Source organism: Enterobacter sp. KB-280D8 (genome assembly GCF_041399405.1).
Lineage (GTDB): Bacteria > Pseudomonadota > Gammaproteobacteria > Enterobacterales > Enterobacteriaceae > Enterobacter > Enterobacter cloacae_N.
The window spans coordinates 55909-113579 of record NZ_JBGKEC010000007.1 but is presented as its reverse complement, the minus strand read 5'-3'; the positions used below and the strand labels follow the sequence as shown (position 1 = coordinate 113579).

General features: G+C 58.6%; 54 protein-coding genes (2 of these 54 only partly in view). 20 read left to right on the top strand and 34 right to left on the bottom strand.

The window, feature by feature from the left end; all coding sequences use genetic code 11:
* The 3 genes in view from arnT to arnF are tightly spaced (each overlapping or abutting the next) and all read left to right on the top strand, a layout consistent with a single transcriptional unit that may run on beyond the window.
* A protein-coding gene (gene arnT, locus AB8818_RS17915; RefSeq protein ID WP_192983759.1) for a lipid IV(A) 4-amino-4-deoxy-L-arabinosyltransferase crosses the window boundary here: on the top strand, positions 1-298 show its end. Its footprint begins 1358 nt before the window's first position; only the last 298 of its 1656 coding nucleotides appear in the window; its start codon lies beyond the left edge, outside the window; the stop codon is at positions 296-298.
* Entirely contained in the window at positions 298-633 is a 336-nt protein-coding gene (gene arnE / locus AB8818_RS17910; protein WP_192983819.1) for a 4-amino-4-deoxy-L-arabinose-phosphoundecaprenol flippase subunit ArnE, read from the top strand. Before arnT ends, arnE begins: the two co-directional genes overlap by 1 nt.
* Positions 630-1010, top strand: coding sequence for a 4-amino-4-deoxy-L-arabinose-phosphoundecaprenol flippase subunit ArnF (gene arnF, locus AB8818_RS17905; RefSeq protein WP_163330627.1), 381 nt, complete (start codon positions 630-632; stop codon positions 1008-1010). Before arnE ends, arnF begins: the two co-directional genes overlap by 4 nt.
* Here arnF and acpT read toward each other — a convergent pair.
* The 20 genes from acpT to AB8818_RS17805 all read right to left on the bottom strand — a co-directional run bounded on the left by acpT (position 967) and on the right by AB8818_RS17805 (position 18024).
* Positions 967-1575 (bottom strand): 4'-phosphopantetheinyl transferase AcpT, encoded by a 609-nt coding sequence (acpT, locus tag AB8818_RS17900; protein WP_116342765.1) that lies wholly within the window; start codon positions 1573-1575, stop codon positions 967-969. The genes arnF and acpT overlap by 44 nt on opposite strands.
* Before the next feature lie 2 nt (positions 1576-1577).
* On the bottom strand, positions 1578-2807 hold the full coding sequence (locus AB8818_RS17895; protein ID WP_192983757.1) for a beta-ketoacyl-ACP synthase: 1230 nt from the start codon (positions 2805-2807) through the stop codon (positions 1578-1580).
* A complete protein-coding gene (locus AB8818_RS17890) occupies positions 2804-3535 on the bottom strand; it encodes a 3-ketoacyl-ACP reductase FabG2 (RefSeq protein WP_116342761.1) in 732 nt (243 codons plus the stop codon). The genes AB8818_RS17895 and AB8818_RS17890 overlap by 4 nt, the downstream gene beginning before the upstream one ends.
* Positions 3532-4005, bottom strand: a complete 474-nt coding sequence (locus AB8818_RS17885) for a 3-hydroxy-fatty acyl-ACP dehydratase (RefSeq protein WP_163330628.1) — start codon at positions 4003-4005, stop codon at positions 3532-3534. The genes AB8818_RS17890 and AB8818_RS17885 overlap by 4 nt, the downstream gene beginning before the upstream one ends.
* Entirely contained in the window at positions 4002-5171 is a 1170-nt protein-coding gene (locus AB8818_RS17880) for a beta-ketoacyl-[acyl-carrier-protein] synthase family protein (RefSeq protein WP_192983755.1), read from the bottom strand. Before AB8818_RS17880 ends, AB8818_RS17885 begins: the two co-directional genes overlap by 4 nt.
* A 1-nt stretch (position 5172) precedes the next feature.
* Positions 5173-5751: a DUF3261 domain-containing protein gene (locus AB8818_RS17875; RefSeq protein WP_192983753.1), complete on the bottom strand. Its 579-nt coding sequence runs from the start codon at positions 5749-5751 to the stop codon at positions 5173-5175.
* On the bottom strand, positions 5748-8072 hold the full coding sequence (locus AB8818_RS17870) for an MMPL family transporter (RefSeq protein ID WP_192983751.1): 2325 nt from the start codon (positions 8070-8072) through the stop codon (positions 5748-5750). The genes AB8818_RS17875 and AB8818_RS17870 overlap by 4 nt, the downstream gene beginning before the upstream one ends.
* The gene (locus tag AB8818_RS17865) at positions 8041-8646 is read right to left on the bottom strand and encodes an outer membrane lipoprotein carrier protein LolA (RefSeq protein WP_192983749.1); all 606 of its coding nucleotides are present in this window, start codon (positions 8644-8646) and stop codon (positions 8041-8043) included. The genes AB8818_RS17870 and AB8818_RS17865 overlap by 32 nt, the downstream gene beginning before the upstream one ends.
* On the bottom strand, positions 8643-9065 hold the full coding sequence (locus AB8818_RS17860) for a thioesterase family protein (RefSeq protein ID WP_061096838.1): 423 nt from the start codon (positions 9063-9065) through the stop codon (positions 8643-8645). Before AB8818_RS17860 ends, AB8818_RS17865 begins: the two co-directional genes overlap by 4 nt.
* A 3-nt stretch (positions 9066-9068) precedes the next feature.
* Positions 9069-10760, bottom strand: a complete 1692-nt coding sequence (locus tag AB8818_RS17855; RefSeq protein ID WP_192983747.1) for a glycosyltransferase — start codon at positions 10758-10760, stop codon at positions 9069-9071.
* The gene (locus tag AB8818_RS17850) at positions 10751-11104 is read right to left on the bottom strand and encodes a hydroxymyristoyl-ACP dehydratase (protein WP_116342747.1); all 354 of its coding nucleotides are present in this window, start codon (positions 11102-11104) and stop codon (positions 10751-10753) included. Before AB8818_RS17850 ends, AB8818_RS17855 begins: the two co-directional genes overlap by 10 nt.
* The gene (locus AB8818_RS17845) at positions 11091-12452 is read right to left on the bottom strand and encodes an acyl-CoA synthetase (RefSeq protein ID WP_116342745.1); all 1362 of its coding nucleotides are present in this window, start codon (positions 12450-12452) and stop codon (positions 11091-11093) included. The genes AB8818_RS17850 and AB8818_RS17845 overlap by 14 nt, the downstream gene beginning before the upstream one ends.
* Positions 12445-13032 carry a hypothetical protein gene (locus AB8818_RS17840; RefSeq protein ID WP_116342743.1) on the bottom strand — a complete coding sequence of 196 codons (588 nt, stop codon included), beginning with the start codon at positions 13030-13032 and terminating at the stop codon, positions 12445-12447. The genes AB8818_RS17845 and AB8818_RS17840 overlap by 8 nt, the downstream gene beginning before the upstream one ends.
* Positions 13033-13038: 6 nt before the next feature.
* Positions 13039-13290 carry an acyl carrier protein gene (locus AB8818_RS17835; RefSeq protein WP_116342741.1) on the bottom strand — a complete coding sequence of 84 codons (252 nt, stop codon included), beginning with the start codon at positions 13288-13290 and terminating at the stop codon, positions 13039-13041.
* Between the two features lie 10 nt (positions 13291-13300).
* Positions 13301-13558, bottom strand: a complete 258-nt coding sequence (locus AB8818_RS17830) for a phosphopantetheine-binding protein (RefSeq protein WP_028014701.1) — start codon at positions 13556-13558, stop codon at positions 13301-13303.
* Positions 13539-14354 (bottom strand): 1-acyl-sn-glycerol-3-phosphate acyltransferase, encoded by an 816-nt coding sequence (locus tag AB8818_RS17825; RefSeq protein ID WP_192983741.1) that lies wholly within the window; start codon positions 14352-14354, stop codon positions 13539-13541. Before AB8818_RS17825 ends, AB8818_RS17830 begins: the two co-directional genes overlap by 20 nt.
* On the bottom strand, positions 14351-15073 hold the full coding sequence (locus AB8818_RS17820; protein WP_116342739.1) for a beta-ketoacyl synthase chain length factor: 723 nt from the start codon (positions 15071-15073) through the stop codon (positions 14351-14353). The genes AB8818_RS17825 and AB8818_RS17820 overlap by 4 nt, the downstream gene beginning before the upstream one ends.
* Positions 15074-15138: 65 nt before the next feature.
* Positions 15139-16203: a class I SAM-dependent methyltransferase gene (locus tag AB8818_RS17815; protein ID WP_302220530.1), complete on the bottom strand. Its 1065-nt coding sequence runs from the start codon at positions 16201-16203 to the stop codon at positions 15139-15141.
* 68 nt (positions 16204-16271) lie between these two features.
* Positions 16272-16661, bottom strand: coding sequence for a hypothetical protein (locus tag AB8818_RS17810; RefSeq protein WP_192983735.1), 390 nt, complete (start codon positions 16659-16661; stop codon positions 16272-16274).
* A 313-nt stretch (positions 16662-16974) separates the two neighbouring features.
* Entirely contained in the window at positions 16975-18024 is a 1050-nt protein-coding gene (locus AB8818_RS17805) for an AI-2E family transporter (RefSeq protein ID WP_041911893.1), read from the bottom strand.
* 145 nt (positions 18025-18169) lie between these two features.
* On the opposite strand from AB8818_RS17805, the gene AB8818_RS17800 reads away from it, so the two are divergent.
* Positions 18170-19387 carry an MFS transporter gene (locus tag AB8818_RS17800; RefSeq protein ID WP_116342735.1) on the top strand — a complete coding sequence of 406 codons (1218 nt, stop codon included), beginning with the start codon at positions 18170-18172 and terminating at the stop codon, positions 19385-19387.
* Between the two features lie 4 nt (positions 19388-19391).
* On the opposite strand, the gene AB8818_RS17795 is transcribed toward AB8818_RS17800, so the two are convergent.
* Both AB8818_RS17795 and AB8818_RS17790 read right to left on the bottom strand, forming a co-directional pair.
* Positions 19392-19949 (bottom strand): DcrB family lipoprotein, encoded by a 558-nt coding sequence (locus tag AB8818_RS17795; protein WP_008503073.1) that lies wholly within the window; start codon positions 19947-19949, stop codon positions 19392-19394.
* 72 nt (positions 19950-20021) lie between these two features.
* Positions 20022-20687, bottom strand: coding sequence for a 7-cyano-7-deazaguanine/7-aminomethyl-7-deazaguanine transporter (locus tag AB8818_RS17790; protein WP_047345723.1), 666 nt, complete (start codon positions 20685-20687; stop codon positions 20022-20024).
* A gap of 167 nt (positions 20688-20854) precedes the next feature.
* Between AB8818_RS17790 and tusA the strand changes: the two genes are divergently transcribed.
* The gene (tusA, locus tag AB8818_RS17785; RefSeq protein WP_008503071.1) at positions 20855-21097 is read left to right on the top strand and encodes a sulfurtransferase TusA; all 243 of its coding nucleotides are present in this window, start codon (positions 20855-20857) and stop codon (positions 21095-21097) included.
* 64 nt (positions 21098-21161) lie between these two features.
* Here tusA and yhgN read toward each other — a convergent pair whose 3' ends face one another.
* Positions 21162-21755, bottom strand: a complete 594-nt coding sequence (yhgN, locus tag AB8818_RS17780; protein WP_003861574.1) for an NAAT family transporter YhgN — start codon at positions 21753-21755, stop codon at positions 21162-21164.
* A gap of 177 nt (positions 21756-21932) precedes the next feature.
* On the opposite strand from yhgN, the gene asd reads away from it, so the two are divergent.
* The 6 genes from asd to glgP all read left to right on the top strand — a co-directional run bounded on the left by asd (position 21933) and on the right by glgP (position 32636).
* On the top strand, positions 21933-23036 hold the full coding sequence (asd, locus tag AB8818_RS17775) for an aspartate-semialdehyde dehydrogenase (RefSeq protein WP_061096847.1): 1104 nt from the start codon (positions 21933-21935) through the stop codon (positions 23034-23036).
* A gap of 231 nt (positions 23037-23267) precedes the next feature.
* Complete coding sequence (glgB, locus tag AB8818_RS17770) at positions 23268-25454, top strand: 1,4-alpha-glucan branching enzyme (RefSeq protein ID WP_116342733.1); 2187 nt, start codon at positions 23268-23270, stop codon at positions 25452-25454.
* The gene (gene glgX / locus AB8818_RS17765) at positions 25451-27424 is read left to right on the top strand and encodes a glycogen debranching protein GlgX (protein ID WP_192983732.1); all 1974 of its coding nucleotides are present in this window, start codon (positions 25451-25453) and stop codon (positions 27422-27424) included. The genes glgB and glgX overlap by 4 nt, the downstream gene beginning before the upstream one ends.
* A gap of 17 nt (positions 27425-27441) precedes the next feature.
* Positions 27442-28737, top strand: a complete 1296-nt coding sequence (gene glgC / locus AB8818_RS17760) for a glucose-1-phosphate adenylyltransferase (protein ID WP_023333724.1) — start codon at positions 27442-27444, stop codon at positions 28735-28737.
* Complete coding sequence (gene glgA / locus AB8818_RS17755) at positions 28737-30170, top strand: glycogen synthase GlgA (protein WP_061096850.1); 1434 nt, start codon at positions 28737-28739, stop codon at positions 30168-30170. The genes glgC and glgA overlap by 1 nt, the downstream gene beginning before the upstream one ends.
* An 18-nt stretch (positions 30171-30188) precedes the next feature.
* Entirely contained in the window at positions 30189-32636 is a 2448-nt protein-coding gene (gene glgP / locus AB8818_RS17750) for a glycogen phosphorylase (RefSeq protein ID WP_116342729.1), read from the top strand.
* Positions 32637-32731: 95 nt separating this feature from the next.
* On the opposite strand, the gene glpD is transcribed toward glgP, so the two are convergent.
* The gene (gene glpD, locus AB8818_RS17745; protein ID WP_163330638.1) at positions 32732-34240 is read right to left on the bottom strand and encodes a glycerol-3-phosphate dehydrogenase; all 1509 of its coding nucleotides are present in this window, start codon (positions 34238-34240) and stop codon (positions 32732-32734) included.
* Positions 34241-34526: 286 nt separating this feature from the next.
* Between glpD and glpE the strand changes: the two genes are divergently transcribed.
* From glpE to AB8818_RS17730, 3 genes are read left to right on the top strand one after another with little or no spacing between them, the layout of a single operon-like run.
* Positions 34527-34859, top strand: coding sequence for a thiosulfate sulfurtransferase GlpE (gene glpE, locus AB8818_RS17740; protein WP_096928555.1), 333 nt, complete (start codon positions 34527-34529; stop codon positions 34857-34859).
* A 47-nt stretch (positions 34860-34906) separates the two neighbouring features.
* Entirely contained in the window at positions 34907-35737 is an 831-nt protein-coding gene (glpG, locus tag AB8818_RS17735) for a rhomboid family intramembrane serine protease GlpG (RefSeq protein WP_192983729.1), read from the top strand.
* Between the two features lie 16 nt (positions 35738-35753).
* Positions 35754-36512: a DeoR/GlpR family transcriptional regulator gene (locus tag AB8818_RS17730; protein WP_028014684.1), complete on the top strand. Its 759-nt coding sequence runs from the start codon at positions 35754-35756 to the stop codon at positions 36510-36512.
* 62 nt (positions 36513-36574) lie between these two features.
* Here the strand turns inward: AB8818_RS17730 and malT are convergent, their stop codons facing one another.
* Positions 36575-39280, bottom strand: a complete 2706-nt coding sequence (gene malT, locus AB8818_RS17725; protein WP_163330640.1) for an HTH-type transcriptional regulator MalT — start codon at positions 39278-39280, stop codon at positions 36575-36577.
* A 585-nt stretch (positions 39281-39865) separates the two neighbouring features.
* Here malT and malP point away from each other — a divergent pair.
* Positions 39866-42259, top strand: a complete 2394-nt coding sequence (gene malP / locus AB8818_RS17720; protein WP_192983726.1) for a maltodextrin phosphorylase — start codon at positions 39866-39868, stop codon at positions 42257-42259.
* Positions 42260-42268: 9 nt separating this feature from the next.
* Positions 42269-44350, top strand: coding sequence for a 4-alpha-glucanotransferase (gene malQ, locus AB8818_RS17715; RefSeq protein ID WP_163330642.1), 2082 nt, complete (start codon positions 42269-42271; stop codon positions 44348-44350).
* An 86-nt stretch (positions 44351-44436) separates the two neighbouring features.
* On the opposite strand, the gene gntT is transcribed toward malQ, so the two are convergent.
* The 3 genes from gntT to gntX form a co-directional block, all read right to left on the bottom strand.
* On the bottom strand, positions 44437-45753 hold the full coding sequence (gntT, locus tag AB8818_RS17710; protein WP_116342718.1) for a gluconate transporter: 1317 nt from the start codon (positions 45751-45753) through the stop codon (positions 44437-44439).
* Between the two features lie 307 nt (positions 45754-46060).
* Positions 46061-46636, bottom strand: coding sequence for a Fe-S biogenesis protein NfuA (gene nfuA / locus AB8818_RS17705; RefSeq protein WP_003861601.1), 576 nt, complete (start codon positions 46634-46636; stop codon positions 46061-46063).
* Between the two features lie 61 nt (positions 46637-46697).
* Positions 46698-47381 carry a DNA utilization protein GntX gene (gene gntX, locus AB8818_RS17700; protein ID WP_116342716.1) on the bottom strand — a complete coding sequence of 228 codons (684 nt, stop codon included), beginning with the start codon at positions 47379-47381 and terminating at the stop codon, positions 46698-46700.
* A 36-nt stretch (positions 47382-47417) separates the two neighbouring features.
* On the opposite strand from gntX, the gene bioH reads away from it, so the two are divergent.
* On the top strand, positions 47418-48191 hold the full coding sequence (gene bioH, locus AB8818_RS17695; protein ID WP_163330643.1) for a pimeloyl-ACP methyl ester esterase BioH: 774 nt from the start codon (positions 47418-47420) through the stop codon (positions 48189-48191).
* Positions 48192-48303: 112 nt separating this feature from the next.
* Complete coding sequence (locus AB8818_RS17690; RefSeq protein ID WP_023309499.1) at positions 48304-48573, top strand: YdgH/BhsA/McbA-like domain containing protein; 270 nt, start codon at positions 48304-48306, stop codon at positions 48571-48573.
* 33 nt (positions 48574-48606) lie between these two features.
* Here AB8818_RS17690 and feoC read toward each other — a convergent pair whose 3' ends face one another.
* From feoC to greB, 5 genes are all read right to left on the bottom strand, one after another.
* Positions 48607-48843: a [Fe-S]-dependent transcriptional repressor FeoC gene (gene feoC / locus AB8818_RS17685; RefSeq protein WP_039263074.1), complete on the bottom strand. Its 237-nt coding sequence runs from the start codon at positions 48841-48843 to the stop codon at positions 48607-48609.
* 11 nt (positions 48844-48854) lie between these two features.
* Complete coding sequence (feoB, locus tag AB8818_RS17680; RefSeq protein WP_116342714.1) at positions 48855-51173, bottom strand: Fe(2+) transporter permease subunit FeoB; 2319 nt, start codon at positions 51171-51173, stop codon at positions 48855-48857.
* Positions 51174-51203: 30 nt separating this feature from the next.
* The gene (feoA, locus tag AB8818_RS17675) at positions 51204-51431 is read right to left on the bottom strand and encodes a ferrous iron transporter A (protein ID WP_006177893.1); all 228 of its coding nucleotides are present in this window, start codon (positions 51429-51431) and stop codon (positions 51204-51206) included.
* Between the two features lie 338 nt (positions 51432-51769).
* Positions 51770-54100 carry a Tex family protein gene (locus AB8818_RS17670; RefSeq protein ID WP_163330644.1) on the bottom strand — a complete coding sequence of 777 codons (2331 nt, stop codon included), beginning with the start codon at positions 54098-54100 and terminating at the stop codon, positions 51770-51772.
* 85 nt (positions 54101-54185) lie between these two features.
* Complete coding sequence (gene greB, locus AB8818_RS17665) at positions 54186-54659, bottom strand: transcription elongation factor GreB (protein WP_014885539.1); 474 nt, start codon at positions 54657-54659, stop codon at positions 54186-54188.
* A gap of 229 nt (positions 54660-54888) precedes the next feature.
* Between greB and ompR the strand changes: the two genes are divergently transcribed.
* Positions 54889-55608 (top strand): two-component system response regulator OmpR, encoded by a 720-nt coding sequence (gene ompR / locus AB8818_RS17660; protein ID WP_001157751.1) that lies wholly within the window; start codon positions 54889-54891, stop codon positions 55606-55608.
* The gene (gene envZ / locus AB8818_RS17655; protein WP_116342712.1) at positions 55605-56951 is read left to right on the top strand and encodes a two-component system sensor histidine kinase EnvZ; all 1347 of its coding nucleotides are present in this window, start codon (positions 55605-55607) and stop codon (positions 56949-56951) included. Before ompR ends, envZ begins: the two co-directional genes overlap by 4 nt.
* A gap of 126 nt (positions 56952-57077) precedes the next feature.
* Here envZ and pckA read toward each other — a convergent pair whose 3' ends face one another.
* On the bottom strand, positions 57078-57671 hold the end of the coding sequence (pckA, locus tag AB8818_RS17650; RefSeq protein WP_192983723.1) for a phosphoenolpyruvate carboxykinase (ATP). Its footprint extends 1026 nt past the window's final position; only the last 594 of its 1620 coding nucleotides appear in the window; its start codon lies off the right edge, out of view; it ends in the stop codon at positions 57078-57080.

Below are 57671 nucleotides of genomic sequence, written 5' to 3'. Positions count from 1 at the left end.
GCTGGCCAATAACGTGGGCGTGGCCGCGGGCCTGGCGTGGGAACTGAAGCGCAATGACATCACGCTCTTTGGTCAGAGCGGCGAGCTGCGCTACGGGCTGGATTATCCCGATGTGAAAGACCGTTTTGTCAGTGAGGACGACTTCGCGCAGTGGCTGGCAACGCATCGTCAGCAGGGGCGCGTGTCGCTGGTGATACTGCTCTCAAAGCGTGACGATCTTTCACAGGCGAATTTACCGCAGCCGGACAATCTCTATATCCAGGGGCGTCTGGCCCTGCTGGAGTATCTGCCGAAGTGATGACCTGGACCTGGCTCGTACTGGCAAGCCTGCTCAGCTGCGCGGGGCAGCTGTGCCAGAAACAGGCCACCCGTCCGGCGAAGGCCGGGCGGCGTGGCGCGCACATCGCGCTGTGGCTTGGCCTGGCAATGCTGGCGCTGGGCGGCGGTATGCTGGTCTGGCTGGTGGTGCTGCAGCATCTGCCCGTCGGCGTCGCTTATCCGATGCTGAGCCTCAATTTTGTCTGGGTAACGCTGGCGGCGAAGGTCTTCTGGCGTGAGCACGTTGCTGTGCATCACTGGCTGGGAGTCGGGTTCATCATCATTGGGATTATCGTGCTGGGAGGAAGCCTGTGAAAGGCGCGTTCTGGGCGTTATGCAGCGTGCTGTTAGTCAGCGCCGCGCAGCTGTTGCTGCGCGATGCCATGCAGGCTCTGCCACCAGTCAGCGATTTTCTGACGTTTATCTCTGCGCTGTGGCACGTCTCGCCCGGCACGGGCGCGCTGCTGCTGGGATTGACGGGATACGTGGCCTCCATGGGCTGCTGGTATCTGGCGCTGCATCGCATGGCGCTCAGCAAAGCCTATGCCTTGCTGAGCCTCAGCTATATCCTGGTGTGGGGCGCGGCGATCCTGCTGCCCGGCTGGGGAGAAGGCTTCTCCTGGCGCGGGCTGGCGGGCGTCGGGTTTATTATGCTGGGTGTACTGGTGATTTTCCTGCCCCGACGTGAATAATCGACTCGGTGGTCAGGGTGTAAGGGGTTGCAGTACAGACGGCAAGGCTCAGAGAACCGAGCTGTAGCTGGCTGACCGCGTGCGACCGGGCCGTGCTGTCGATGCTGACAATCTGCCAGGCGCTGCCGCCACGTTGTTTCACAATCGCTTCTTTTCGCGTCCAGATACGCCAGAAAGCGGAAAGCCGTTCCTCAGGCGCTTCACGCTCCAGCTCGTCATGCTCTGTCAGGCTGAAAACGGCGTTGGCCAGTGCCTGCCAGTTCTTGCGGGGGCGAATCACTTCGATATCGCAGCCCACTTCACCTTCATCGCTCATCAGTAAGGCGATATCGTCACCGCTATGGCTCAGGTTGAACCACAGCGGATTCCCCTTCTCAAAGGCCGGTTTCCCCTGCTCGCCGTAAATGATGTCGGGGAGCGGGTGAGGGGATAATGTTCTGGCGAGCAGCGTCCGGCCTGCCAGCCAGGAGGCATGTCGTGCACCCTGAGGTGCCCTGTCTGCGAGCGTTGACGCCAGCGGGTCCGCGCAAAGGGTGGAAATTTTTCCCAGTACAAACCGGTACATAGTTACGCCCAGCGTTTAATAATAATCGAGGTATTGATGCCGCCAAACGCGAAGTTATTGCTCTGCAGATACTCGCAGTCAATCTGACGGGCTTCTCCCATAATATAATCTAAAGCCCCGCATTGCTCATCCGGCTGCGTTAAATTGAGCGTCGGGGCAAACCAGCCTTCGCGCATCATCTGCAGGCTCATCCATGCTTCCAGCGCGCCGCAGGCCCCCAGCGTGTGGCCTAAATAGCTCTTCAGCGAGGAAACCGGCACGCTGTCACCGTAGATGGCGGCAGTAGCCTGGCTTTCGGCGATATCGCCGCGGTCGGTGGCGGTACCGTGCGCGGAGATATACCCCATATCCCGGGCGCTTAATCCCGCCATCGCCAGCGACTGCTCCATGCAAATCTGCATGGTGTCGCGCTGTGGCTGGGTGATATGGGCCGCGTCACAGTTAGTGGCAAAGCCTACAATTTCGCCGTAGATCGTGGCCCCACGCGCTTTGGCATGCTCCAGCTCTTCGAGTATCAGGGTACCCGCACCTTCCCCAATCACCAGACCATCGCGCTGCGTATCAAACGGCGACGGGGTGGTTTTGGGTTCGTCGTTGCGCTGGCTGGTGGCAAACAGCGTGTCAAACACCGCCGCTTCTGACGGACAAAGCTCTTCCGCGCCCCCCGCGACCATAACGGTCTGATACCCGTGGCGAATCGCCTCCCAGGCGTAGCCTATCGCCTGGCTGCCGGAGGTACAGGCGCTCGACGTCGGGATGACGCGGCCGCGTAATCCAAAGAACAGGCCGGTATTCACCGCGGTGGTGTGTGGCATCATCTGGACATAGGTTGTCCCGGTGATGTTATTGGTGTGCTTTTCGGTGAGCATGGTCGCGAATTCGCTGACCGGGCCGGTGCTACCTGTCGAAGAGCCGTAGGCGATACCGGTTTGCCCGTTGGTGAGCACCGCTTCGCCAATCAGCCCCGCCTGCTCCAGCGCCAGCTCGGTAGCGCGGGTCGACATCAGCGACACCCGGCCCATGGCGCGGATACGCTTGCGGGTATAGTGTTCCGGCAGCGCGAAATCGTCGATCGGCGCGCCCAGCAGGGTATGCAGGCCTTCGTACACCTGCCATTCCGGCATTTTACGCACGGCGTTTTCATACGCCAGCAGCCGGCTGGAAACAGATTGCCAGCTCTCGCCAAAGGCGGTCACGCCGCCCATGCCCGTAATCACCACGCGACGCGTCATAGCATTCCTCCGTTAATGGAAATGACCTGTCGGGTGACGTAGCCCGCAATATCCGACATCAGATAGCTGGCCAGCCCGGCGACCTCCTCAGCCTGGCCCATACGTTTCATTGGGATGATGGACATCGCTTCCTTCAGCGCAGCCTCCTCCATCTCAATCATGCCGGTATCAATCAGCCCTGGGGCAATGCAGTTCACGGTGATTTTGCGTTTTGCCAGCTCGATCGCCAGCGCTTTGGTGGCGCCGATAATGCCCGCTTTTGCCGCACTGTAGTTCACCTGCCCGCGGTTGCCCATCACGCCGGACACGGACGATAAGGTGATAATGCGTCCCCCTTTACGGGTGCCGATCATCGGCATAATGCAGGGGTGAATGACGTTATAAAAGCTGTCGAGATTGGTGTGGATCACGCTGTCCCAGTCGTCTTCACTCAGTGCCGGAAAGGCACCGTCGCGGGCGATCCCGGCATTGCTGACCACGCCATACCATGCGCCATAAGCTTCAATTTCTTGCTCCAGCACCTCGCGGCACTGTTCGCGGTTGCCCACGTCAAACGAGAGTAAACGACCGCTGCCGCCCGCCTGCGTGATGGCGTCCAGCGTCTCCTGCGCGCCTGCGGCATCACGGTGGTAATGCACGCCGACGGTGAACCCGTCAGCGGCAAGCTGGCGGGCGATGGCGCGACCAATGCCTTTGCTGGCCCCTGTGACCAGAACGGAACGACTCATGCGTGGGATCCCTGATTAAAAAGCGATGTTAATTCTTCTGCACTCGGCTGGAAGGTGTTGACCCGGCCCGTGGCCAGCGTCTCTTCATCTGCGGAAATCGTACATTCAAAACTGCCGAACCGTTCGTCCTGCATCAGCAGCTTAACGGTAATGTCCAGCGTTAAGCCTTTGGCGAAACGCCCGCTGGCGCAGACCAGCTCGCGCGCGCCGAGCACCATGCCCAGCGCGATATGCTCTTGCCCCTGCTGCTGACGATGCCAGCCTGACCAGACGCCAACGGTCTGCGCCATCAATTCGAGCGCGTACCAGCCTGGCAGGTCGCCATCGGCATTGAGAAACGGCGCCAGCACGCTTTGCCTGTCAACCGCGACGCGGCAGACCGCTGTGTCGTCCGTGACATTCTCAACGGACCCCAGCAGCATCATGGGCGCCTCGTGCGGCAAATAGGCTTCGGGTGATAGATAGCTCATGACGCTCTCCCCAGCAGAATGCTGGCGTTGTTGCCGCCAAACGCGAACGAGTTAGACAATATCACCGGCTTTTTCAGGGCGGCGCGCTGGTGCAGCAGGCCGCACGGCGCGAGCGTGTCGTCCGGGGCATAGCGGGAAAAATCCTGCGGCGGCAAGGGCAGATCGCGCGTCAGAATCAGCCAGCTCAGTGCCGCTTCGGTGATACCGGCAGCGCCCAGCGTGTGGCCGGTCAGGTGTTTGGTTGAGCTGCACGGCACGCTCTCCCCGAAGAGATCGTGTACCACCTGCGATTCAATCTGATCGTTGAGCGGCGTGGCCGTGCCGTGCAGGTTGATATAGCCGATGTCGTCAGGCTGCATGCCCGCTTCGTTGAGCGCCTGAGTGATAGCCCTTATCGCCCCTTCGCCCTGAGGATGCGGGGCGGAAATATGGTACGCATCGCTGGATTCGCCCGTCCCGAGCAGCGCCACGTCCGCAGGTTCCCGGCTCAATACCATCAGCGCCGCCGCTTCACCGATGGTGATCCCCCGGCGGTCGCGCCCAAACGGCTCGCAGAGCGTAGGGGAGAAGGATTCAAGGCTGTTAAAACCGTTGACGGGCATCCGGCTCAGGGTATCGGCCCCGCCGACAATGGCGATGTCCACCAGCCCGGCTTCAATCAGGCGTTTGCCGCCAATCATCGCCCGCGCGCTGGAGGAGCAGGCGGTGGAGATCGTATAGGCCGGGCCTTCAAGCTGCAGCCAGTTGGCAAGGAAGCGGGACGGATCGCCCAGCTCCTGCTGCGGATACTGCCATCGCGTGCTGGTCTCGCCGTCGGTCATGCGCCTAACGTGCTCATCGCCTTCATGCAGCCCGGAAGTGCTGGTTCCCAGCACCACGGCCACGCGGTCGCGACCGACGCGGGCGATGGCCTCGTCAACGGTTGACTGAATCTGCGCCAGTGCGGCCAGCAGCAGTTGGTTATTGCGGGTGCGGTGTGCACAGAAGCTGTCCGGGATGGGCGGCAGCTCGCCTTCCACGGCGCCCAGTACCGCTTCGGGGGCTCCCTGCAACCAGCCGGCCCGGGCGTGCATACCCGGCGCCACGCCTGCCGTCAGGTTCGCGGCAATCTCATCAGGCGAGTTGCCCAGCGCGTTGACCATGCCAACAGCGGATATATAGATCATCTCAGTCACCCAGATATTGAATGGTGATGTGGTATTTGAATACGTGTTGCTCGATGCTGATCGGCTCGCGCTTGCCTTTGCGCTGGAGGTAGACAATCTCCGTCACCAGCTTGCCGCTGGCGTTACGCAGCTCGCGCCGATCGCCATTGTCCGTCAGCGTCCAGCCCTTCGGCAACTGCGGCTGCCAGGCGCTAATCGGCCAGTGGCTGAGCATCACGTCGGCCAACACCTGGCTGGCTGGCGGCAGCTGCGGCACGACGATGGACTGCTCGGTATGAATACCGTTCTCATCGTACGTTGCCAGGAACAGACGGATCCCAACGGAAGAGAGCCCGGCCAGCGTGATCTTATGCGCATCCGCGTTGAGCATCACCAGCAGAGACTGCGTTTGTCCGTTAAAGCTGCCGGTCAGCAGCTGCTGGGAGCTTACCGCCGGGCTGATGCCGGGCGGCGGGAGCGTAACTTTGGTGCCCGGCTGGAGCCAGGCCTGAGGCCGCGTCTCTTTAGTATCGGTCGAATGGCTACAGCCTGCCAGCAGCAGCGCCGCAGCCAGCGCAACGGCGCGATAAACAGCGTTCATTTACGTTTTCTCTCTTTCTTATCCGGCATCGCCAGCGGAGCCAACAGGAAGGCGGTGAAAATCCCGCTCACCAGCACAATACCAAAGCTGCTGATGGCCTGGGTGGTGCTGAAGACGAGCATGCCCAGCGTCAGCAGGGTGGTCATCATCGCCAGGGTAATCGCCAGCATCGAGGTCAGCGGCGTACCGCGCGGGTTGCTGAAAAATAGCGTGTAGTTAATGCCAATGCCGAGCACCAGTACCAGCGCCAGCAGTGAAAACAGATTTACCGGGTGGCCCGTTGCGGCCAGGACCGCCAGACCGCAGCTCAGCGACAGTGCGGACGGCACCAGGCTTATCAGTCCCTTACGCCAGCCGAGGCGCAGCATCGCCCCGCAGGCAATCACCGCCAGCGCTGCAAACAGTAGCCCCGTCAGCAGCGTGCGGTAGAGGGCAAAGAGGCTGTCAAAGCTGGCTTTGCGGTCCACCCAGACGACGCCGTCATGGCGCGCGGCCAGCTCACCGAGCGCCGCGCTGTTTTTCGCGCCGTCCACCGGCACCAGCACGCCGCTTTCCCCGCCGGGCAGGGTCAGCCAGAGCAGTCGCCAGCCTTCGCTGGCCGGACTGTTAAGCCACGCGTCCACGCTGACCGGCATGGCGTCCAGATTCGGGGATACGGCGTTGAGCCCGGCGCTTTTCAACACGTTCGTTACCGCCGGGGCAGCGTCGCGCAGCAGCGTAAGATCGCTTTTCTGGCGGGCCAGCGAGTTCAGCGGCAGGGTACGCCAGCGGGCAATCTCTCCCGCTTTTTGCGCCTCGGCCAGCGCCGGGGTGAAGGCTTCCAGCCGCTCCAGCGTTTGCTGGGGCGAAGCGCCGTGCACCACAAACCATTTCTGATCGACGCTTTGGCCGGTCAGGGCGGTAATGGCTTTCTCTTGCGCCAGAATATCTTTTGGCAGCGCCTGCAGCTGGGCGATATCATCGTCCACCTTCAGGGTGCTCATCCCCGCGGCGGAGACCAGCGCCAGCGCGACGGGCAGGCCAACGGACAGTTTTTTACTGCGTCGCCAGGCGGCCAGCCAGCGCAGCATCAGGACCATAAAGGGAACCGGGCGCACCGGCAGACCCCGGCACAGCCACGGATGCCAGAAAATCACCGTCAGGCAGGAGGCGCTCAGCCCCACGGCGGCGAACACCGCCATCTGGCGGATCCCGGGGAAGGGGGCCAGCATCATAATCAGGTAGGCGGCGACGGTCGTCAGCAGCGCCAGCAGCAGCGCATTGCGTACCTTGGCCAGGCTCTGCCAGGGGGAAAGCTCCGCGCCGTGGACCATCCGTTCGGTCAGGTAGTAGAGCGTGTAGTCTGCGGAAATACCGATGATGCTCATGCTCATCACCAGCGTCATCAGGTGCAGTTCGCCAAAGAGCAGCAGTGTCACCGCCGTGCCCGCCAGCGCGCCGATGGCAATGGAGAGCACGCTCAGCAGCAGCGGGCGCAGAGAGCGGAACACCGCGACGATAAGCAGGAACACCCCAAGCAGGGTGGCGATACCCAGCGTCGAGACGTCGCGTTTGGCCTGCTGGCTGGCGTAATCGCTGTAGAACACGGTTCCGCGGGAAAGCAGTTGGGCCTGCGGGTAACTCGCTTTCAGCGTCTGTTGCAGCGCGTTAAGCGTCGTCACGAGCCGGTGGGTCTGCTGCATATCAAATGACGAGCCTGCCAGCTCGCCGTGCAGCAGGTACCAGTAGTTTCCCGCCTCATCTTGCGTGACCAGCCAGCCGTCCATCAGCCGCAGCTTCTGGCCGTTTTGCGCCAGGGCGAGCTGCGAGCCGCGCATCAGCATCAGCGGATCGTTTTGCAGCTCTTTGCCGCTGACGCCGGAAAAGGCCGAGTAGAGCTGGGATAAAATCCACTGCGCCTGCGCGTCTCCGCCGTTTTGCAGACGGGCACGGGTGGCGGGATCGATCAGGCCGTTGCGGTGCTGCCAGAAGAACTCTCCCCAGGCTTTCTGCCCGGCGGCGTCCATCGGGCCTTTGACCTCGCTGAGCGAGTGACTGTTTTGCAGCAGCGTCAGCCACTGCTGCGCCACGCGCGGATCGGGCTCTTTGCCGGGGCTGACCAGCCAGACCAGCTGGCGGTCGAGACGCTGCATAAACCCGTCGTTGAGCGCCGACGGGATCGCCCCCAGCGTCTGCTTCGGCAGCATGGCCAGCACGCTGCTGTTCAGACGCGCGCCGGGCAGCAGTGACAGCAGCACGCCCAGCAGGATCAGGCATGCTGCGGCCCACAGAAGCGCCGGGCGCAGGGATTTACGGTGCGGCAAAGCGTTGGCGTTCGTCATCGGTCAGGCTGGCGGGCGTCAGTTGGTGGTTTGAAAGAGCGATATCGGTACGGTCGCCCTGCTTGTCATTCAGGCGAATCGTCTCCAGATAGGTCGCGCCGCCCAGATCGAGGGAGGCAAAAATCTTGTCCAGCGGCGTCGTTTTTGGCGTAAGCACCAGCGACCAGCGGCCCGCTCCCAGGTCTTTAAAATCGATGCGGAAGTTCTCTTCCAGCACCTTGCGGTCGGCCTGGAACAGGGCCCGCAGCAGGTGGTTGAACTGGAACATCTGCGGATTATTGTCGGCAGTGATAGTCTGCGGCGGCTGGCCGTTGATCGCCTGAACCATCCGCTTGTCGTCCAGCAGGAGCGTCATCGGAAACGGCGCTTTTTGATCCCACAGCAGGCCACTGTCGCGGGCGATCAGCATCTCGCCCTGCGAGCGCAGCGGCTGCGGCATATCTTTTATCGTGCGAACCTGTTCAAAGTGCGCGCGCACCACGGGCTGCTCGGTAAACCGCTGCTGTAGTTCATCCAGCGTCACGGCACTGACCAGCGGGCTGACGAACAGCGCCAGCAAAGGCAACCATTTCATGGAGTTACTCCCATTCGTTCAAACAGTATTGCCGGGCTGACAAAGCACATTTCGCGGGTGGCTTCTTCCACCGCCACCTGGATGGTGTACCCGGTGGTGGTGCGCTTGCCTGTCTGCGCATCGAAAATTTGATAGGCAATGCGCAGCCGGTTTTCATACTCTTCAATCTGCGCGCGGACGCGAATACGCTGCTCAAAGGTCACCGCATCGCGGTATTTCACCCGGGTGTCGACGACGGGCCAGACGTAGCCGGAGGCCTTCATCTGGCGATAGCCATAGTCAAACTGATTGAGCAGCGCCTCGCGGGCGATCTCAAAGTAGCGGAAATAGTTACCGTGCCAGACCACGCCCATCATATCGACGTCGTGGAACGGAACGGTGATCTCGACTTCAGTCGTAAAGCGGGGATCGGTCAGCACCCTTTACTCCTTCTCTCTGGACTCTGGCAGATGCCAGAAATCGAAAAAATTAAACCAGTCGAGCGGCGACATCAGGGCGTAATGCTCCAGCCGCTGCGCGTAGCGATCGACGGCATCCTGCAGCGCCTGCTGGCGTTCCCCGCGCGGCAGGATCAGCGGGTCGGCAAACGGTTCGCCGTGCAGGACGAGCTTGCCCTGCTGGCGCAGGGCAAAAATCAGCACCACCGGGCAGCGGAGAATCGAGGCCAGGATAAACGGCCCCTGAGGGAACGGCGCGGGCTGCCCCATGAACCGGCTCCAGATCACGCGCCACTCGCCGCCACGCTGCGGATTCACCGCGATGCGGTCGCCCACAATCGCGACCCATTCTCCGCGCTCAAGCTTCTCTTTGATGGCAATCGCGGTGTCCGGGCCGATGTCGGTGACCGACATTAAATTCACGCCCGCCTGGGGCGCCATTTCGCTCATAATCTGCTTAAAGCGCCGGGCGTTTTCGCTGAAGACCAGGGCATTGATGGTTTTGCTGCCGTCCAGCTGGGCCAGCGCCCGGCAGGCCTCTACGTCACCAAGATGCGAGGCCAGCAGCAGCTTGCCCTGCGGCGCCGCGATATTAAGCGTTTCGCGCGCGCCGGGGGCAAAGACCACGTCGCGATTAAACTTCAGCTCGCCGCGCCAGCTGGCAACTTTGTCCAGCATCGCGTTGCCGAAGCGCATGAAATGGAAAAAGCTGTTGAGCCGTGAGGGAACAGGCATGTCCCGCTGCATCAGCACCTGCTTCACGCGTGCAATCCACTGCCGCGAAGCCTGCCGCGCCGGACGCGCGATAAGCCAGTAGACGCCGATCACTGGCCACAGCAGCACGGTAAAGGCCCGCCGCCCCAGCAACTGCCAGACGCGCAGCATCAGGCGCATGCCCCATAGCCCCTTGACCTCGTCCTGCTGCGCCCAGTGCTGGCCGCGTCGACGGAAGAGCAGGCCGGGAATGCGGGGCAGCATGCCGAAGAACAGCCGGGTATGCATCAGGGAGATCCGCACGTTATCTTTTAACGCGTCGAAGTGGGATAACCCGTCCTGCGGGTAGGTCACACGGGTGGGCAGGAAGACGCTGGTGTTGCCCTGCCAGTAGAGACGGACCATCACTTCGGTGTCAAAGTCCATCCGTTTACCGAGCGTTTCACGCGCGGCCAGCCGCAGCGTGGGCGAGACCGGGTAGACCCGAAAGCCGCACATGCTGTCTTTAAGCTGCAGGGATAAGGTCTCAATCCATACCCAGACGTGGGTGACCCAGCGCCCGTAGAGCCGCGAGCGCGGAATGGAATCATCGTAAATGGGCTGGCCGGAAATCAGCGCATCCGGGTGGCGCTCCGCCAGCGCCAGCAGTTTGGGGATATCTTCAATGGCGTGCTGGCCGTCCGCATCCACCTGCACGGCGTGGGTATAGCCCACGCGAGCGCACTCCTCCAGCCCCCTGATGACCGCAGCACCTTTCCCGGCGTTTTGCCCCAGACGGATCAGCGTCATCTGCGGCTGCTCCGCCGCCAGGCGTTCGAGCTCCTGACGGGTGATCGCTTCGCTGCCGTCATCCACCACCAGGCACGGCAGGCCGAACGGGGCGAGGCGTGACAGCACGCTGGCGATCATGGCACCGTGGTTGTAGCACGGGATCAGCACGCAGGGGCGAAAGATCACTGACATAGACGAATTTTCCCGCTGCTGGCGGTATGGCGCTCCGCCCCGGCGTGACGCTGGTAGCTGAAGGTCAACATCTGACGTTCGGCATGCCACTCAAGCACCAGCGTCACCGTAGTTTCCGGCAGCAGAGGCGCCTGAAACTTCACGTTTTGAATGCTGTGAAAGCGGTAACCCGGCGCCAGTAACGTCGTGGCGTAGTGCATGACCCAGTCAAGCTGCGCAACGCCGGGCAGCAGCGGCTGTACGGCAAAATGGCCCTGAAACCAGAACAGAGACGCGTCGAGATGCAAAACGATCTCCAGCTTCTCCGGCTGTGCCTGATGGCGCTCAATTTCATGAATTTTCATGAAATAACTCCTCTAACTGCGCATAGACACGCTTGTTCATACTGTTTACCGGCATCTCATCCACAATCCGCCAGTAGCGCGGCACCGCGACCGGTTCAAGCCAGGGCAGCAGAGCGCGACGCCAGGCGAACTCCTGCGCTTTTTTATCCTGCAGGTGCCAGCGCTGACGAACCGCCTCATCCAGCACCAGCAGGGCGCCGATTCCCTGGCGGCCCCCGCGCGTGACCGGCAGCGCAGCCGCTTCGCAAACGCCGTCGAGCTCCAGCAGGCGGCGTTCTATTTCGTTAAGCGAGATGCGCTTTTCTTCAATTTTGACCACCCGCCCGCGACGACCGGCAATGCTGAACAGCCCCTCGCTGTCGAAGTGGAGGATATCGTCCAACTGGAGTCCTTCAGCCTCATGGATCAGTGGCGACGTGACGCGACACGCTTCTTCTTCCTGATGGAAGCTTACGCCGGGGAAGGGCAGCCACGGCAGGTTATCTTCCTGGCGATGGCGCCAGGCGAGGATCCCGGTTTCGGTGCTGCCATAAATTTCATCCGGCCAGATGTTAAGCCAGCCAGCGGTGGTGGAGACGTCACGCCAGGGCAGCATTCCGCCCGCGGAAATCAGCATCCTGACGGGCGGCGCGGCTAGTTCGGTATCCAGGCGTTTCAGGAACGCCGGGCTGCTGATGAACAGGTAATGCCTGTCATGAGGAAGGGCGGCCAGCTGCTCTGCGTAATAGAGCATCGCGGCATGCAGCGGCAGGCCCATCGCCATCGGCAATACAATGCGGAATGTCAGACCGTACAGGTGTTGCGGTACGACGGAGGCGACAACGCTACAGCCAGCCAGACGCGCGCCGAAGCGGTCAGCCAGCAGGCGGGCTTCGCGATCCAGGCTGACGATGTGCTTAACCACCCGACGCGGCGTCCCCGTGGAGCCGGAGGTGAAAAGCTCAACAAAGCGGCTTTCGGCAATATCCGGCAGGGGCACCCAGTGGGCGATCGTCTGATGGCGGGAAGCCACCACAATCAGCTTTCCAGGGTAACCGAGGGGCCTGTCGCTCAGAACGCCGCTAAACAGCGACTGCTGCTCTTCAAGCAGCGAAATGCGGCTATGGCCGGGAATGACCGGCGTTTTACCCGCATGCAGCGAGGCCAGCAGCGCAACGATAAACAGGTAGCTGTTTTCAAAGCACAGCGCCCAGCGCTCGCCTTCCTGCTGACGCAGGGTGTCGACCAGCAGGGTCACGTCGTGGCGCAGCTGGCCCAGCGTCCAGGTACGATCGTCAAGCCAGGCGACGGGCGTGTCGTCAGGGCGGGGCGCGTTTAACCACTGGCCCAGCGGAAGGGGGTTAGTCATTGTGCATCTCTTTTTTTATCACCCGTTGACGCACCAGCCACTCTGTCGCCATCAGCGTTCCCATCAGGATGTAAGCCACCATACCGTTCCACAGCGTCCACAGATGCATGTCACCGTGCAGGACGGTAAACAGCGCCATCGCCCCGTTGCCGATGAAAAATCCGCACCAGACGAGGGTCACCTTGTAGGTATAGCGCACACCCTCCGGGGGCAAATTTGGCTCACGCAGGCGCGCCAGACGTTCGACCAGCGGCATCGCGGTCCAGAGCGAACCCCCGAACACGGCCAGCATCACAAGATTGACGACCACAGGGTAAAACAGCAGCCACTGGTGGGTTTTCAGCAGGTAGCTTGCCGCGCAGAGCGCGATGCCCGCCAGCGCCACGCACTGCACCACATACCGCATCGGGCCGGTGTTCCGCCGCGCCTGATGCAGCCGCAGCAGCAACAGCAGCGCCATCACGGGCAGCAGCCACGGCAGGCTGTTATGCGTCAGCCCAAATCCAATCAGGAAGGGCCACGCCAGCAGCATCAGCCCCGTCAGAAGGGGGATAACCGGCAACGTCCGTCCACCACGCACGGTGTTTTACTCTTCGCGCAGAAGCTGTTCGACGGCGTCTACCACATCCTGAACGGTACGAACCGATTTGAAGGTTTCCGGCTTGATTTTCTTACCGGTTTTCTTCTGCAGATGGACAATCATGTCCACCGCGTCAATGCTGTCCAGCTCCAGGTCTTCGTAAAGACGGGCTTCGGGCGTAATGTCCTGCGGGTCGATTTCAAAGAGTTTGATCAGAAGGCCGCAGACTTCCTGATAAATGGTTTCTTGTTCGGTCATAGTTCACGTCTCAGGCGCGTTGGGCATGGATAAAGGACGCCAGGGTGGCGACGGAAAAGAAGTGCTGGCGCATCTCCTCGCTTTCGGCAGAAAGCACCACGCCATACTGGTTTTTCACCGCCAGACCGAGCTCCAGCGCGTCGATAGAGTCGAGACCCAGCCCATCGCCAAACAGCGCGGCATCGGTATCAATATCCTCTGCGGTAAGCTCGTCCAGATTCAGCGTGGTGATAATGAGATTCTTAATTTCAAGATAAAGCGCTTGCATCATTAATTCCTGACAAAGATTGAAGGCCTGATGTTAATCGATGCTCCAGATGCCGGTTTAACTGCCTTGCCGCCAGCGCCGGTTCTTGTTCATTTGCATCGTAAAATTCGTCGATGTTCACGCGATCGCGCACATCCACGGTAAAGACAGGTTTTGCGGGCGGTACGTCATACCAGCGGCTTTTTTTATCCAGCAGGTGCTCGCTGCAGTGGATCAGCACGATCCGCAGATCGCTGCGGCAGCGCACGGCGATATTTGCCGCGCCGCGCTGGAGGGCGATAGCCTCACCTGGCCGGGTACGCGTGCCTTCCGGGAAGATTAACAGCGTGTCGCCGTGGGCCAGACGCTGCCGGCTGGCAGCGAGCAGAGGCTCGGCTTCGCTGTTAATCAGGTAATCCGCCGCGCGGATAACGCCGCTGACATAGGGATTGCGCAGTAACGCGCTCTTCACCAGACAGTCGGTTTCGGGCATCACCGACGCCAGAATCACGTAGTCAATTAGCGTTGGGTGGTTAGCCACCACCAGACAGCCCCGATCGCCGCGAAGCGCGTCAAGATTGTGAATGCGATAGTCCAGCACCCCGGTGCCGCGGGCAACGGTTAAGAAGACGCGGAAGCTGGCCGCAATGCTGCGGCGCGCCAGGCGACGGCGTTTGGCGCGATCGCGCTGAACAATCAGCAGCAGGTTGAACCAGATCAGCGACAGCAGCAGGCCGCCCGCGCCAAACAGCACGAAGCAGAGTCCGGTCATCGCCAGACGCCATAGCCAGTTGATCCGGGCGGCCAGGCGGTTCATTGGCGCGCCCACTGCCACAGCAGGCGTTCGCCGGGCACCACAAACTGCCGCTCCTCGCGGAGATAGCGTTGCAGGAACATCAGGCTTTGCGGCAGAGTAGGCTCCTCGCCCGTGCTGCCGCTGCGGGTTTCGCACTGCCATTCGCTGCCGGATTCAATCACCAGCGCCAGCGCGTACGGCCAGGTGGGCATCTGCGGCGGCAATGCCGGGTGGTAAAATTCCGGCAGCGTGCCGTCAAAATCCACCAGCAAGACGCGGGAGTAGCCCGCCTGCAGCAGGCTCAGCACTTCACACAGGGCCTGCTGGAAGGTGTCCAGCCCGGCAGAAATGGATGACGAGACAACAGGCTGGCGAGCGGTAATAGTAAGATTGCCCACAGCGGAGTTGTGCACGGACATGGCGAAGTCGGTGGGCGAGACGGCCTGACCGGTTGCCAGCGCATGCAGAATACGGTAATTGCGCTCCAGTTCGCCGTGGCGGCTGGAATAGACGACGGCATCAACGGCGTGGCTTTGCAGCATGGCAAGACCAAGATCCACCGCCAGCTTACTGCCCGAGTTAAGGCGGCGCGCGGTCATCATGGGTAACGCAGTCAGCCGGGGAAGCGGGGCCGTTGGGTCTATAGTCGACTGCAGGCGCGACCACGCCTGCCACTCTGCGGCATCGCTTAGTCCTGGCGCTCTTGCCTGCCAGTCAATAATGTTCAGTGAAAATTTCATCTACGCGCGTCCGCGGAATACCGTATTCAAAGGGCAGGCTGGGCCACCCGGGCAGCCAGGCTGCGCTATTGTTCACGTTTGGTGCATATTAACAGGGTATGACCTACCCCAAGGTTATCCAGCCGCTGTTCAATGCAGAAGCCCGCCCTCTCCAGGTAGTGATAAAACTTCTCTACGCTGTAAAAACGGCTATTACCATTCGCCATACAGGTGAAATAGAGCGAGGTGGCATTCAGGCTGAAAGCCGCCGCTTCATATTTCTGGGCATCCCAGAAAAGCTCCATGATGCACAACCGTGCGCCTGGCTTCATGACCTGTGCGACGCGCGTCAGCATGGCGACAATCTGATCCGGAGAGAAACAGTCCAGAAACTGGCTCATCCACCAGACGTCGGCATCTCCCGGCAATGCCGCCGGACTAAGCATATCGACAGCATGGAATCCAATACGATGAGAAAAACCTGCTTTTTCGATGTTTTCCTGCGCCAGCGCTATCTGCTGCGGGAGATCGAGGATCGTCACGGCAACATTATCGTCATAGCGGCAGCAGCGTAACGACCATTTACCCGTATTTCCGCCCACATCGTACAATTTTGTCGGCGAGCTTGCGAATATATATGGCAACGCGGCGTCAAAAGCGGCGTCAGAATAGTAGTGATCGAAGGCGAACCAGCTCTCTTTTGCCCGGGCAGGAAGCTGGGATAAGGCCGGATAGATGGTTGGCCAGTCGCCAAACACGGATAATCCGGCCGGTTTTTCTTCCTGCAGGGCGTCGGCCAGGTGAAATAACCCCTGGTAACAGACGTCCTGCGTGAAATCCATATTAACGCGGGTCATGGGATCGTGGAGTAAGAAATGGCCCACTTTCGCCAGGAAATAACGACTTTCTTTCCAGGTAATTATCCGCCCGCTTAATCCCATGTCTAACAATACGCTGACGGCATAGCTACTCAGGGTACTGTTTTCGGTTATTTCTTCGAGGCTCGCCCCCTTATTACCCTGTTTATCGAGCCAGGCGAGGACACCCGAGTTACGCAGACAAAGCGCGGTCTGAAATAACATCGGAGCAAAAGCGATGCGTTGCGCTTCGGTAATGGCATCCAGGGCGCTGAGCGTGTCCTTTTCGTACATTGTTGCGTAACCTTTCAGGGCAAGAAATGAGGTTATCGGGCCATGTCCGGCCCGACTTTAGAAAAATATTACAGCGCGGCACCCGCAGAGAGATTCAGCTGAATATCGTGGTCGAGGTTGTTCACCCAGCGGTTATAATTTTTGTGAATTTTACCGTCTGCCGCTTTCAGATTCAGGCTACTTTCGTAATTAATTGAATAGCTTGTCGCAGTGTAGGGAATACGTACCTGGACCGAGTGATCGCGTGCCTGCAGACGCCCCTTAATAACGCCCGGGCCCGCTTCCGTCATGATCCAGTCACGCTTCTGGCCTGCTTTCAAAATTGCCGTTTTCACCTGATCGGCAGTATGACCTGCGCTCACGACAGAGTGAACCTGAGCGATTGGGGCGGTACGCGCACAGCCAGCCAGAGCGCCAACGAATACTGCAGCAGCGCACCATTTAACGATCTTTTTCATCAACAACTCCATATCAATAATAACAATTAAAGGTAGTGTTTTTTACAAATAAGCATCACCAGACCTACGGATTAAATCAGGTGTCTTTTTTAATCAATATTAATGTTTGCATTAAGTTGACGCTAAGGCGGGGTATAATATCACGCAAAATAATTAATCATTCCGTTTTTTTTAATTTGCGTTAAAGCGAAATGTGGGTGAGGTGAATAAAAACGGGAGCATATGCCTTAACGCAAATAAAAATACCGCGACGGTGAGCGTCGCGGTAATTAAGGCGTTCTATTGACGGTCTAAGCCTGATGACATAGCCAAGTTACCCTGGTAACCGGCTTTTTGGCCGCCCTGGCCCCAGCAGGATCGCTAGCTTGCTGCCCCCTTTGGTGGTTTCCATCCAGATTTTACATACGCTGGTCAGCGGGACCGACAGCAGCATGCCGACCGGGCCCAGCAGCCATCCCCAAATCAGCAACGATAAAAATACCACCAGCGTCGACATGCCCAGCCGGTGCCCCATCATGCGTGGTTCAAGAATGTTGCCCAGCACCATATGCACGACGAGGAAGAGCGCCCCGACCAACATGCATTCGTAGAAACCGTTAAACAGAAACGCCTGGATCATCGGCGGCACGGCGGAAAGCACCGCGCCAATATTCGGCACGTAGTTCAGCAGAAACGCCAGCACCCCCCACATCAGCGCGAACTGTACGTCCATCAGCATCAGCCCCAGCCAGACGATAATGCCGGTCCAGACGCTGAGCAGCGTTTTCAGCGCCAGATATTTGGAGACGCCCTTTAAGGCGCGGTGTAGGCCGGCAATGTGTATTTGCGGGTTATTTAAAGCAAAGCGCAGCTTATAGGGGACGTGGCGGACTTCGAACAGCATGAACACTACCGTCATGACCAGCAGCAGTATGCTGGCCATCGCGCCGGAAAGACCGGTCATCAGCGTGGTGGCGTAGGTCATGACCTTCTCGGAATCCATCCTGCGCAGCATCCGTTCAGGCGAAATATGCAGGTTAAGAAAGGGCATCATCTCCTGCAGCGCGACGATTTTACGCGTCAGCTCTTTATTGTACTGCGGCAACATGGTGGAGAACTCGCTCAGCGAGGCCGCCAGTACCCCGAAGAGCGCCGTCAGGCCAATCAGCATCACGATAACCACGATGGTGATGGCCACCGGACGGCTCACGCCCCGGCGTAAAAACCAGGTCACCAGCGGATTCAGAACAATGGCAAAAAACAGGGCCAGCAGGAGCTGGACGATAATGTCAGCGGCAGCATGAATGCCCGCAAGAATAACCACCAGACAGGCGAGCTTTAGTAAGATGTGGAGTCCTGCTTTATCGGGCTGGGGAGCTAACATGCGCGTTCCTTAAGATGATGACCCGATAAGTGTAGTGCCTGGGGGCCGCTTCGTCTGGCGCCGATAATCTGAAAGTCGGGGCTGATTTTCTTATTGCGCCGTGGTAATAGTGAAACACTGTTGCAAAAAATTCAGGTAAACCCCCATGCCCGAAGCTGCCGCCGAACCGGCGCTGAGCGGATTGCGCCTCAATCTGCGTATCGTTTCCGTCGTTATTTTCAACTTTGCCAGTTACCTGACGATCGGCCTGCCGCTGGCGGTTTTGCCGGGCTATGTCCATGACGTGATGGGTTTTAGTGCGTTCTGGGCGGGGCTGGTCATCAGCCTGCAGTATTTCGCCACGCTCCTGAGCCGCCCGCACGCCGGGCGCTACGCCGACCTGTTTGGTCCTAAAAGCATCGTGGTGGTGGGATTATGCGGCTGTTTCCTGAGCGGCCTGAGCTATCTGCTGGCTGCTGCTGCCAGCGCCTGGCCGCTGGTTAGCCTGGCGCTGCTTTGCCTGGGCCGCATCATACTCGGCATTGGGCAAAGCCTGGCGGGAACCGGCTCGACGCTGTGGGGCGTTGGGGTTGTAGGTGCGCCGCACATTGGCCGGGTGATCTCCTGGAACGGGATTGTCACCTATGGCGCGATGGCGCTCGGCGCGCCGCTTGGCGTGGCCTTTTATGCCTTTGGCGGGCTGTATGGATTGTCGCTCACCATTATGGCGGTCGCGCTTGTGGCGATACTGTTTGCGCTGCCGCGCCCGAAAGTGAGGGCCAGCAAGGGCAAGCCGCTGCCGTTTCGGGCCGTGCTGGGGCGCGTCTGGCCGTACGGTATGGCGCTGGCCCTGGCGACCACCGGCTTCGGCGTAATTGCAACCTTCATTACCCTCTTTTACGACGCCAAAGGCTGGGAGGGCGCGGCCTTTGCGTTAACTCTCTTTAGCGGTGCGTTTGTTGGCGCACGCCTGCTTTTCCCGAACGGTATCAACCGCCTGGGCGGGCTGAATGTGGCGATGATCTGTTTTGCGGTTGAGATTGTCGGGCTGCTGTTAACCGGCATAGCCAGCGCATCCTGGATGGCGAAAATTGGCGTCTTCCTTGCAGGGGCGGGTTTTTCACTGGTCTTCCCGGCGCTGGGGGTGGTGGCGGTGAAAGCGGTGCCGCAGCAGAACCAGGGGGCGGCGCTGGCGACCTATACGGTGTTTATGGATATGTCGTTGGGCATTACCGGGCCGCTGGCAGGGCTGGTAATGGCCTGGGCGGGGGTACCGGTGATCTACATTGCCGCGGCAGGTCTGGTGATTCTTGCCTTACTGCTGACGTGGCGGCTAAAAAAATGGCCCCCGGTGCAGGCACCGGAGGCCACGTCATCGTCGTGAAAGGTTACTGGATCACGATGGTGTTAATGATGTTTTCAGCGGCCGTCTGCGCTTTCTGCTGGTCTTCCGCTGGCAGAGTGATCTGCAGGGTCAGCAGTTTGTTATCCACCTTACCCAGCACCACAGAAGAGTAAGCGGTCTGGCCTTTTGCGGAGATGATGCTGTCCAGCTGTTGCAGCTTATGGCCTTTCAGCTCAATGGATTTATTGGTCACCACCTGCAGCTGCGGATCGCGGCCGCGCTGCTGGTCTTCCAGACGTTTGGACAGGACGGCCAGATCTTCGCTGGTGTCGTCGCCCACAATCACAATGACCGCTTTCTGGCCGGTTGCGTCGGAGTATACGTGCATGTTATTCGCCTGGGTGCCCAGCTTGCCGCTCTGGTCAGTCATATCGGCTGGCAGAGAGAAACTGAGTTTGCCATCCATCAGATTCACCGGCTGACCGGTCGCGTTGCTCTCTGCGGATGCGCCCTGAGCAGGCGTTTTCGTGTCGCTGTTATCACAGGCTGCAAGACCCACAACCAGCAGGCCAATCCCGACATATTTAACCAGATTGCGCATTGACTTCTTCCTTTCGATAAACGGCCATAGCGGCTCATTCGTCCATCTTATCACAACTGATAAAGCGAACCCTTAACCAGCCTGCAATGCCGTGATTTCAGATTTATCTGCCAGCCTTTTCAGCAGCATATTCAGCAGCACGCCGTACATCGGCAGGAAGAACACAATGCTGATGAGCACCTTGAAGCAGTAGTCCACCAGCGCGATTTCCATCCAGTGTTCGGCCATGAACGCATCCGGGCTGCGCCAGAAGGCGATGAAGAAGAAGGCCAGCGTATCGCTCACGTTACCGAACAGCGTGGAGGCGGTGGGTGCCATCCACCAACGGTGATTCTGACGCAGGCGGTTAAACACGTGCACGTCGAGGATTTGCCCCAGCGCGTAGGCCATAAAGCTTGCGGCAGCGATACGGGCAACAAACAGGTTGAAGTGGGTTAACGCCTCAAAGCCCTGCCAGCTTCCCATATAAAACAGGGATGACACCACGTATGAAATGAACAGCGCCGGAAGCATGACCGCAAAAATAATGCGGCGCGCCAGCGGTGCGCCAAAGATACGCACGGTAAGATCGGTGGCGAGGAAAATAAACGGAAAACTGAACGCGCCCCAGGTGGTATGAAAACCAAAAATGGAGATCGGGAGCTGCACCAGATAGTTGCTGGAGGTGATCACCAGCAGGTGAAAAAGCGAAAGCCAGAACAACGCTTTTACGCGCTGTGATTCAGAGAACTGCGTCATATTGTGACCTTTTTATACGTTGGGGTGAGGGAACCCAATAAAAACCGCAGCATGATACTGCTTTGGCTGGACATTGCAATGGTTAGTTTTTGCGCAATCGTTAACCTGGTTTGCATTGCCCGCGCCGGGGCGTAAACTACAGCCGTTTTTACCTGACCGAGAAGATCATGACCGACCTGTTTTCCAGCCCAGACCACACCCTTGATGCCCAGGGCCTTCGCTGCCCGGAGCCGGTAATGATGGTACGCAAAACCGTGCGCAACATGCAAACGGGTGAAACGCTGCTGATTATTGCCGACGACCCGGCCACCACGCGCGATATTCCCGGCTTTTGTACCTTTATGGAGCATGAACTGGTGGCACAGCAGACCGAGGCGCTGCCGTACCGGTATTTGATTCGTAAGGGGTAGGTGGGCTGTCCTCTGCGGCCTGATGCCCTCACCCCGGCCCTCTCCCACGGGGAGAGGGAGAAAGTCATCCTTTCATCCACGCCCTGATTCCGTCCAGGAACATCTGCGTCGCCATCATTACCAGAATCAGCCCCATCAGACGCTCCAGCGCGTTCACCCCTTTCTCACCCAGCAGGCGCAGGAACAGGGACGACTGCAGCAGGATAATAAACGTCCCGCCCCAGGCGATCAGCAGGGCAATCACCAGATGGCTCATCTGGTTCGGATACTGGTGCGACAGCAGCATCAGCGTCGCCAGAATCGTCGGCCCGGCGACGAGGGGAATCGCCAGCGGCACAATAAACGGCTCTTCACCCGCGGGCAGGCCGCTGCTGCTGCCTTCCGCGCTCGGGAAAATCATCTTAATAGCGATCAGGAACAGAATAATCCCGCCGGAAATCGAAACGGTTTCGGCACGCAGGTTCAGGAAGGCGAGGATTTTTTCACCGGCAAACAGGAAGATAAACATCACCAGCAGGGCAATAAGCAGCTCGCGGATCATGATCGCCCGGCGACGCTTTGGCTCGGTGTGCTTCAGCACCGACATGAAGATTGGCAGGTTGCCCAGTGGATCCATTATCAGGATCAATAAAACCGCTGCTGAAATGATTTCACTCATGTAAATTATCCCTGAAACTCTCTATGGTTATTATGATAATTAGCTGTATTTCTGATTGCCGGGCAATCATCGATTAATTTCGCTTGCGACTTTGGCAGCATTTTGTAATGTGAAGCATATCCCAGTTCAATACTGGCTTGCACAATCAGCACACACCCTCAGCAGGAAAAAAATGCTATGAAAAACGTTGGTTTTATCGGCTGGCGCGGTATGGTCGGCTCTGTACTCATGCAACGCATGGTTGAAGAGCGCGATTTCGACGCTATCCGCCCGGTCTTCTTCTCCACTTCTCAGCTCGGCCAGGCTGCTCCGTCCTTTGGTGGTACCACAGGCACGTTGCAGGATGCTTACGATCTGGAGGCGCTGAAGGCACTTGATATTATTGTGACCTGCCAGGGCGGCGATTATACCAACGAAATCTATCCAAAGCTGCGTGAAAGCGGCTGGCAGGGCTACTGGATTGACGCGGCCTCTTCGCTGCGTATGAAAGACGATGCCATTATTATTCTCGACCCGGTTAACCAGGGCGTCATTACCGACGGCCTGAATAACGGCGTGAAAACCTTTGTCGGCGGTAACTGCACCGTCAGCCTGATGCTGATGTCCCTCGGTGGCCTGTTCGCGCAGGATCTGGTGGAGTGGGTCTCCGTGGCGACCTACCAGGCCGCGTCCGGCGGCGGCGCGCGCCACATGCGCGAGCTGCTGACCCAGATGGGCCAGCTGCACCACAGCGTTGCGGCCGAGCTGGCAAACCCGGCGTCCGCTATTCTTGATATCGAACGTAAAGTGACCGAGCTGACCCGCAGCGGCGAGCTGCCGGTGGATAACTTTGGCGTACCGCTGGCCGGTGGCCTGATCCCGTGGATCGACAAACAGCTGGATAACGGTCAGACCCGCGAAGAGTGGAAAGGCCAGGCCGAGACCAACAAAATCCTCAATACCGCGTCGGCGATCCCGGTTGACGGTCTGTGCGTGCGTATCGGCGCGCTACGCTGCCACAGCCAGGCCTTCACCATTAAACTGAAAAAAGATGTGTCTATTCCGACCGTGGAAGAGCTGCTGGCCGCGCACAACCCGTGGGCGAAAGTGGTGCCAAACGATCGCGATATCACCATGCGTGAGCTGACCCCGGCAGCCGTTACCGGCACGCTGACCACGCCGGTTGGTCGTCTGCGCAAGCTAAACATGGGGCCGGAGTACCTCTCCGCGTTCACCGTCGGCGACCAGCTCCTGTGGGGAGCCGCCGAGCCGCTGCGCCGCATGCTGCGTCAGCTGGCGTAATAATTTGTTAACTACCGGGGGTGATTTTCACCCCCTTTTTTTTGCGTAATACATGGAGTAACGCGCGTATGTCTTATTTTTATCAGGAGTCGTGTAGAGCGTTGGCTATGCTTTAAGGAAGAGTCATTTCTTACCTGAGGTTAGGACGGGACTAAGTGGATGCCCGTTCAGGTCACATTAAAGTCGTCCCAGGCGCTAAAAAAGGACGACATAAAAAACAGGATGAATACCATGTCCGATCGTGTGGATAGAGACGTGATTAATGCGCTTATTGCGGGTCACTTTGCCGACCCCTTTTCCGTGCTGGGGATGCACCATACAGAGGCCGGGCTGGAAGTCCGGGCGTTGTTACCGGATGCCACCGAAGTGTGGGTCATCGAGCCCAAAACCGGCCGCAAGGTGGGCAACCTGGAGTGCCTCGACTCGCGCGGCTTTTTCTCGGGCGTCATGCCCCGCCGTAAAAACCCCTTTCGCTATCAGCTCGCCGTTATCTGGCACGGCCAGCAAAACCTGATCGACGATCCCTACAGCTTTGGCCCTCTGCTGAAAGAGATGGATGCCTGGCTGCTCTCCGAAGGCACGCATCTTCGCCCTTATGAAACGCTGGGTGCCCATGCGGATACTATGGACGGAATTACCGGTACGCGGTTTGCCGTGTGGGCGCCTAACGCCCAGCGCGTCTCCGTTGTCGGGCAGTTCAACTACTGGGACGGCCGCCGCCACCCGATGCGCCTGCGCCGTGAGACGGGCATCTGGGAGCTGTTTATCCCCGGGGCGCACAACGGCCAGCTCTATAAATTCGAAATGATCGACGCCCACGGCAAGCTGCGCATTAAAGCCGACCCGTATGCCTTCGAGGCGCAGATGCGCCCGGATACCGCGTCGCTGATTTGCGGCCTGCCGGAGAAGGTCGTCCAGACGGAGGAGCGTAAGCAGGCTAACCGCTTTGATGCGCCGATCTCCGTTTATGAAGTGCATCTCGGTTCCTGGCGCCGCCACACCGATAACAACTTCTGGCTCAGCTACCGGGAGCTCGCCGACCAGCTGGTGCCGTACGCCAAATGGATGGGCTTTACCCACCTCGAACTGCTGCCGGTTAACGAGCACCCGTTCGACGGCAGCTGGGGCTATCAGCCCACCGGGCTGTACGCCCCGACGCGCCGCTTCGGCACGCGGGATGACTTCCGCTATTTCATTGATGCCGCGCACGCCGCCGGGCTGAACGTGATCCTCGACTGGGTGCCGGGCCATTTCCCGTCGGACGATTTTGCGCTGGCAGAGTTTGACGGCACGAAGCTGTACGAGCACAGCGACCCGCGCGAAGGCTATCACCAGGACTGGAACACGCTGATCTACAACTACGGGCGCCGTGAAGTCGCGAACTACCTGGTCGGGAATGCGCTGTACTGGATCGAGCGATTTGGCATTGACGCCCTGCGCGTGGATGCGGTGGCCTCGATGATCTACCGCGACTACAGCCGCAAAGAGGGCGAGTGGATCCCGAACGAGTACGGCGGCCGTGAAAACCTGGAAGCGATTGAGTTCCTGCGCAATACCAACCGCATTATTGGCGAGCAGGTGGACGGCGCCGTGACCATGGCGGAAGAGTCGACGGACTTTGCAGGCGTCTCCCGCCCACCGTCATCAGGCGGCCTGGGGTTCTGGTATAAGTGGAACCTGGGCTGGATGCACGACACCCTCGACTACATGAAGCTCGACCCGGTTTATCGTCAGTATCACCACGATAAGCTCACTTTCGGGCTGCTCTACAACTACACCGAAAACTTCATGCTGCCGCTGTCGCACGATGAAGTGGTGCACGGCAAAAAATCCATTCTCGACCGCATGCCCGGCGACGCGTGGCAGAAGTTTGCCAACCTGCGCGCCTACTACGGCTGGATGTTTGCCTTCCCGGGTAAAAAACTGCTGTTTATGGGCAATGAGTTCGCCCAGGGGCGCGAGTGGAACCACGACTCAAGCCTCGACTGGCACCTGCTGGAAGGCGGCGACAACTGGCATCACGGCGTGCAGCGTCTGGTGCGCGACCTGAACCTGACCTACCGCCACCACAAAGCGCTGCACGAGCTGGACTTCGACCCGTACGGCTTTGAGTGGCTGGTGGTGGACGATCACGAGCGCTCGGTGTTTGTCTTTGTGCGTCGCGATAAAGCGGGCAACGAGATTATCGTCGCCAGCAACTTCACGCCGGTGCCGCGCGAACACTACCGCTTCGGCATTAACCAGCCGGGCAAATGGCGCGAGATACTGAATACCGATTCCATGCACTACCACGGCAGCAACGCTGGCAACGGCGGGCTGGTGCAGAGCGATGCCGTCGAAAGCCACGGGCGACCAAACTCCCTGAGCCTGACGCTGCCGCCGCTTGGCACCATCTGGCTGATGCGGGAGGGAGAATGACGCAGCTTACGGCAGGTAAACCCGAACCGCTCGGCGCGAGCTATGACGGAAAGGGGGTGAACTTCACGCTCTTTTCTGCTCACGCGGAGCGGGTGGAGCTCTGCGTGTTTGACGGGGAGGGTAACGAGCACCGTTACGATTTACCGTCCCGCACGGGAGACATCTGGCACGGTTACCTGTCGGGCGGGCGTCCGGGGATGCACTACGGTTTTCGCGTACACGGCCCGTGGGAGCCCTCTCAGGGGCACTGGTTTAACCCGGCGAAGCTATTGATTGACCCGTGCGCGCACCGCGTGGACGGCGAGTTCAAAGACGACCCGCTGTTCCACGTCGGCTACGGCGAGCCCGACCACCGCGACAGCGCGCCCGTCGCGCCAAAAAGCGTGGTGGTGCACGATCTCTACGACTGGGAAGACGATGCCCCGCCGCGCACGCCGTGGGGCAACACCGTCATTTATGAAGCGCACGTCAAAGGGCTGACCTACCTGCACCCGTCGATCCCCAAAGAGATGCGCGGCACCTATCAGGCGCTTGGGCATCCGACGATGGTCGCTTACCTGAAGCATTTGGGCATCACGGCCCTGGAACTGCTGCCCGTGGCGCATTTCGCCAGCGAGCCGCGCCTGCAGCGCCTGGGGCTGAGCAACTACTGGGGCTACAACCCGCTGGCGATGTTCGCCCTGGAACCGCGCTATGCCGCGCATCCGGAGAAGGCGCGGGATGAGTTTCGCGACGCGGTGAAGGCGCTCCACGCCGCGGGAATTGAGGTCATTCTGGACGTGGTGCTGAACCACAGTGCGGAAAGCGATCTTGACGGCCCAACGCTCTCACAGCGCGGAATCGATAACCGTAGCTATTATTGGATCAGGGACGACGGCGATTACGAGAACTGGACCGGCTGCGGTAACACCCTCAACCTCAGTCACCCGGCGGTCTCGCATTACGCGTACGAGTGCCTGAAATACTGGGTTGAGACGTTCCACGTGGACGGTTTCCGTTTCGACCTGGCGCCCGTGATGGGGCGCACGCCGTCCTTTAGCCAGCAGGCGCCTCTGTTTGAGGCAATCAAAAACTGCCCGGTGCTTTCACAGGTGAAGCTCATCGCGGAGCCGTGGGACATCGGTGACGGCGGTTATCAGGTGGGGAACTTCCCGCCGCTGTTTGCCGAGTGGAACGACCACTACCGTGATGCCATCCGCCGCTTCTGGCTGGCGCGCGATCTGTCACTTGGCGAATTTGCCGGGCGCTTTGCCGGCTCCAGCGATCTCTTTAAGCGCGACGGCAAACGTCCGTCGGCCACCGTCAACCTGGTGACGGCGCACGACGGTTTTACGCTGCGCGACTGCGTTTGTTTCAATCAGAAACACAATGAGGCCAACGGCGAAGAGAATCGCGATGGCACTAACAATAACCATAGCTTCAATCATGGTATAGAAGGATTAGGCGGAAGTCTGGATGTGATCGAGCGGCGACGCGCCAGCGTTCATGCGCTGCTGACGACGCTTTTGCTGTCGCAGGGCACGCCGATGCTGCTGGCGGGCGACGAGCACGGCCATAGCCAGCACGGCAACAACAACGCCTATTGTCAGGACAACACCCTGACCTGGCTCGACTGGGGCGAGGCGAACAGCGGGTTGACCCATTTCACCGCGGCGCTGATCCACCTTCGCCAGCAGATCCCCGCCCTTACCGCCGACCGCTGGTGGGAAGAGGGTGACGGCAACGTTCGCTGGCTGAATAAAGACGCGCAACCGTTGAGCGCGCAAGAGTGGCAACACGGCATCACCTGTCTGCAAATTCTGCTCTCGGATAAGTGGCTGGTGACGCTGAACGCGACGGACGACGTCGCAGAGATTGTTTTACCTGACGGGGAGTGGCGAGCCGTTCCCCCCTTTGCCGGAGCGGATAATCCGGTAGTAATGGCTGTCTGGCACGGGCCTGCGCACGGAGTGTGCGTATTCCAAAGATGATAAAAAAGGAGTTAGTCATGGTTAGATTAGAGAAGAACGATCCCTTAATGTTGGCACGCCAGCTACCCTTAAAAACGGTTGCCCTGATACTCGCGGGCGGGCGTGGTACCCGTCTGAAAGATTTGACCATCAAGCGTGCCAAGCCGGCCGTTCACTTTGGTGGTAAGTTCCGCATCATCGACTTTGCGCTCTCCAACTGCCTGAACTCGGGCATTCGCCGCATTGGCGTCATTACGCAGTATCAGTCGCACACCCTGGTGCAGCACATCCAGCGCGGCTGGTCATTCTTCAGCGAAGAGATGAACGAGTTTGTCGATCTGCTCCCGGCGCAGCAGCGCGTTCACGGCGAAAACTGGTACCGCGGCACGGCGGATGCCGTGACCCAAAACCTCGACATCATTCGTCGCTACAGCGCGGAATACATCGTGATCCTCGCCGGGGACCACATCTACAAGCAAGACTACTCGCATATGCTGATCGACCACGTCGAAAAAGGGGCTCGATGCACCGTGGCGTGTCTGCCGGTGCCCGTTGCCGAGGCGACGGCGTTTGGCGTGATGCACGTGGATGCGGACGATAAGATTATCGACTTCGTAGAAAAACCGGCGAACCCGCCCACCATGCCGGGGGATGACACCAAATCGCTCGCCAGCATGGGGATCTATGTCTTTGATGCGGATTATCTTTATGAGCTACTGGAAGAAGACGACAAAGACGAAAACTCCAGCCACGACTTCGGCAAAGACATCATCCCAAAAATAACCAAAGCTGGCATGGCCTATGCACATCCTTTCCCATTGTCCTGCGTACAGTCCGACCCGAATGCGGAGCCTTACTGGCGCGATGTGGGAACGCTGGAAGCATACTGGAAAGCCAACCTGGACCTGGCGTCCGTGACGCCCGAGCTGGATATGTACGACCAGAACTGGCCGATTCGTACCCATATGGAATCCCTGCCGCCTGCGAAATTTGTTCAGGACCGCTCCGGCAGCCACGGCATGACGCTGAACTCGCTGGTCTCCGGCGGGTGCATTATCTCCGGTTCGGTGGTGGTGCAGTCCGTGCTGTTCCCGCGCGTGCGTATAAACTCATTCTGTAATATCGATTCGGCAGTCCTGCTGCCGGATGTCTGGGTAGGGCGTTCGTGTCGTCTGCGTCGCTGCGTGATCGACCGGGCCTGCGTCATTCCTGAGGGAATGGTGATTGGTGAAAACGCGGAAGAAGACGCGCGTCGCTTCTACCGTTCTGAAGAGGGGATCGTGTTAGTCACACGGGAAATGTTGCGGAAGCTGCAGATCAAACAGGAGCGATGATGCAGGTTTTACACGTATGTTCTGAGATGTTCCCGTTGTTAAAAACGGGCGGTCTGGCGGATGTTCTGGGTGCATTACCCGCGGCGCAGATCGCCGGAGGGGTAGATACCCGAGTCCTGCTGCCCGCCTTCCCGGATATCCGGCGCGGCATACCTGATGCAAAGGTCGTGACCCGCCGTGAAACGTTTGCCGGACGCATCACCCTGCTGTTTGGGCATTACAACGGCGTAGGGATCTACCTGATCGACGCGCCGCATCTGTACGACCGACCGGGCAGCCCGTATCACGATACGAACCTGTTCGCTTATACCGACAACGTGCTGCGCTTTGCGCTGCTCGGCTGGGTGGGGGCGGAGATGGCCGTCGGGCTGGATCCGTTCTGGCGTCCGGATGTAGTGCATGCGCATGACTGGCACGCCGGGCTGGCGCCTGCATATCTGGCGGCAAAAGGGCATCCGGCAAAATCGGTGTTTACGGTGCACAACCTGGCGTATCAGGGCATGTACTACGCCCATCATATGAATGACATCGATCTGCCATGGTCGTTCTATAACATGCACGGTCTGGAGTTCAACGGGCAAATTTCGTTCCTGAAGGCCGGGCTGTACTATGCCGATCACATTACGGCGGTGAGCCCCACCTACGCGCGTGAAATCACCCAGCCGGAGTTTGGCTACGGCCTGGAAGGGCTGCTGCAGCAGCGCCACCGCGAAGGCCGCCTGTCGGGCATTCTGAACGGCGTGGATGAACAGATCTGGAGCCCGGAAACCGATCTCCTTTTGGCGGCGCGCTATGGCCGCGACTCGGTGGAAGACAAAGCCGAAAACAAACGCCAGCTGCAGATTGCGATGGGGCTGAAGGTCAACGACAAGGTGCCGCTGTTTGCGGTGGTCAGCCGCCTGACCAGCCAGAAAGGGCTGGATCTGGTGCTGGAAGCGCTGCCCGGTTTACTGGAGCAGGGCGGACAGCTGGCGCTGCTCGGCGCAGGCGACCCGGTGCTGCAGGAGGGTTTCCTCGCCGCCGCCGCGGAACATCCGGGGCAGGTGGGCGTGCAGATTGGCTATCACGAAGCGTTCTCGCACCGAATCATGGGCGGCGCGGACGTGATTCTGGTGCCGAGCCGTTTCGAACCCTGCGGCCTGACGCAGCTCTACGGCCTGAAATACGGCACGCTGCCGCTGGTGCGCCGCACGGGCGGGCTGGCGGATACGGTGTCGGATAGCTCTCTGGAAAACCTGGCGGACGGTATTGCCAGCGGGTTTGTCTTTGAAGACAGTAATGCCTGGTCGCTGCTTCGGGCGATTCGGCGTGCTTTCGTCTTGTGGTCCCGTCCATCCCTTTGGCGTTACGTACAGCGTCAGGCGATGTCCATGGACTTTAGCTGGCACGTTGCGGCGCAGTCGTACCGCGATCTCTATCAACGCTTGATGTAACGAGGCGAAGTTACTGATATGAACGCTCCATTTAGCTACTCTTCACCCACGCTCAGCGTTGAGGCGTTAAAGCACTCCATCGCCTACAAGCTGATGTTCACCATCGGGAAAGACCCGGTCATTGCCAACAAGCACGAGTGGCTGAACGCCACGCTGTTTGCGGTGCGTGACCGCATGGTCGAACGCTGGCTGCGCTCAAACCGCGCTCAGCTTTCGCAGGAGACGCGGCAGGTTTATTACCTGTCGATGGAATTTTTGATTGGCCGCACCCTCTCTAACGCGCTGCTGTCGCTCGGTATCTACGACGACGTCAAAACCGCGCTGGAAGAGATGGGGCTGGATTTAGAAGAGCTGATTGACGAAGAGAACGACCCGGGGCTGGGCAACGGGGGGCTGGGGCGTCTCGCCGCCTGCTTCCTCGACTCGCTGGCGACGCTGGCGCTGCCGGGCCGCGGCTACGGTATTCGCTATGACTACGGCATGTTCAAACAGAACATCGTCGATGGTCGTCAGAAAGAGTCCCCTGACTACTGGCTGGAGTACGGCAACCCGTGGGAGTTCAAACGCCACAACACGCGCTACAAAGTGCGCTTTGGCGGGCGTATCCAGCAGGAAGGGAAAAAGTCCCGCTGGGTAGAAACTGAAGAGATCCTCGCCGTGGCCTATGATCAGATCATCCCCGGCTACGACACTGACGCCACCAACACGCTGCGCCTGTGGAACGCCCAGGCCAGCAGCGAGATCAACCTCGGTAAATTTAACCAGGGCGACTACTTTGCGGCGGTGGAAGATAAAAACCACTCTGAGAACGTCTCCCGCGTCCTGTACCCGGATGACTCCACCTATTCCGGCCGCGAGCTGCGCCTGCGTCAGGAGTATTTCCTCGTCTCCGCGACGATTCAGGACATCCTCAGTCGCCACCATCAGCTGCACAAAACCTACGCCAACCTGGCGGAGAAAACGGCGATTCACCTTAACGACACCCACCCGGTGCTCTCCATTCCTGAACTGATGCGCCTGCTGATCGACGAGCATAAGTTCAGCTGGGACGACGCGTTTGAGGTGACGTGTCAGGTGTTCTCCTACACCAACCACACGCTGATGAGCGAAGCGCTGGAGACGTGGCCGGTGGATATGCTCGGCAAAATCCTGCCGCGCCATCTGCAGATTATCTTTGAGATCAACGACTATTTCCTCAAGACGCTGCAGGAGCAGTATCCGAACGATACCGGCCTGCTGAGCCGAGCCTCGATTATTGATGAATCCAACGGCCGTCGCGTGCGTATGGCCTGGCTGGCGGTGGTGATCAGCCACAAGGTGAACGGGGTGTCTGAGCTCCACTCAAACCTGATGGTGCAGTCGCTGTTCGCCGACTTCGCGAAGATCTTCCCGACGCGCTTCTGCAATGTCACCAACGGCGTCACGCCGCGCCGCTGGCTGGCGCTGGCGAACCAGCCGCTGTCCGACGTGCTGGATGAGAATATCGGCCGCACCTGGCGTACCGATTTGAGCCAGCTGAGCGAGCTTAAGCAGCACATTGATTTCCCGACGGTGAATAAAGCCGTGCGGGAAGCTAAGCTGCGGAACAAAAAACGTCTGGCGGTCTGGCTGGCGATGCACCTCAACGTGGTGGCAAACCCGAAAGCGCTGTTCGACGTGCAGATCAAACGCATCCACGAGTACAAGCGTCAGCTGATGAACGTGCTGCACGTGATCACCCACTACAATCGCATTAAGGCCGATCCAACCGCCGAGTGGGTGCCGCGCGTGAAGATCTTCGCCGGTAAGGCGGCTTCCGCCTACTACATGGCGAAGCACATCATTCATCTCATCAACGACGTGGCGAAGGTGGTGAACCAGGATCCGGATATTGGCGACAAGCTGAAGGTGGTGTTCATCCCGAACTACAGCGTCAGCCTGGCGCAGCTGATCATCCCGGCGGCGGATCTCTCTGAGCAGATTTCCACGGCGGGCACGGAAGCGTCCGGCACCAGTAACATGAAGTTTGCCCTTAACGGAGCGCTGACCATCGGCACCCTGGACGGGGCGAACGTCGAAATGCTGGAGCACGTCGGGGAAGAGAATATCTTCATCTTCGGTAACACCACGGAAGAGGTGGAGGCGCTGCGCAGGAAAGGTTACTCGCCGCGTGAGTTCTATGAAGGGGATGAAGAGCTACGTCAGGTTCTGACGCAGATTGCGACCGGCGTGTTCAGCCCCGACGAGCCGGGCCGTTATCGCGATCTGGTGGATTCGCTGATTAACTTTGGCGACCACTACCAGGTGCTGGCGGATTATCGCAGCTACGTGGACTGCCAGGATAAGGTGGATGAGCTATACCGCCAGCAGGAGAAATGGACCAGCGCAGCGATGCATAACATCGCCAACATGGGGTATTTCTCTTCTGACAGGACCATCAAGGAGTATGCCGAGACGATCTGGCATATTGATCCGGTGAGGTTGTAAAAGCAAAACGGCAACCTCGGTTGCCGTTTTTAGTGTTTGTTCCCTCTCCCTGTGGGAGAGGGTCAGGGTGAGAGCATCAGCCCGCACCGATCGCATCAAGACGCCAGCGAAAGCTCACGCTTTCCCGCATTTTGCAGTAACCACTGCGCCACGCGAGACTGCTGCTCGGCGTTCAGCCACATCCCTTCTTTAGTACGACGCCAGATGGCATCGTCCAGGCGGCGAACCCATTCGTGCTCGACCAGGTAGCGCAGCTCGGCTTCATACAGCTCGTGGCCGAAATGCTCGCCCAGATCCGCAATCTCTTTTGCCTCTCCCAGGAACAGCTCGGTATTGCTGCCGTAGGTGCGGGCATAGTGGCGCGCCATCCCTTCGGTAATGAACGGGAAGCGACGGCGCAGCTTCGCGGCGTAATCGTCGCGGTTTCCGCCGATATCTCCACCGGGCAGTACCGCCTCTTTGGTCCACGCCGGGCCAATGCCCTTGTAGTACGGCGCCAGTTTTTCCAGCGCGTGCTCGGCCAGCTTGCGGTAGGTGGTGAGCTTGCCGCCAAACACCGACAGCAGCGGTGCCTGACCGTCTACGTCGTGGATATCGAGCGTATAGTCGCGGGTGATGGCCTGCGGTGAGTCAGACTCATCATCGCACAGCGGACGCACGCCGGAGTAGGTCCAGACCACGTCATCCCGTGACAGCTGTTTCTTAAAGTGTGCGTTATACACTTTGAGCAGGTAGTTCACTTCGCTCTCGTCGATCTCGACGTTTTTCGGATCGCCTTTGTACTCCACGTCGGTGGTGCCGATGATGGAGAACTCGTCCATCCACGGGATCACAAACACGATGCGCTTGTCTTCGTTTTGCAGAATGTACGCCTGCTTCTGGGTATGCACGCGCGGCACCACAATGTGGCTGCCCTTGATCAGGCGAATGCCGTACGGTGAAGGCAGGTGCATGCCGTCGTCGAAGAACTGCTTCACCCACGGGCCGGTGGCGTTCACCAGGCCGCGCGCTTTCCAGCTGAATTTCTCGCCGGTATCAATGTCTTCTGCTTCCACAATCCACAGGCCGTTTTCGCGGCGTGCGGCGGTCGCGCGGGTCCGGGTTTTCACCTCGCCGCCTTTCTTCTCGACCATCTGCGCATTCGCCAGCACCAGACGCGCATCGTCCACCCAACAGTCGGAATATTCGAAACCGCGCACGATTTCCGGCTTAAGGACCGATTCTGAGCCAAAACGCAAACCGTTCGAACCCGGCAGGCTGGTGCGTTTACCCAGATGATCGTACATAAACAGACCGATGCGGATCATCCACGCCGGACGCAGGTGCGGGCGGTGCGGCAGGCGGAAGCGCATCGGGATCGCCAGATGCGGGGCCATTTTCAGCAGCACTTCACGTTCGGCCAGCGCTTCGCTGACCAGACGGAATTCGTAGTGTTCCAGGTAGCGCAGGCCACCGTGGATCAGCTTGGAGCTGGCGGACGACGTCGCGCAGGCGAGGTCGTTAGCTTCCAGCATCAGCACGGATAAACCGCGTCCTGCGGCATCAACCGCAATACCGGCACCGTTGATGCCACCGCCTATCACAATCAGATCTTTGGTTTCCATAACACCCTCATGCACTTTCGTTAAAGCTCAAAAATGTTCGATATCGCTCATAATAGCAAAGGAACGCGCTTTTGGTAACATCAAAAAAACAATTTAGAGTGATATGGATAACATAATGGCGTTTACCCGCCGTCAGGACGTACACTACGGGGTAAAATAGTGCGGTCTGATGCCCTCACCCCAGCCCTCTCCCACGGGGAGAGGGTGATCCGTTTCCCTCTCCCTCCGGGAGAGGGTAGGGTGAGGGGAAAAACGCACCACACCTGAATAAGCGAAAGAGAACACCATGGATCAGTTTGAATGTATTAACGTAGAAGAAGCCCACCAGAAGATGCACCAGGGAAAAGCGGTGCTGGTGGACATCCGCGATCCGCAGAGTTTTGCGATGGGCCACACGCCGGGCGCGTTCCATCTCACCAACGACACGCTGGGCGCGTTTATGCGCGATAACGACTTCGACACGCCAGTAATGGTCATGTGCTACCACGGCAACAGCAGCAAAGGCGCGGCGCAGTATCTTATTCAGCAGGGCTACGACGCGGTATACAGCGTCGATGGCGGCTTCGATGCCTGGCATCGTCATTTCCCGGCAGAAGTGGAATACGCGTTTGAGCGCTAATCCCGCTATACTGTTCCCTTTTGTGTGGAAATAAGCGACCGCTGCCCATGTTGATGATCACCTCTTTTACCAACCCGCGCGTCGCCCAGGCGTTTGTCGACTATATGGCGACGCAGGGCGTTATTCTGACCATTCAGCAACATACTCAGACCGACGTCTGGCTGGCCGACGAGAGCCAGGCAGGGCGGGTAAACGAAGAGCTGGCGCGTTTTCTTGAGAACCCAGGCGACCCGCGCTATCTGGCGGCCAGCTGGCAATCCGGCCAGACCGGCAGCGGACTGCATTACAGCCGTTTTCCCTTCCTTGCCACGATTCGCGAGCGCGCGGGCCCGTTTACGCTGCTGCTGATGGCGGCCTGTATTATCGTCTTCATTATTATGAACGTGGTGGGCGACCAGAGCGTAATGATCGCGCTGGCGTGGCCGTATGACCCATCGTTGCAGTTTGACGTCTGGCGCTACTTTACCCACGCGCTGATGCACTTCTCGGTGATGCATATCCTCTTTAACCTGCTGTGGTGGTGGTATCTCGGCGGCATCGTTGAGAAGCGGCTCGGCAGCGGTAAGCTGATTGTCATCACCGTGATTAGCGCCCTGCTGAGCGGCTACGTGCAGCATAGATTCAGCGGCCCGTGGTTCGGCGGGCTGTCGGGTGTCGTCTACGCCCTGATGGGCTACGTCTGGCTTCGCGGGGAGCGCGACCCGGAAAGCGGCATCTATTTACAACGCGGATTAATAGCCTTTGCGTTAATATGGCTAATTGCCGGATGGTTTGATCTGTTTGGTATGTCTATCGCCAATGGTGCGCACGTCACCGGCCTGGCGGTCGGGCTGGCAATGGCGCTTGCCGACACGCTCCATGCGCGAAAACGAACATAATTCTCAGGGATAATTGATGAAACAAACACAACGTCATGACGCCATTATCGAACTGGTCAAAAAACAGGGATACGTCAGCACCGAAGAGCTGGTCGAGCAGTTTGCCGTCAGCCCGCAAACCATCCGTCGCGACCTGAACGATCTGGCCGATCAGAACCGTATTTTGCGCCACCACGGCGGGGCCGCGCTGCCGTCCAGCTCGGTCAACACCTCCTGGCACGACCGTAAAGCCACGCAGACGGCTGAAAAAGAGCGCATTGCCCGTAAAGTGGCGAGCCAGATCCCGAATGGCGCGACGCTGTTTATTGACATCGGCACCACGCCGGAAGCGGTCGCCCATGCCCTGCTGGATCACGAGAACCTGCGCGTGGTGACCAACAACCTGAACGTCGCCAACACTCTGATGCAGAAAGACGATTTTCGCATCATCCTCGCGGGGGGCGAACTGCGCAGCCGCGACGGCGGGATTATCGGCGAAGCGACGCTCGATTTTATCTCTCAGTTCCGCCTCGACTTCGGCATTCTGGGGATCAGCGGCATCGACACCGACGGCTCGTTGCTGGAGTTTGATTACCACGAGGTGCGCACCAAGCGCGCGATTATTGAAAACTCGCGTCACGTGATGCTGGTGGTGGATCATTCGAAGTTTGGCCGTAACGCAATGGTGAACATGGGCAGCATCAGCATGGTGGATGCGGTCTATACCGACGTGATGCCGCCGGCGGGCGTGATGCAGGTAATTAAAGATAATAATTTGCAGTTAGAGTTGTGTTGAAAAGCCTTTCACCCTCCCCCCGTGGGAGAGGGCCGGGGTGAGGGCATCAGACCGCAGAGGATCTAAACCCCATATCCCATCATCTTCAACAGTTGCTGCGCATGCTGCACCGCATCCTGACGGTGCGCCACGCCCAGCTTCTGATACAGATTGCGAATATGCGTTTTGATGGTGGTTGCCGCCACCGCCAGCTCTCCGGCAATCTGCTCATTGCTGTAGCCTGAATAGATTAGCCCCAGCACCTGCCATTCGCGCTGGGTGAGCGGGCTGGTGCGAATAAGCTCCGGCACTTCCGGGTGGTTCAGCAGGCGTTCAACGAAGTTCTCGTCGAAATGCGCGAATTTGTGACGGTGGTGCTGATTAATCTCGCGCAGAATGCGCTGGGCGCGATGCTGATCCAGCTCCGGCAGCGTGTTCAACTGAATCAGCTGACGCAGCTGCTGCGCCATCACTTCACCTTCAATCACGAAGTGGCTGATAAACCCGGTGCGGTTCGCCAGCTGCAGGGCTTCCAGCAGCACGCGCTGGGCGTCGTTTTTGCGCCCCGCCTGCCAGTAAAGCTGATTAAGCAGCAGCAGGTTGCGGTTCAGATCGCTCATCAGGCGCAGGCTGCGGGCGTTTTCGTTTAACTCTTCCAGCACAATTTCGGCAGGCTCAAAGTCACCCAGCAGGATCTGCACGCGGGCGATGTTGCGCCACTGGCTTTGCAGGAAGTGGTTATTGGCAAATTCCGGTTTAGGTGTCTGACGCAGCCAGTTGGCGGCGGATTTTTTGTCCCCCGTCATCTGCCAGTAAATCACCCGCACCTTGTCGGCGTTCGATACCCAGTCGCTGTGGTACTGACCGTTGCCAAGCAGGTTTTCCAGACGGTTAAGGTGATTGCGGGCGTTATCCAGATCGCCGCGCGCCAGCGAGCACTGCACCAGCAGGGCCAGACACTGCAACTGCTGCTGCGGCTGGAAGCCAGAGAGCACGCTCACACCCTGACGGGCGCAGCTTTCTGCTTCATCCAGGCGCGACCACGCCCACAGGAGCTGAGCGCGAATACGCAACAGGAACTCGTGCATCGGCAGCTGTTCCAGGTGCTGTTCACGAATCAGCTGGAACGCTTTTTCCTGATTTTCCCAGGCCGCCTGCAGGAACCCCTGAGCGAATAAAATCTCGCTTTGCTGGATCAGGCTCCACAGCGCGTAGTGCCACACATCATGGCGGCGCGCCATCTGCTCGGTTTGCTGCATCAGCGAAAGGGAACGCGTCAGCTCACCCTTGCAGTGCAGCACTTCGCCGTGCACCGAGGTCGCCACAATCCGGCTGTAGAAATTCGCCAGCGGTAGTTCATCCAGCGCGACCATCGCCAGCCGTTCCGCTTCATCCGCATCGCCGTCGTTAATCGCGACCTGCGCCCGCAGGGCGTTAAATTCGCCATGCAGGGTGATATCCATTTCGCTTTCCATCTCCTGCTCGGCGCGCGCCAGCAGGGTATTCACTTCGCTGTAACGGTGCTGGCTCTGCATCAGCCAGGCCTGGAGCAGCACCAGACGCGGGTTCTCCAGCAGGCTCTCCCACGGCAGGGCTTTCAACGACTCTTCCAGCAGCGTCAGCTCGCTGTGGTTAAACAGCCCCCACGCGTGGTTAAGCAGGATATCGCGCAGCATGCTGGCGTCACCGGCGGCAAGCGCGTGGTGAATGGCCTCGCTCGGGAAGCCTTGCGCCATCCAGCTTTCGGCGGCGGCGCGGTGGATTTCCGGCAATTCCGTGGCAAGCTCCCACTGGCAGCGCTGGCGCAGGAAGCTGCCAAACAGCGGATGGTAGCTGAACCACTCGCCGGGATCGTCCATGCGCGTCAGGAACAGGCCCTGACGTTCAATCTCTTCCAGCTGCAGCTGGCCGTTTTCACAGCCGGTAACGCGCACAATCAGCGCGTCGTTCATGGAACGCAGCAGGGAACTTTTCAGCAGGAAATTACGGGTCGATGGATCGACGCTGTTCAGCACCTCATCCACCAGGTAATCAGAAAGATGGCTGGCGTTGATGCCGGCCAGACGACGCGCAGACTGGTGCGTCGGGCTGTTGTTTTGCCGGGCAGAGAGGGCAATCAGCTGTAGCGCCGTCGCCCAGCCCGCGACGTCATCACACAGGCGGCTGCTTTCAGCGGCCTCAATCGGTGAGGTCAGGCGGCAGTCGAAGAACTGTTTCGCTTCCTGGTGGGTGAAGGCCAGCTGTTGGCTGCCCACTTCCAGAAGCTGATCGCGCACGCGCAGGTTGGCAATTCCCAGCTGCGGCAGGTTGCGTGACAGCACGACTAAGGTCAGGTTTTCCGGCTGATGACGCAGGAAGAAGCGCATCGACTCGTGGATCACCGGGTTCGTAATCAGATGATAGTCATCAATTACCACGTACAGCGGGCGATGCCATTCGGCCAGTTCGATAAATAGCTGAGAGAAAAGGGAGGACAGGCTGGCGTACTGGCGCTTTTGCACCATCGCTTCACTGGCGACGCAGTGTCCATTGGTTGCCTGTTGAATAGCGGCAATCAGATAGCTGGCAAAACGCTCTTGCTGGTTATCGCCCTCATCAAGAGAGTACCAGCCAAGATCGCTTTTACCTGCGGCCCATTGTGAAATGAGCGTTGTTTTTCCATAACCTGCAGGGCTCGTAACCAGCGCCAGTCGGAAATTATGCGCGCCGGAAAGTTTAGCCAACAGACGCTCGCGGACCACTGTATGGTCAAGACGAACCGGGCGACTTAATTTAGACGGAATCAACATAGGTTTCACTTCACTGTGGGGAACGAGAGAATTTATTTTTTTTGCGCTTCGTAATTAATAGCTATAAGGTCGGTCAGAAAGAGAACTATTGCAAGTTATGTCTGGCTTTTGTGGCTCTTAATTTGCACTCTGTCACAAAACATTCCGGCCAGTGTTGGAACTTTTTTGAAAAGGCTTTGATGCCGCGTGAATGCTGGCTTGTATGGATGTCACCCGGTTGGGCTGAAACTGGTTTCAGAAAGGTATAATGACGTCGAATTTAATAAACTTCGGGTAAAGTTGAGTGAGATTAATAATCTCCTTAGGTATGAGCCCATTGCTGAAATATTATTCTCCGTAAGCAATCATTTCCGGGCGGATTAATTTCACCCGAAACCGCATTTCATTTCTTTGACATTCTCCCCGGTTACTTTTTTAACTTCCTGGCACGCTACGACTATGCTCTCAGAGTGGCCTCGATCACACTTTTATGCTCATCCCCGCTACTCCTCCCTGTCTAATCCCCCACGGGAGGAGGAAGAGGTGAAATGAGCCAGGCACACTAGCGCCAACTTGTGTTTTCTTTCTAAAGGATGCCGATCCCCTATGTCACAGCCTACCTTCAACAAAGCTCAATTCCAGGCTGCCCTGACGCGTCAGTGGCAGCGTTTTGGCCTTCATGCTGCAAACGAGATGACGCCTCACCAGTGGTGGCAGGCGGTGAGCGGGGCGCTCGCAGAGCAGCTGGATGCTCAGCCCGTGACGAAGTCCGTCAAAGGCCAGCGTCACGTCAACTATATCTCGATGGAGTTCCTGATTGGCCGCCTGACCGGCAACAACCTGCTGAACCTTGGCTGGTATCAGGAGGTGGGTGATGTGCTGAAAGAGCATGACATTAACCTGACCGACCTGCTGGAAGAAGAGATTGACCCGGCGCTGGGTAACGGCGGTCTGGGTCGTCTGGCGGCCTGCTTCCTTGACTCCATGGCGACCGTCGGCCAGTCGGCGATTGGCTATGGCCTGAACTACCAGTACGGTCTGTTCCGTCAGTCGTTTGCCGACGGCCATCAGATGGAAGCGCCGGACGACTGGCACCGTAACACCTACCCGTGGTTCCGCCACAACGCGCAGCTGGATGTGCAGGTCGGCATAGGCGGGAAAGTGACGAAGCAGGGGCTCTGGGAGCCGGCGTTCACTATTACCGGTGAAGCCTGGGATCTGCCGGTGCTCGGCTACCGTAACGGTGTGGCGCAGCCGCTGCGTCTGTGGCAGGCGAAGCACGCGCATCCGTTTAACCTGACCAAATTCAACGACGGTGATTTCCTGCGCGCCGAACAGCAGGGCATTGACGCCGAGAAGCTGACGAAGGTCCTCTACCCGAACGACAATCATCTGGCGGGTAAAAAGCTGCGCCTGATGCAGCAGTACTTCCAGTGCGCCTGCTCCGTGGCGGACATTCTGCGTCGCCATCATCTGGCGGGCCGCAAGCTGGCGCAGCTGCCGGACTTCGAAGTTATCCAGCTCAACGACACGCACCCGACTATTGCCATCCCGGAACTACTGCGCGTGCTGATCGACGAGCATCAGCTGGGCTGGGACGACGCCTGGGCCATCACCAGCCGCACCTTCGCCTACACCAACCACACCCTGATGCCAGAAGCGCTCGAGTGCTGGGATGAGAAGCTGGTGAAAGCGCTGCTGCCGCGCCATATGCAGATCATCAACAAGATTAACGACCAGTTTAAAGCGCTGGTGGAGAAAACCTGGCCGGGCGACAAAGCCGTCTGGGCCAAGCTGGCAGTGGTGCACGACAAACAGGTGCGCATGGCAAACATGTGCGTAGTCAGCGGCTTTGCCGTTAACGGCGTGGCGGCGCTGCACTCCGACCTGGTGGTGAAAGATCTATTCCCGGAATATCACCAGCTGTGGCCGACCAAATTCCACAACGTGACCAACGGCATCACGCCGCGTCGCTGGATCAAGCAGTGCAACCCGCTGCTGGCCGGCCTGCTGGACAAGACCCTGAAGAAAGAGTGGGCCAACGATCTGGACCAGCTGATCAACCTGGAAAAATACGCTGACGACGCGAAATTCCGCGAGCAGTACCGTGCGATCAAGCTGGAGAACAAGGTTCGCCTGGCGGAGTTCGTGAAAGTGCGTACCGGGATTGAGATCAACCCGCATGCCATTTTCGACATTCAGATCAAACGTCTGCATGAGTACAAGCGCCAGCACCTGAACCTGCTGCACATTCTGGCGCTGTACAAAGAGATCCGCGAGAACCCGCAGGCCGACCGCGTGCCGCGCGTGTTCCTGTTCGGTGCGAAAGCGGCGCCGGGCTACTACCTGGCGAAAAACATTATCCTCGCTATTAATAAAGTGGCGGCGGCGATCAACAGCGATCCAAAAGTGGGCGACAAGCTGAAGGTGGTGTTCCTGCCGGACTACTGCGTCTCGGCGGCTGAAATGCTTATCCCGGCGGCGGATATCTCCGAGCAGATCTCGACCGCAGGGAAAGAAGCGTCCGGTACCGGCAACATGAAGCTGGCGCTGAACGGCGCGCTGACCGTCGGCACGCTCGACGGGGCGAACGTCGAAATCGCCGAGAAGGTCGGTGAAGAGAATATCTTTATCTTCGGCCATACCGTGGAAGAGGTGAAAGCCATCAAGGCCAAAGGCTACGATCCGGTGAAATGGCGTAAGAAAGACAAAGTGCTGGATGCGGTGCTGAAGGAGCTGGAAAGCGGCAAATACAGCGACGGCGACAAGCACGCGTTTGACCAGATGCTGCACAGCATGGACAAACACGGCGGCGACCCATACCTGGTAATGGCGGACTTCACGGCCTACGTTGAAGCGCAGAAACAGGTCGACGTGCTGTATCGCGACCAGGAGGCGTGGACCCGGGCGTGCATTCTGAACACCGCGCGCTGCGGCATGTTCAGCTCTGACCGCTCAATCCGTGATTATCAGGCCCGTATCTGGCAGGCAAAACGCTAAGGAAGCGCGATGGAGAGTAAACGTCTGGACAGTGCCGCGCAGGCGGCGGGAATTAGCCTCAGTTACATCAACGCGCACGGCAAACCGCAGTCTATTGGTGCGGACACCAAAAGACGTTTGCTGGATGCGATGCACAAAACCGACGCGAAAGCGTCGGTTGCCCCGGTGCCAAACGTGAAGGTCTTTACCGCAGGCAAAAAGATGCCGCTGGCGGTGGAGGGGCTCGGCGAGTTTAGCTGGCTGCTCACCACCGAAGAGGGGCATCAGCATAAAGGCCACGCCATCGGCGGCAAAACGTTAAACCTTCCGGCGAAGCTGCCGGAGGGCTATCACAGCCTGACGCTCACCCAGGACGAACAGCGTTTTCACTGCCGGGTGATCGTCGCGCCAAAACGCTGCTATGAGCCGCAGGCGCTGCTTGAAGGCAAAAAGCTGTGGGGCGCCTGCGTGCAGCTCTATACGCTGCGTTCCGACAGCAACTGGGGCATCGGCGATTTTGGCGACCTGAAGAACATGCTGGCATCCGTGGGCGAGCGCGGTGGGGCCTTTATTGGCCTCAACCCAATTCACGCGCTCTATCCGGCGAATCCGGAAAGCGCCAGCCCGTACAGCCCGTCTTCCCGACGCTGGCTGAACGTGATTTACATCGACGTTAACGCGTTAGACGACTTCAAAAACAGCAAAGAGGCGCAGGCGTGGTGGAAGCTTGATACCACCCGGCAGATGCTGAAGCAGGCTCGCGACGCGGACTGGGTGGACTATTCCACCGTCACGGCGCTGAAAATGGCCGCGCTGCGTCTGGCGTGGAAAGGCTTTTCGCAGCGCGACGACGAGCAGATGGCGGCCTTCCGCCAGTTTGTGATGCAGGAAGGCGAAAGTCTCTACTGGCAGGCGGCATTTGATGCGCTGCACGCATATCAGGTGAAAGAGGACGAAATGCGCTGGGGCTGGCCGGTCTGGCCGGAAGCGTATCAGACCGTGGATACCCCTGAAGTCAAAGCCTTCTGTAAAAATCATGCCGATGAGGTGGACTTCTACCTGTGGCTGCAGTGGCTGGCGTACAGCCAGTTTGCTGCCTGCTGGCAGGTGAGCCAGGGCTATAAGATGCCGATCGGTCTGTATCGTGACCTGGCCGTGGGCGTGGCGGAAGGCGGCGCGGAAACCTGGTGCGATCGTGAACTTTACTGTCTGAAAGCCTCCGTGGGTGCACCGCCGGATATCCTCGGGCCGCTCGGGCAGAACTGGGGCCTGCCGCCGATGGATCCGCACGTGATGGCGGCGCGCGCCTACGAGCCGTTTATCGACCTGCTGCGCGCCAACATGCAGAACTGCGGGGCGCTGCGCATTGACCACGTGATGTCCGTGCTGCGCCTGTGGTGGATCCCGTACGGTGAAACGGCCGATCACGGGGCGTACGTCCAGTATCCGGTTGACGATCTGCTGTCGATCCTGGCGCTGGAGAGTAAACGTCACCAGTGCATGGTGATCGGTGAAGATCTCGGTACCGTGCCGGTGGAAATTGTCAGCAAGCTCCGCGACAGCGGCGTCTACTCCTATAAAGTGCTCTATTTTGAAAACGACCATGAGAAAACCTTCCGCGCGCCGAAAGCGTACCCTGAACAGTCAATGGCAGTCGCGACGACGCATGATCTTCCTACGCTCAGGGGCTACTGGGAAAGCGGCGACCTGACCCTCGGCAAAACGCTGGGACTGTATCCTGATGAAGAGGTTCTGCGCGGTCTGTATCAGGATCGTGAGCTGGCGAAGCAGGGGCTGCTGGATGCGCTGCATAAGCATGGCTGTCTGCCGAAGCGTGCAGGGCATAAAGCGTCGCTGATGGCGATGACCCCAACGCTCAACCGTGGCCTGCAGCGCTATATTGCCGACAGCAACAGCGCGTTGCTCGGCCTGCAGCCGGAAGACTGGATTGATATGGCGGAGCCGGTGAACGTTCCGGGCACCAGCTATCAGTACAAGAACTGGCGTCGCAAGCTGTCCACAACCCTTGAGACGATGTTTGCCGATGACGGGGTGAACAGGCTGATTAAGGATTTGGACAAGCGCAGAAGGGCGGTTGGTAAGAAGCGGTAGTTTCACCCTCACCCTAACCCTCTCCCGGAGGGAGAGGGAATAGAATGTAGGCCGGGTAAGCGTCAGCGCCACCCGGCTTTTTTACATCAGACAACCATATTCAACAGCAGCACCCCGACCAGACCACACACCGAAATAATGGTTTCCAGCGCGGACCAGGACTTGATGGTTTCACCGATCGTCAGGTTGAAGTACTCCTTGAACAGCCAGAAGCCAGGGTCGTTAACGTGAGAGAAAATCACGCTACCGGAACCGACGGCGATAACCATCAGCTCAGGGCTTACGCCCGTGGTCGCAATCAGCGGGGCAACGATACCGCCTGCGGTGATCGCCGCAACGGTCGCAGAACCCAGCGCAATACGCAGAACTGCAGCAATAGACCAGGCCATCAGGAGCGGCGACACGTTGGTTTCATGCATCATGGCAGCGATGTATTTGTCCACGCCGCTGTCGACCAGCACCTGCTTGAACGCACCGCCGCCGCCGATGATCAGGAGCATCATGGCAATGATTTTGATGGACGAGGTCAGCGTGTCGTTGATCTGATCCATTGAACGACCGCGGTTAAGACCGAAGGTGAACATCGCGATCAACACCGCAATCAGCGTTGCCATTACCGGGTCACCCAGGAATTCCGCAACGGACAGGAAAGCATGACCTTTCGGCAGGATCATCTCCGCCACGGCGCGCATCGCCATCAGGATCACCGGCACCAGAGAGGTCCAGACGCTGACGCCAAAGCCCGGCATCTCTTCTTCGGTGAAGGTTTTGGCGCTGTACAGACCTTCCGGGATAGGCTTATCAATGCCTTTCAGGAAGCGGGCATACACCGGGCCCGCCAGAATCACGGTCGGGATCGCCAGAATCGTACCGAACAGCAGGGTTTTACCCATATCGGCGTGGAAGATGGTGGCGATAGCGGTTGGACCCGGGTGTGGCGGCAGGAAGCCGTGGGTCACGGACAGGGCCGCAGCCATTGGCACACCCACAAACAGCAGCGGGATGTTCGCTGCCGCAGCGATGGTAAACACCAGCGGCAGCATCAGCACAAAGCCCACTTCATAGAACAGCGCGAAACCGACGGTAAAACCGGTTAACACCACTGCCCACTGAATGTGCTGTTTACCGAATTTGGCAATCAGGGTGGTGGCAATACGCTGCGCGCCACCGCAGTCCGCCAGCATTTTGCCGAGCATGGCACCGAAGCCCATGATCAGCGCCAGGCTGCCGAGCGTGCCGCCGACGCCGGCTTTGATAGAGCTGATAACTTTAACCAGCGGCATCCCCTGCATCAGACCGACTGCAAGTGCCACCAGAACCAGAGCGATAAATCCGTTCATTTTGAAACGGATCATCAAGAGCAGTAATAACACAACACCGATAGCAACGATGACTAATGGCATGATTTACCTGGCCTTTGAATTGTTATGGGTAACGTCATTGTTTCAACGACAAATTCCGATTGTCCCAACTGGGAACAGAGTGGTTAACGGCACTCATACTGATGCCTGCGAAACAGTTAAGTTTAGTCGGCTGTTATAAGGGTGTTGAGTGCCCACGAGAATGATACGGGTAACATATCGCGGTTGAGAATCACCCAGTGAGGCAAAATTTGAATTATGAGACGCAGGTCAACATATCGAGGTGGGAAGGCAAGGGAGGTTGGCCCGGTAAGCGTGGCGCCACCGGGCAATACGGGCGGGTACTGAATTAGTAGTAAGAGTGCTCGCCGCGCTGGTGCTCGGTCAGGTCACGCACGCCTTTCAGTTCCGGGAACTCGTTCAGCAGCTGCTTCTCGATCCCTTCTTTCAGGGTCACGTCGACCATAGAGCAACCATTACAGCCGCCGCCGAACTGCAGGATCGCCAGGCCGTCTTCCGTGATTTCCATCAGGGAAACGCGACCGCCGTGGCCAGCCAGCTGTGGGTTGATCTGGGACTGAAGCAGATACTCAACGCGCTCCATCAGCGGCGCATCGTCAGACACTTTACGCATTTTGGCGTTTGGCGCTTTCAGGGTCAGTTGAGAACCCAGCTGGTCGGTGACGAAGTCGATCTCCGCATCTTCAAGATACGGCGCGCTCAGTTCATCGACATAAGCGGTGAGCTGTTCAAATTTAAGGGCAGTGTCAGTTGCTTCCACAGCATCCGGAGGACAATAAGAGACACCACATTCTGCATTCGGAGTGCCTGGATTGATCACAAACACGCGGATCTGCGTCCCTTCTTCCTGATTTGCCAGCAGTTTGGCAAAGTGCGCTTGTGCAGAATCGGAAATACGGATCATAGCTTTGGCCTAATAGTTGACTAAATTACCTGGGTATAATCATACGCCCATTGAAGAAGGGCTACAAGGTACGGCACAGACACCATACCTGAACCGACGCGGCGCCGCTTTGCAAAAGCAGTCGGGAAAGTTCAGCAACGGTACTGCCTGTGGTGACGACGTCATCCACGATGGCGATATGGAGGCCTTTGACCGGCAATTCAAGGCGAAAGGCGTTTTTCAGGTTCCTTTTGCGAAGCCGGGCGTTGAGCTGATGCTGGATAGCGGTGGCATGTACGCGGGTAAGCGCGCAGGCATCATAGCGACAGCCTAGCCACCGGGCGAGCGGGCGGCAGAGCAGGTCGCTTTGATTATAGCCGCGCCGCCAGTGCCGACGTTGGTATAAGGGGACATTCACCACCCTATCGATTTTCGGCAGAGCGCGGGTTCTTCGCGCCTGTAAAACCGCCAGTAATAGCAGGCGGGCAAGGGGCTGCGCCAGCGAACTCTGGCCGGAAAACTTCAGGGCGTGAATAAGCCCGCTCAGCGGTGGGACATAATCATCCACGGCTACCAGCGCGCTCCACGGCGGGGATTTTTTCAGGCAGCGGCCGCAGGGCAAATAGCGGTTAGCCGCCGGTAAACCACATTGCGGGCAGGTTGTGATACGCCTTGCCAGCGAGCGCGTGCAGACGGAACAGACGCCCCACGCGCTGAGGGCAAGCGGCATTTTGCATAGCCAGCACAAGCCAGGCACTGTTAGCATGTGCAACCTCCATGTGAAAAAAGAGAACAGTAACTGATGAAGACGCTGTGGTGGCAGACCGTAGGGACAGGAAATTGCCATCTTGTGCTGCTGCACGGATGGGGCCTGAATGCGGAAGTGTGGCATTGCATAAGCGAGGAACTTGCCTCGCAATTTACGTTACATCTGGTTGATCTACCGGGCTACGGTCGCAGCCGCGGCTTTAGCGCGATGTCGCTTGATGAGATGGCGCAGCAGGTTGTGGACGCCGCGCCGCAAAATGCCATCTGGCTGGGCTGGAGCCTGGGCGGGCTGGTGGCAAGCCAGATTGCGCTCTCCTGGCCCGAGCGCGTTAAGGCGCTGGTCACCGTGGCCTCGTCGCCATGCTTTAGCGCGCAAGAGACGTGGCCCGGCATCAAACCTGACGTGCTGGCGGGCTTCCAGCAGCAGCTGAGCGACGATTTCCAGCGGACTGTCGAGCGATTCCTCGCATTGCAGACAATGGGGACGGAAACCGCGCGTCAGGATGCCAGAGCGCTGAAGCAGGTGGTGCTCTCCCTGCCGATGCCGGACGTCGAGGTGCTTAACGGCGGTCTTGAGATCCTGAAAACGGTCGACCTGCGGGAGCCGCTGACTGAGCTGGCCATGCCGCATCTGCGTATCTATGGCCATCTGGACGGGCTGGTGCCGCGCAAAGTGGTTCCACTTCTGGATTCCCTCTGGCCGGACAGCGAATCCCGGGTCATTGCCAAAGCCGCGCATGCTCCGTTTATCTCTCATCCGACGGAATTTTGTTCAGCGCTGGTTGCGTTAAGTCAACGTTTAGACTGATTATTTTCTATCCAGCCTGGAAAAAGTTACACACCGCAACCATACTCCAGATGTCGTTGCGGTTGTTCTGCCTACGATAATCAAAAACAACAATCCTATGGAGAGTCAGGCTATGAAACTTGTTACAGGTATTGTCACTTCTCTGGTTATTGGGTCACTGTCATTTGGCGTTTTTGCGGCGAAAGAGCTGGAAAAAGATAAAGTTGCCGGGATGAATCTGACGAAAATTGGTGAGATTTCTACGTCTGACACCACCGCGCCGATGGATGCAAGAAAAGAGCTGTCGAAGAAAGCGGATGAGCTGGGCGGGACGTACTACGTCGTCACCAGTGCAGAAAAACAGACCAAAAACGTACGCGCTACCGCGGACGTCTATAAGTAATACGATAAAGCCGGGCAGCAATGCCCGGCTTTGTTAGCGCAGTGCCCACCATTCCCTGAGGCAGGCCTTTCCTTCCGGGCAGCTTTTACAACTGCCGGAGAGGCAGCCGTCCGCTTCTTCCTGAATCCGCACGGCTTTACCCATCGCTTCCAGGCGTTCCAGCATGGCATCGATCATCGGCTGCGGCGTATGCAGGCTGAGGCTGAGCTGTTTTGCCTCCATCCGCCCCTGAAGCGCCAGCAGGTCACGAACCTGAATCAACGATGCCATCTGGTTTCCTCTTAGTGACAGTCGCCAGCCGGGCTGCTGCAGCAGGTTGCGGCGGTTTTACGATTCGCCAGCAGGTCGATGTCGACGCGGCTGCGTGCCCGGCGTAGCAGACCGAGAATCATTACGTTAAACAGCACAACCGCCAGAATGCAGACCAGGCTGTAGCGCGGGTGCTGGCTGAAGTTAACGGTCTGATAAAACAGCGTCGCCAGCGAGTAAGCGATATTCAGCCCCCACAGGATGGAGAAGCCCATCCAGCCGCGGCTGGACTCGCGGGCAATCGCTCCCATGACGGAGATGCACGGGATATAGAGCAGGACAAAGATGAGATAGCTGTAGGCCGCAGACGCGCTGCCAAACTTCTCGCCCATCACGCCCATGGCACCGGTCGCCATTTCGCCGTCGCCTTTGCTGGCCTCAATCGGGTTCGCCAGCACGCTCAGGCTGAAGGTATCTTTCAGGCTCTGCCAGGTCTCCTCAACGGCACCCAGCAGTTCGTCACCGAGGTGAAACTCCGCCGGGTTAAATTCCTGCTCCTGAATGTTCTCTGCGGTGTAGAGCGTGTTCAGGGTCCCGACGACCACCTCTTTCGCCATCGCCCCGGTGAACAGTCCCACGGTCGCCTGCCAGTTATCTTCCTGCACGCCAATTGGTTTAAAGACCGGCGTGATGACGCGGCTGACGGAGGCGAGGGCAGAGTCGTTGATGTTATCCGCCGTCTGTCCACTCAGGGTGAAGCTGTTCAGCGCGCTCAGGAAAATACTGACAATGACAATCACCTTACCGGCGCGCAGCACAAAGCCTTTCAGGCGCTGCCAGGTCTGGATCGCCAGGCTTTTCAGATGCGGTACGTGATAGACCGGAAGCTCCATCACAAACGGCGACGCTTCACCACGCATGATGGTGTGCTTGAGCATTAAGCCGGTCAGGATCGCCATCACGATGCCCAGCACATACAGCGAGAAGACCGCCAGCGCGCCCTGCTGACCAAAGAAGGCGGCTGCAAAAACCGCAAAGATTGCCAGACGCGCGCCGCAGGACATAAATGGCGCCATCATGATGGTCATCAGACGTTCACGCGGCGCATCCAGGGTGCGCGCGCCCATCACCGACGGCACGTTACAGCCGAAGCCGACGATCAGCGGGACGAAGGATTTACCCGGCAGACCCAGCGCCTGCATCAGGCGGTCCATCACGAACGCGGCGCGCGCCATGTAACCGGAATCTTCAAGGAACGAGAGGAACAGATACATCATGCCGATCTGCGGTACCAGCGGCAGCACGGTGTTGATACCGCCGCCGATCCCCTGAGCGAGGAAGATGGTTAGCCATTCCGGGAAGTGCAGGGTGTAACCCAGCCACTGAATACCATGAACGAAAACGGCGACAGAACCCGCGTCAAAAATCGGCTGGAGCGCGCCACCAATGTTAATGGCAAGCAGGAACATCACGTACATCACCAGCAGGAAGATCGGCAAACCGAGGAAGCGGTTGAGCACAATCTTATCCACCGCCGCCGTAAAGCGGCTGGGTTCCGCGGTAAGGGCGTTGCTGACCACGTCACAAATTGACGCAATGGCCTGATAACGCGCATCGGCGATGTGCAGCGCCGGGTCGTCCAGCTCGCCGCTGAGACGGGCGAGGGTCACGTCCAGCTTATCTGCCGCATGTCCGGCATAGGCGCGGCTATAGATATCCCCTTCCAGCATCTGCAGGCCGAGCCACAGACGCTGTTTCGCAGGCATATTTTTGTCCATCTCCTGCGCCAGCAGATCGGCTTCGCGCAGCAGCGGCTGGGCGTAGTGCACCAGCTCAACGTCGCGGTTTCCCGCGTGGCGGTCAATCGCCAGCTTCAGCGCGTCGATACCGCGAGCGCGGGTCGAGACCAGCGGAACGACAGGGCACCCAAGGCGCGCAGAGAGGGCATCGACGTCAATGCGCAGCTTTTGTTTCTCTGCAATGTCGAGCATGTTGAGCGCCACGATGCAGGGGATCCCCAGCTCCAGCAGCTGCAGCGTCAGGTAAAGGTTTCGTTCGAGGTTAGAGGCGTCGACCACGTTGATCAGCAGATCGGCATCGCCGCCAAGAATGTAGTGGCAGGCAATTTGCTCATCGAGCGAGGTCTGGGATGAAATCGTGGTTAAGGAATAGGTGCCGGGAAGGTCGACCAGGGTCACTTGATTGTCCGTTGTCGTGAACTGGCCTTCTTTACGTTCAACCGTTACGCCTGCCCAATTTCCCACGCGCTGGCGCGCGCCGGTTAACTGATTAAATAAGGTTGTCTTGCCGGAATTAGGATTGCCAATTAAGCCAATAGTTAATTTTTTCATTGTATTAGACCCACCGAAACCGCTGGCTTGTTAACGGGATAAAGATTCAACTTCAATTAATGCGAGGTCTTTTTTGCGCAGAACCAGATTCACGCGCCGGGTTTCGATATGGACAGGATCGCCCAACGGCGCTACGCGCACGACCTGGAATGATGAGCCGGGCAGCATGCCCAGTGACAGCAGCTTCTGCCGATAGGCCGGGCTAATTTCGCGGGTAAAACCGGTAATTTTCCATGCACTGTCTGGAGTGAATTGCATAATGCCTGATTCCACGAGAGGTTAAATAATCTACACTGCGATGATAATGAGAATAGTTTTTATCAGCAATAATAAAAATGTGACGGGATGTTGTTAATCGTATTAATTTGCGGTCTGATTGACCTTGCTCAATATTTGCTGAATTGCCGGGAAAATGAAAAGAGGGATATTTGTTAACGGGGTGATAATTAGTGGTTTAAATATGGCTGTGCAATCGGTTTCATATATTTCGAGATGTTTTTATTCCCCTCACCCCGGCCCTCTCCCCAAAGGGGCGAGGGTGTTAAAGTTCCCTCTCCCCTTTGGGGAGAGGGTTAGGGTGAGGGGGGGTTGTTGCCTTAGCGTTTCTTACCCATCGCGGCCGCCAGTGCGTCCATCATCGCGCTATTGCCCGCAGGCTGTGCATCACGCCCGCGCGGTTTTGCGGCTTTCGCGGCCGGACGCTGCTGCTCGCGGCCTCCGCCGTTGCCGCCACGGCGCGCGTTGGTGTCGCCCGGTTGCTCGTCCAGACGCATGGTCAGGGCGATACGCTTGCGCTGAAGATCCACTTCCAGCACTTTCACCTTCACGATGTCGCCCGCTTTGACCACGGTGTGCGGGTCTTCAACAAACTTGTCGGCAAGGGAAGAGATATGCACCAGACCGTCCTGGTGCACGCCGATATCCACAAACGCGCCGAAGTTGGTGACGTTGGTCACCGCGCCTTCCAGCACCATGCCCGGCAGGAGATCGTTCATGGTCTCGATGCCGTCAGCAAAGGTCGCCGTTTTGAACTCAGGACGCGGATCGCGGCCCGGTTTTTCCAGCTCTTTGATGATATCGGTGACGGTAGGCACGCCAAATTTTTCGTCGGTGAAGTCCACCGCTTTCAGGTTGCGCAGGGCGCCGCTGTCACCCATCAGGTCTTTAAGCGCCTGCTGAGTAGCGGCCAGGATGCGCTCAACAACCGGGTATGCTTCCGGGTGAACGGTAGAGGCATCCAGCGGGTTATCGCCGTGGTTGATGCGCAGGAAGCCCGCGCACTGCTCAAACGCTTTCGGCCCCAGGCGGCTCACTTTAAGCAGCTGCTGACGGTTCTGGAACTGACCGTTCTCGTCACGCCAGGCCACGATGTTCTGCGCCATCATGCGGGTTAAGCCCGCCACACGGGTCAGCAGAGGAACGGAGGCGGTGTTCAGGTCCACGCCGACGGCGTTTACGCAGTCTTCCACCACCGCATCCAGCTTGCGCGCCAGTTGCGTCTGGCTCACGTCGTGCTGGTACTGGCCCACGCCGATGGATTTCGGGTCGATCTTCACGAGTTCGGCAAGCGGATCCTGCAGACGACGGGCGATGGAGACCGCACCACGCAGGGAAACGTCCAGGTCCGGGAACTCCTGCGCCGCCAGCTCAGAGGCGGAGTAGACCGATGCGCCCGCTTCGCTGACGATCACTTTCTGTGCCGTCACTTTCGGGAACTGCTTCTGCACGTCGAGGTAGAAACGCTCGGTTTCGCGTGATGCGGTGCCGTTACCGATGGCAACCAGCTCCACGTTGTACTTCTCGCACAGCGCCGCCACCACGACGGCGGCTTTCGCTGCCTGTCCGGTATGCGGGTAAATGGTGTCGGTGGCGACCAGCTTGCCGGTGCCGTCAACCACAGCGACCTTCACGCCGGTACGCAGGCCCGGATCGAGACCCATGGTGGCGCGCAGGCCGGCAGGAGCGGCCATCAGCAGGTCGTGCAGGTTACGGGCGAAAACGTTAATCGCTTCATCTTCAGCGCGCTCGCGTACGGTACCCATCAGCTCGGTTTCCAGGTGCATCAGCACCTTGATGCGCCAGGTCCAGCTCACTACGCCTTTGCGCCAGCTGTCCGCTGGGGCGTTGTTCAGGCGCAGGCCGAGATGGTCGATAATGATCTGCTCGCAGTGGCTCTCTTTCGGCGGCTCGTCAAACTGCGGGTCGGCGTTCAGGGAGAGCTGGAGCACGCCTTCGTTGCGGCCGCGGAACATCGCCAGCGCGCGGTGAGAAGGGGTGGTTGAAATCGGTTCGTGGTGATCGAAGTAGTCGCGGAACTTCGCGCCTTCTTCCTCTTTGCCCGCGACGACGGTAGAGACGATGTGGGCATTCTTCCACAGGTAATCACGCACTTTGGCCAGCAGGGCAGCGTCTTCCGCGAAGCGCTCCATCAGGATGTAGCGCGCGCCGTCCAGAGCGGCCTTGGTGTCCGCGACGCCTTTGTCGGCGTCGATGAATTTCGCCGCTTCGGTGTCCGGGTCGTGAGACGGCTCATTCCACAGCAGGTCGGCCAGCGGCTCAAGGCCCGCTTCAATCGCAATCTGCCCGCGCGTGCGGCGCTTCGGTTTATACGGCAGATAGAGATCTTCGAGTTCGGTTTTGCTCAGGGTGCCGTTAATGGCGCTTTCCAGCTCGCTGGTCAGCTTGCCCTGTTCGCCGATGGATTTGAGGATCGCCTGACGACGTTCTTCCAGCTCGCGCAGATAGCCCAGACGGGTCTCCAGGTTACGCAGCTGCGTGTCATCCAGACCGCCGGTGACTTCCTTACGATAGCGTGCAATAAACGGCACGGTGTTCCCTTCATCAAGCAGGCGAACGGCAGCTTCTACCTGTTCGGCTCTGGCCTGAAGTTCACCCGCAATAATGCGGCAGAGCGAATCTTTCATCATGGCTTTATCATCTTGTGGGTCAAAATCAGGGGATAGTTATACGGGCTGACACGGCAAAATGCCAGCCGGGGAGGGCGCTCTCGGACTATTTTACGTAGACGATCTCATTGACGTACCAGCTGGCTTCACCGGCTGGGGTTTGAACGACGGCCAGATCGCCCACTTCCTTTTTCAGCAGCGCGCGGGCCATCGGGGAGTCGATGGAGATGTAATCTTTACGACCAAAAATTTCATCGTAGCCGACAATGCGAAAACGCAGGGTGTCACCGTCATCGTTTTCAATTTCCACCCACGCGCCGAAGAACACTTTACCCTCCTGCTGTGGGGAGTAATCGACAATTTTGAGATTCTCGAGGCACTTCGTCAGGTAGCGAACCCGGCGGTCAATTTCGCGCAGCCGCTTTTTGTTGTACTGGTAATCCGCATTCTCGCTGCGATCGCCCAGGCTGGCCGCCCAGGTCACCTTTTTGGTCACCTCAGGACGCTCTTCGCGCCACAGGTAATCCATCTCTTTCTTGAGTTTCTCGTACCCTTCGCGGGTGATCAGGGGCGTTTTCATGGTGCAGCCTTTAATGCCGGTTAACTGTCTTTGCGCACAATACGTAGCGCACAGTGTAACAGACAGGATTAATAATGATTTATGTGATGAAATGAACAGATAAGCTGCTGTTAAATATGCTTTGTAACAATTTCGACTAGAATTTATACCAGAATTAACTGGTCGAATACGTGCACTTTTTTAGAATACGCTGTTACAAAGACTATCCGAACCTTTGGGAGTACACACAATGCAAGAGAACTACAAAATTCTGGTCGTGGATGACGACATGCGCCTGCGCGCGCTGCTGGAGCGTTATCTGACCGAGCAGGGCTTCCAGGTTCGTAGCGTCGCGAACGCTGAGCAGATGGACCGTCTGCTGACCCGTGAATCTTTCCACCTGATGGTTCTCGACCTGATGCTGCCGGGCGAAGACGGGCTTTCTATTTGCCGCCGTCTGCGCAGCCAGAGCAACCCGATGCCAATCATCATGGTGACCGCGAAGGGTGAAGAGGTTGACCGTATTGTGGGCCTCGAAATCGGCGCGGACGACTACATTCCAAAACCGTTTAACCCGCGTGAACTGCTGGCGCGTATTCGCGCCGTGCTGCGCCGTCAGGCGAACGAACTGCCTGGCGCACCGTCGCAGGAAGAAGCGGTGATTGCCTTCGGCAAGTTCAAGCTGAACCTCGGCACGCGCGAGATGTTCCGTGAAGATGAGCCAATGCCGCTCACCAGCGGTGAGTTTGCCGTACTGAAAGCGCTGGTCAGCCACCCGCGCGAGCCGCTTTCCCGTGACAAGCTGATGAACCTGGCGCGCGGTCGCGAATACTCAGCAATGGAACGCTCCATCGACGTGCAGATCTCTCGCCTGCGCCGCATGGTGGAAGAAGATCCGGCGCATCCTCGTTATATTCAGACCGTGTGGGGTCTGGGCTACGTATTTGTCCCGGACGGCTCTAAAGCATGAGGCGAATGCGCTTCTCGCCGCGAAGCTCGTTTGCCCGCACCCTGCTGCTGATCGTCACCCTGCTGTTCGTCAGCCTGGTGACGACCTACCTGGTTGTGCTGAACTTTGCGATCCTGCCGAGCCTCCAGCAGTTTAATAAGGTCCTGGCCTACGAAGTGCGTATGCTGATGACCGATAAGCTGCAGCTGGAGGACGGTACGCAGCTGGTTGTTCCCCCGGCGTTTCGCCGTGAAATTTACCGTGAGCTGGGCATTTCGCTCTACTCGAATGAGGCGGCGGAAGACGCTGGCCTGCGCTGGGCGCAGCACTACGAATTTCTCAGCCAGCAGATGGCGCAGCAGCTGGGTGGCCCAACGGAAGTGCGCGTTGAGGTCAACAAAAGCTCGCCCGTCGTCTGGCTGAAAACCTGGCTGTCACCCAACATCTGGGTGCGCGTTCCGCTGACCGAAATCCATCAGGGCGACTTCTCGCCGCTGTTCCGCTACACCCTGGCCATTATGCTGCTGGCGATAGGTGGCGCGTGGCTGTTTATCCGTATCCAGAACCGACCGCTGGTCGACCTGGAGCACGCGGCGCTGCAGGTCGGTAAAGGCATCATTCCTCCTCCGCTGCGCGAATATGGTGCCTCTGAAGTGCGTTCGGTAACGCGCGCGTTTAACCATATGGCGGCAGGCGTGAAGCAGCTGGCGGACGACCGTACGCTGCTGATGGCAGGCGTCAGCCATGACCTTCGCACCCCGCTAACGCGTATTCGTCTGGCGACGGAGATGATGGGGGAAGAGGACGGTTATCTCGCCGAGTCCATTAACAAGGACATCGAAGAGTGTAACGCCATCATCGAGCAGTTCATCGACTACCTGCGCACCGGCCAGGAAATGCCGATGGAAATGGCCGATCTGAACGCGGTGCTGGGCGAAGTGGTGGCCGCAGAAAGTGGTTATGAACGTGAAATTGACACTGACCTTCAGGACGGTGAAATTCAGGTTCGTATGCACCCGCTCTCCATTAAGCGTGCGGTGGCTAACATGGTGGTCAATGCGGCGCGTTACGGTAACGGCTGGATTAAGGTCAGCAGCGGGTCTGAACTCAACCGCGCCTGGTTCCAGGTGGAAGACGACGGTCCGGGCATTAAGCCCGAGCAGCGTAAGCATCTGTTCCAGCCGTTTGTGCGCGGCGATAGCGCGCGCAGCACCAGCGGTACGGGCTTAGGCCTGGCGATTGTGCAGCGTATCATTGATAACCATAACGGATTGCTGGAGATCGGTACCAGCGAGCGGGGTGGGTTGAGCATTCGCGCCTGGCTACCGGTACCGGTGACGCGGGGGCAGGTGAAAGAGAGTTAAAAAAAGGGTGGCGCTAGCCACCCTTTTTTGTAGGTCGGGTAAGGCGAAGCCGCCACCCGACAACATAAGACCTCTGCGGCCTGATGCCCTCACCCCGGCCCTCTCCCACGGGGAGAGGGAGAAGGGCTACAGCTTCGGTCCCGCACTCACCAGCGCAGCACCCGCCGGGGTATCGGTATACTTCTCGAAGTTATCGATAAACAGCTTCGCCAGCGATTCCGCCTTCTCGCGCCACTGCTCTGGCGATCCGTAGGTATTGCGCGGGTCGAGGATACGCGTGTCCACACCCGGCAGTTCCGTCGGAATGGCCAGATCAAACATCGGCAGCGTGAAGGTTTCGGCATTATCCAGTGAACCATCCAGAATGGCGTCGATAATGGCGCGTGTATCTTTGATAGAGATACGCTTGCCGGTACCGTTCCAGCCGGTGTTGACCAGGTAGGCCTGCGCGCCGGATGCCTGCATGCGTTTCACCAGCACCTCAGCGTACTGCGTCGGGTGCAGCGACAGGAATGCCGCGCCGAAGCAGGCGGAGAAGGTTGGGGTTGGCTCCGTGACGCCACGCTCGGTACCCGCCAGTTTGGCAGTAAAGCCAGAGAGGAAATGGTACTGCGTCTGGCTGGCGGTCAGGCGGGACACCGGAGGCAGCACGCCGAACGCATCCGCCGTCAGGAAAATCACCTTCGTGGCATGGCCCGCTTTTGACACCGGCTTCACGAT

Coding starts and splice junctions, on each gene's coding strand:
- glgA (WP_061096850.1), top strand. CDS start 28,737: ATGCAGGTTTTACACGTATGTTCTGAGATGTTCCCGTTGTTAAAAACG.
- tusA (WP_008503071.1), top strand. CDS start 20,855: ATGACCGACCTGTTTTCCAGCCCAGACCACACCCTTGATGCCCAGGGC.
- AB8818_RS17845 (WP_116342745.1), bottom strand. CDS start 12,452: ATGACTAACCCCCTTCCGCTGGGCCAGTGGTTAAACGCGCCCCGCCCT.
- glgB (WP_116342733.1), top strand. CDS start 23,268: ATGTCCGATCGTGTGGATAGAGACGTGATTAATGCGCTTATTGCGGGT.
- AB8818_RS17850 (WP_116342747.1), bottom strand. CDS start 11,104: ATGAAAATTCATGAAATTGAGCGCCATCAGGCACAGCCGGAGAAGCTG.
- malT (WP_163330640.1), bottom strand. CDS start 39,280: ATGTTGATTCCGTCTAAATTAAGTCGCCCGGTTCGTCTTGACCATACA.
- asd (WP_061096847.1), top strand. CDS start 21,933: ATGAAAAACGTTGGTTTTATCGGCTGGCGCGGTATGGTCGGCTCTGTA.
- AB8818_RS17825 (WP_192983741.1), bottom strand. CDS start 14,354: ATGAACCGCCTGGCCGCCCGGATCAACTGGCTATGGCGTCTGGCGATG.
- greB (WP_014885539.1), bottom strand. CDS start 54,659: ATGAAAACGCCCCTGATCACCCGCGAAGGGTACGAGAAACTCAAGAAA.
- AB8818_RS17690 (WP_023309499.1), top strand. CDS start 48,304: ATGAAACTTGTTACAGGTATTGTCACTTCTCTGGTTATTGGGTCACTG.
- bioH (WP_163330643.1), top strand. CDS start 47,418: ATGAAGACGCTGTGGTGGCAGACCGTAGGGACAGGAAATTGCCATCTT.
- glgC (WP_023333724.1), top strand. CDS start 27,442: ATGGTTAGATTAGAGAAGAACGATCCCTTAATGTTGGCACGCCAGCTA.
- AB8818_RS17800 (WP_116342735.1), top strand. CDS start 18,170: ATGCCCGAAGCTGCCGCCGAACCGGCGCTGAGCGGATTGCGCCTCAAT.
- AB8818_RS17865 (WP_192983749.1), bottom strand. CDS start 8,646: ATGAAATGGTTGCCTTTGCTGGCGCTGTTCGTCAGCCCGCTGGTCAGT.
- AB8818_RS17810 (WP_192983735.1), bottom strand. CDS start 16,661: ATGAAAAAGATCGTTAAATGGTGCGCTGCTGCAGTATTCGTTGGCGCT.
- arnE (WP_192983819.1), top strand. CDS start 298: ATGACCTGGACCTGGCTCGTACTGGCAAGCCTGCTCAGCTGCGCGGGG.
- AB8818_RS17855 (WP_192983747.1), bottom strand. CDS start 10,760: ATGTCAGTGATCTTTCGCCCCTGCGTGCTGATCCCGTGCTACAACCAC.
- AB8818_RS17875 (WP_192983753.1), bottom strand. CDS start 5,751: ATGAACGCTGTTTATCGCGCCGTTGCGCTGGCTGCGGCGCTGCTGCTG.
- envZ (WP_116342712.1), top strand. CDS start 55,605: ATGAGGCGAATGCGCTTCTCGCCGCGAAGCTCGTTTGCCCGCACCCTG.
- yhgN (WP_003861574.1), bottom strand. CDS start 21,755: ATGAGTGAAATCATTTCAGCAGCGGTTTTATTGATCCTGATAATGGAT.
- AB8818_RS17820 (WP_116342739.1), bottom strand. CDS start 15,073: ATGAAATTTTCACTGAACATTATTGACTGGCAGGCAAGAGCGCCAGGA.
- glpD (WP_163330638.1), bottom strand. CDS start 34,240: ATGGAAACCAAAGATCTGATTGTGATAGGCGGTGGCATCAACGGTGCC.
- feoB (WP_116342714.1), bottom strand. CDS start 51,173: ATGAAAAAATTAACTATTGGCTTAATTGGCAATCCTAATTCCGGCAAG.
- AB8818_RS17895 (WP_192983757.1), bottom strand. CDS start 2,807: ATGACGCGTCGCGTGGTGATTACGGGCATGGGCGGCGTGACCGCCTTT.
- AB8818_RS17835 (WP_116342741.1), bottom strand. CDS start 13,290: ATGACCGAACAAGAAACCATTTATCAGGAAGTCTGCGGCCTTCTGATC.
- AB8818_RS17795 (WP_008503073.1), bottom strand. CDS start 19,949: ATGCGCAATCTGGTTAAATATGTCGGGATTGGCCTGCTGGTTGTGGGT.
- ompR (WP_001157751.1), top strand. CDS start 54,889: ATGCAAGAGAACTACAAAATTCTGGTCGTGGATGACGACATGCGCCTG.
- glpG (WP_192983729.1), top strand. CDS start 34,907: ATGTTGATGATCACCTCTTTTACCAACCCGCGCGTCGCCCAGGCGTTT.
- gntX (WP_116342716.1), bottom strand. CDS start 47,381: ATGCTAACAGTGCCTGGCTTGTGCTGGCTATGCAAAATGCCGCTTGCC.
- malQ (WP_163330642.1), top strand. CDS start 42,269: ATGGAGAGTAAACGTCTGGACAGTGCCGCGCAGGCGGCGGGAATTAGC.
- nfuA (WP_003861601.1), bottom strand. CDS start 46,636: ATGATCCGTATTTCCGATTCTGCACAAGCGCACTTTGCCAAACTGCTG.
- AB8818_RS17730 (WP_028014684.1), top strand. CDS start 35,754: ATGAAACAAACACAACGTCATGACGCCATTATCGAACTGGTCAAAAAA.
- AB8818_RS17830 (WP_028014701.1), bottom strand. CDS start 13,558: ATGCAAGCGCTTTATCTTGAAATTAAGAATCTCATTATCACCACGCTG.
- acpT (WP_116342765.1), bottom strand. CDS start 1,575: ATGTACCGGTTTGTACTGGGAAAAATTTCCACCCTTTGCGCGGACCCG.
- AB8818_RS17890 (WP_116342761.1), bottom strand. CDS start 3,535: ATGAGTCGTTCCGTTCTGGTCACAGGGGCCAGCAAAGGCATTGGTCGC.
- AB8818_RS17885 (WP_163330628.1), bottom strand. CDS start 4,005: ATGAGCTATCTATCACCCGAAGCCTATTTGCCGCACGAGGCGCCCATG.
- AB8818_RS17880 (WP_192983755.1), bottom strand. CDS start 5,171: ATGATCTATATATCCGCTGTTGGCATGGTCAACGCGCTGGGCAACTCG.
- glgP (WP_116342729.1), top strand. CDS start 30,189: ATGAACGCTCCATTTAGCTACTCTTCACCCACGCTCAGCGTTGAGGCG.
- AB8818_RS17815 (WP_302220530.1), bottom strand. CDS start 16,203: ATGTACGAAAAGGACACGCTCAGCGCCCTGGATGCCATTACCGAAGCG.
- AB8818_RS17805 (WP_041911893.1), bottom strand. CDS start 18,024: ATGTTAGCTCCCCAGCCCGATAAAGCAGGACTCCACATCTTACTAAAG.
- malP (WP_192983726.1), top strand. CDS start 39,866: ATGTCACAGCCTACCTTCAACAAAGCTCAATTCCAGGCTGCCCTGACG.
- AB8818_RS17790 (WP_047345723.1), bottom strand. CDS start 20,687: ATGACGCAGTTCTCTGAATCACAGCGCGTAAAAGCGTTGTTCTGGCTT.
- AB8818_RS17870 (WP_192983751.1), bottom strand. CDS start 8,072: ATGACGAACGCCAACGCTTTGCCGCACCGTAAATCCCTGCGCCCGGCG.
- feoA (WP_006177893.1), bottom strand. CDS start 51,431: ATGCAATTCACTCCAGACAGTGCATGGAAAATTACCGGTTTTACCCGC.
- glgX (WP_192983732.1), top strand. CDS start 25,451: ATGACGCAGCTTACGGCAGGTAAACCCGAACCGCTCGGCGCGAGCTAT.
- AB8818_RS17670 (WP_163330644.1), bottom strand. CDS start 54,100: ATGATGAAAGATTCGCTCTGCCGCATTATTGCGGGTGAACTTCAGGCC.
- gntT (WP_116342718.1), bottom strand. CDS start 45,753: ATGCCATTAGTCATCGTTGCTATCGGTGTTGTGTTATTACTGCTCTTG.
- glpE (WP_096928555.1), top strand. CDS start 34,527: ATGGATCAGTTTGAATGTATTAACGTAGAAGAAGCCCACCAGAAGATG.
- feoC (WP_039263074.1), bottom strand. CDS start 48,843: ATGGCATCGTTGATTCAGGTTCGTGACCTGCTGGCGCTTCAGGGGCGG.